Here is a 57,671-nt window from a genome sequence, read left to right on the forward strand (position 1 = left end):
TCCCAGCTTATCAGACGTTTTCCGCTCCGTTTTCCGGAGTTTCATTCGATCCGATTCGCTTTCGCCTTTCGGCGCTCCCGAACTCTACCAGAGTTTCTCGGCCTGTTTTCCCCGCCCTGATTCGAACGAATTCGAATCCGGAGCGAAGCCGCACGACCGTGGGGCAACCCGGAGAACACTACGCACCGGGCTGCCCCAGGTCAAATCAGGCCGTGGCTCAGACCTCGACGACGACCGGGAGGATCATCGGGCGGCGGCGGTAGTTGTCCGCGACCCACTTGCCGACGGTCCGGCGGACCAGCTGCTGGATCTGGCGGACCTCCAGGACGCCCTCGCCGGCGGAGCGGGTCAGGGCCTCCTCCAGCTTGGAGGCGATCGAGGTGAACGCGTTGTCCTCGATGCCGGAGCCGCGGGCCTGGATGGTCGGGCCGCTGACGATCTTGCCGTTGGCGGAGTCGACCACCACGAAGACCGAGATGAAGCCCTCCTCGCCGAGGATGCGGCGGTCCTTGAGCGAGGCTTCGGTGATGTCGCCGACCGAGGAGCCGTCCACGTAGACGTAGCCGGCCTGGACCTTGCCGACGATCCGGGCGACGCCCTTCTCCAGGTCGACGCAGACGCCGTCCTCGGCGATGACCACGCGGTTGCGCGGGATGCCGGTGGCGATGCCCAGGTCGGCGGCGGCGCGCAGGTGGCGCCATTCGCCGTGGACGGGCATCAGGTTCTTGGGCTTGCAGATGTTGAAGAAGTACAGGAGCTCGCCGGCCGAGGCGTGGCCGGAGACGTGCACCTTGGCGTTGCCCTTGTGGACGACCTTGGCGCCCCAGCGGGTGAGGCCGTTGATGACGCGGTAGACGGCGTTCTCGTTGCCGGGGATCAGCGAGGAGGCGAGGACGACGGTGTCGCCCTCGACGATGCGGATCTGGTGGTCGCGGTTGGCCATCCGGGAGAGCGCGGCCATCGGCTCGCCCTGGGAGCCGGTGCAGATCAGCACCACCTCCTTGTCAGGGAGGTCGTCGAGTGTCTTGACGTCGACGAGCAGGTTGCCGGGGACCTTCAGGTAGCCGAGCTCGCGGGCGATGCCCATGTTGCGGACCATCGAGCGGCCGACGAAGGCGACCTTGCGCTTGTACTCGTGCGCGGCGTCCAGCACCTGCTGGATGCGGTGCACGTGGCTGGCGAAGGAGGCGACGATGATGCGCTTGTCCGCGTTGGCGAAGACGTTTCGCAGGGCCGCGGAGATGTCGCGCTCGTGCGGGATGAAGCCGGGGACCTCGGCGTTGGTGGAGTCCACCAGCAGCAGGTCCATGCCCTCCTCGGCCAGCTTGGCGAAGGCCGGGAGGTCGGTCAGCCGGCCGTCCAGCGGGAGCTGGTCCATCTTGAAGTCGCCGGTGGCGACCACCATGCCCGCGGGGGTGCGGACGGCGACGGCGAGGGCGTCCGGGATGGAGTGGTTGACCGCGATGAACTGGCAGTCGAAGGGGCCGATCCGCTCGCGGTCGCCCTCCACGACCTCCAGAACGTAGGGGTGGATGCGGTGCTCGGCGAGCTTGGCCTCGATCAGGGCGAGGGTGAGCTTCGAGCCGATCAGCGGGATGTCCGGGTTCTCCCGGAGCAGGTAGGGCACGGCGCCGATGTGGTCCTCGTGGCCGTGGGTCAGGATGATGCCGTCGACCTTGTCGAGGCGGTCCCGGATGTAGCTGAAGTCGGGGAGGATCAGGTCGACGCCGGGCTGCTCGTCCTCGGGGAAGAGGACGCCGCAGTCGACGATCAGGATGCGGTCGCCGTACTCGAGGACCGTCATGTTGCGGCCGATCTCGCCGAGGCCGCCGAGCGGGGTGATGCGGAGGGCGCCTTCCTTGAGTGCGGGCGGCGCGCCGAGTTCGGGGTGCGGGTGGCTCAAAAGACTCTCCTCACGACGCACGCCACATGCCCGGGGGGTTCCTCCCCCGGTGGCATATGGCGCGCGTCCATCGTGGTTACCTGACTGCCGAGTGCCGCGCGCCTTCGGTCCCGGTCCAGCGGCGGACCCGGGTGGGTCCGGCGAGCCGGGGACGCGCACGTCTGTTGTTGGTTACAGGTGTACCCCGCCGGCGGCGAGATCCTCCTTCAACCGGGCGGTCTCCGCGTCCGTGGCGGGGACCAGGGGCAGCCGGAGCGGGCCGGCCGGGTGTCCCTGAAGGTTCAACGCCGCCTTGGCGAGGATCACTCCCTGGGTGCGGAACATTCCGCTGAAGACCGGGAGCAGGGACTGGTGGACGGCGAGCGCCTTGGCGGTGTCGCCGGCCGTGAACGCCTCGATCATGGCACGCATCTCGGCGGCGACGACGTGGCCGACCACGCTGACCACGCCGACGGCTCCGACCGAGAGCAGCGGCAGGGTCAGGTTGTCGTCGCCGGAGTACCAGGCGAGGTCGGCGCGGGCGACGGCCCAGGAGGCCGCGGCGACGTCGCCCTTGGCGTCCTTGTTGGCGACGATCCGGGGGTGCTCGCCGAGCCGGACCAGGGTGTCCAGGTCGAGCGGGACGCCGGAGCGGCCGGGGATGTCGTAGAGCATGACCGGCAGGTCGGTGGCGTCGGCGATGGCGACGGTGTGCCGGTACAGGCCCTCCTGCGGGGGCTTGCTGTAGTACGGGGTGACGGCGAGCAGGCCGTGCGCGCCGGCCTCCAGGGCCTGGCGGGCGAGCTCCACGCTGTGCCGGGTGTCGTTGGTGCCGACGCCGGTGATGACGTGGGCGCGGTCCCCGACCGCCTCGACCACGGCCCGCACCAGGCGGGACTTCTCCGCGTCGGTGGTGGTGGGCGACTCGCCGGTGGTGCCGTTGAGGACCAGGCCGTCGTTCCCGGAGTCCACCAGGTGGGCGGCGAGGCGCTGGGCGCCGTCGAGGTCGAGGTCCCCTTCGGGGGTGAACGGGGTGACCATCGCGGTCAGGACCCGGCCGAAGGGCGTCTGCGGTGTGGAGGTCGGAGCCATGGGTCCAAAGCTACTCGTAGGGCGGTGGTCGGTAGCCACGCAGGTCCAGGGTTTGGACAGTGCGGGGCGGTGGTCTGGGCGGCGGAACCCGGGCCGGACATGGGATTCCGGTGCTGCGCGCTCGGGGGTTCACGCAGCACCGGAATCCGTGTCCTGAGCGTATGGAGCGGCCGAGAAAGCCGCAATCCAGACATGCCGGACAGTCCGCCCATCTGCCCGTCGGCGCAGGTCAGCGGGCGCACCGCCGCCGCCGGCCGCAGGCCGCACGGGTGAGGGCGGCCGGGCCGGTGCGCCGACGGCCCGTCAGACCTTGCGCCAGCCCGGCACCCAGGCGCCGTCCTCGACGGTGTAGTCGCCGAACAGCGACGGGGCCTCCTTGACCATCAGCTCGCCGATCTTGCCGAACAGCAGCCGGATCTCCTCCTCGGCGCCCGGCGCGGTGCGGTTCTCGATCACGTGCCGCAGGGTGCGGACGTTGGCCGTCCAGACCAGGCCGGTGGCCAGGCCCTCGGGGGCGAAGCGGCGCATGAAGGAGGTCTTCTCCTTCTTCTCGTGGAAGGGCACGCCCTCCTCGTCCAGCCCGAAGTGGTCGGCCATCCAGTGCTGGAACTCCTCGATCTCCTTCATCAGGCCGGTGGCCCGGGCCATCAGCGCCTCGTCCTGCCGGGCCCACTCGGGGAACCAGAACGGGATGTCGTCGAGGCGGACGAAGCGCAGCGACTCCTGGGAGACCGCGACGCCGGCCCGGTGGCGGACCAGCTCGTGGGTGACCACCCGGCTGACGTTGTGCAGGACGAAGGTGAAGGAGACGTGCTCCAGCACCGAGCCGTGCGCGCTGGCCAGGATGTTCTTGAGGTAGACGTCCTGGTCGGTGCGGACCTTGGTGACGTTCGGGTTGAGGCCCGGCTTCCACGAGCGGTAGCAGATCCGGCCGGCGAACTCGGCCAGGTTCTGGGCGTCGTCCAGGTCGCCGCGGTCGACCCGCTCCAGCCAGCTCTCGCCGCCGACGTCCTGGAGGTAGGCGGCGACCTCGTCGTAGTCGAGTTCGGGGCGGGCGATGAGGTGGACCTGGGGTTCGACTGCGCGCATGGAGAACGTCCTGGGGAGTCTGGAGGGGGGACCGGTTCAGTCTACGGTCGGGCGGCCGGGGCCCCGGCACCGTGGGCGTCGTGCAGCTTGATGGCGTGCTGCATCGCCTTGCGGGCGCGCGGCACGTCGCCCGCGTCCGCGTAGGCGACGGCGAGGCGGAAGAAGTTGCGCCAGTCCGCCGGGTCGGCCTCGGCCTCGGCCTTGCGGCGGGTGAACACCGCGTCGGCGGAGGCCCGGTCGATCCGGCCGCCGCCGGTGCGCCGGAGCTCGTCGACCGGCAGGCCGCCCTCGGCCTCCAGCTCGCGGGCGAGCCGCTCGCTGGCCCGGCCGAAGCGGACGGTCTGGGCGAGGAACCAGATGCCGATCACCGGGATGACGAAGGCGCAGAGGCCGATGCCGATGCCCAGCGGCTTTCCGGTGGCGACCAGTTGGACGCCCTCGCCGACGCAGACCAGGCTGACCAGCAGCAGGACGCCGGAGAGGACGAAGAAGCCGGTGCGGGAGGTCATGTCACAGGTCCAGGAAGTGTTCCAGGCCGAAGGTGAGGCCCGGGTGGTCGGCGATCTTCCGGGCACCGAGCAGGATGCCGGGCATGAAGCTGCTGTGGTGCGTCGAGTCGTGCCGGAGGGTCAGGGTCTCGCCCTCGCCGCCGAGCATCACCTGCTGGTGGGCCAGCAGGCCGCGCAGCCGCACCGCGTGCACCGGGACGCCGTCCACGTCGGCGCCGCGGGCACCGGGCAGGCCGTGGGTGGTGGGGTCGTGCTGCGGGGGCAGGCCGGCCTCGGCGCGGGCGGCGGCGATCAGCTGGGCGGTGCGGGTGGCGGTGCCGGAGGGGGCGTCGGCCTTGCGGTCGTGATGCAGTTCGAGCACCTCGACGGACTCGAAGTACCGGGCGGCGGTCTGCGCGAACTTCATCCCGAGGATCGCGCCGATGGAGAAGTTCGGGGCGATCAGCAGGCCGACGGCCGGGTTCGCGGCGAGCCAGCCCTCGACCTCGGCGAGCCTGACGTCGTTCCAGCCGGTGGTGCCGGTGACCACGTGGATGCCGTGGTGCAGGCAGTAGTCGAGGTTGCCCATCACCGCGTCGGGGTGGGTGAGTTCGACGGCGACGTCGGCCCGGGACGCGGTGAGTTCGGTCAGGTCGGAGCCGCGGCCCAGCGCGGCCACCAGCTCCATGTCCTCGGCGGCCTCGACGGCCTTGACGGCCTCGGAGCCGATCCGGCCCCCGGCGCCGATCACGGCGACGCGCAGCGTCATGTCAGTCATCCTCTCAGGCCGGTCGGTCAGACCAGCAGGTCGGCGAGCTTGGCCGCCCGCCGGTCGTTGATCGGGCCGATCAGGGCGAGCGAGGGGCGGTGCGCCCCCAGCACATCACGGGCGACGGCGTGCACGTCGTCCAGGGTCACCGCGGCGATCTTCGCCAGCATCTCGTCCACCGACAGGTGGTGGCCGTAGGAGAGTTCGGCCTTGCCGATCCGGTTCATCAGCGAGCCGGTGTCCTCCATGCCGAGCACGGTGGAGCCGGAGATCTGGCCGATGGCGCGGCGCAGCTCCTCCTCGGTGATGCCCTCGTCGACCACCCGGGCGAGTTCGGCGCGGCAGATCCTCAGCACCTCCTCGACCCGCTTGGGCTGGCAGCCGGCGTAGATGCCGAACAGGCCGGTGTCGGCGTACGAGGAGGAGTAGGAGTAGACGGAGTAGGCCAGGCCGCGCTTCTCCCGGACCTCCTGGAACAGCCGGGAGCTCATGCCGCCGCCGAGGGCCGCGTTGAGCACGCCGATCGCCCAGCGGCGCTCGTCGTGGCGCGGCACGCCGGGGACGCCGAGGACCAGGTGGGCCTGCTCGGTGGGGCGGTTGAGGACGGCGGCCCGGCCCGCGGTGCGGACGGCCTTGACGCCGCGGCGGACCTCGGCGGGGTGGCCCTTGGACTTGGCCAGGACGGGTGCGAAGGCCCGCTCGACCAGCTTGACCACCTCGGCGTGGTCGAGGTGGCCGGCCGCGGCGACCACCAGGTTCTCCGGCTTGTAGCGGCGCCGGTAGAAGCCGGCGATCTGGTCGCGGGTGAGCGCGGTGACGGTCTCCTGGGTGCCCAGGATGGGGCGGCCGAGCGGGGACTCGCCGAAGATCACCTTGGCGAACAGGTCGTGCACCACGTCGCCCGGGTCGTCCTCGGCCATCGCCATCTCCTCGAGGATGACGCCGCGCTCGGACTCCACGTCCTCGGGGCGGATCAGCGAGCCGGTCAGCATGTCGCAGACCACGTCGATGGCGAGCGGCAGGTCGGTGTCCAGGACCCGCGCGTAGTAGCAGGTGTTCTCCTTGGCGGTGAAGGCGTTCATCTCGCCGCCGACCGCGTCGAGCGCGGCGGAGATCTCCAGCGCGTCGCGCCGGGCGGTGCCCTTGAAGAGCAGGTGTTCGAGGTAGTGGGTGGCGCCGTTGAGGACCGGGGTCTCGTCGCGGGAGCCGACGCCGACCCAGATGCCGAAGGTGGCGCTGCGCACCGTCGGGAGGGTCTCGGTGACGACCCGCAGGCCGCCGGGGAGCACCGTACGGCGGACGGTGCCCGCGCCGTCGGTGCCCTTGAGCAGGGTCCGGGTGGTTCCGGGGCGCTGCTTCGCCGCCGAGGCCTGGGCCACGGGTGTTCCTTCCAACTGCTGCTGCACGAACAGGACTTCACGAACAGGGTGCGGCCCGCACGCGCCGGTGGGGGCGTGCGGGCCGCGGGGTGCTACCGGGAGGTCACTCGGAGGCGGCGGCCTCGCCGCCCTCCTCGCCCTCGATGACCGGGATCAGCGAGAGCTTGCCGCGCGGGTCGATCTCGGCGATCTCGACCTGCACCTTGGCACCGACGGCGAGCACGTCCTCGACGTTCTCGACGCGCTTGCCGCCGGCCAGCTTGCGGATCTGCGAGATGTGCAGCAGGCCGTCCTTGCCCGGCATGAGCGAGACGAAGGCGCCGAAGGTGGTGGTCTTCACCACGGTGCCCAGGTAGCGCTCGCCGACCTCCGGCATGGTCGGGTTGGCGATCTGGTTGATCGTCGAGCGGGCCGCCTCCGCCGAGGGGCCGTCGACCGCACCGATGTAGATGGTGCCGTCGTCCTCGATGGTGATGTCCGCGCCGGTGTCCTCCTGGATCTGGTTGATCATCTTGCCCTTGGGGCCGATGACCTCGCCGATCTTGTCCACCGGGATCTTGATGGTGATGATCCGCGGCGCGTTCGGGGACATCTCGTCGGGCGCGTCGATGGCCTCGTTCATGACGTCGAGGATGTGCAGGCGGGCGTCCTTGGCCTGCTTCAGCGCGGCGGCCAGCACGGAGGCCGGGATGCCGTCGAGCTTGGTGTCGAGCTGGAGGGCGGTGATGAAGTTGCGGGTGCCGGCGACCTTGAAGTCCATGTCGCCGTACGCGTCCTCGGCACCGAGGATGTCGGTGAGGGTCACGTAGTGGGTCTCGCCCTCGATCTCCTGGGAGATCAGGCCCATCGCGATGCCGGCGACCGGGGCCTTGAGCGGCACACCGGCGTTCAGCAGCGACATGGTGGAGGCGCAGACCGAGCCCATCGAGGTGGAGCCGTTGGAGCCGAGCGCCTCGGAGACCTGGCGGATCGCGTAGGGGAACTCCTCGCGGGACGGCAGGACCGGCAGGATCGCGCGCTCGGCGAGGGCGCCGTGGCCGATCTCGCGGCGCTTGGGCGAGCCCACCCGGCCGGTCTCGCCAACCGAGTACGGCGGGAAGTTGTAGTTGTGCATGTAGCGGCGACGGGTCTCCGGGGAGAGCGTGTCGAGCTGCTGCTCCATGCGCAGCATGTTCAGCGTGGTGACGCCCAGGATCTGGGTCTCGCCGCGCTCGAACAGGGCCGAGCCGTGCACCCGCGGGATGGCCTCGACCTCGGCGGCCAGGGTGCGGATGTCGGTGACGCCGCGGCCGTCGATGCGGACCTTGTCCTTGATGACGCGCTCGCGGACGATCTTCTTGGTCAGCGCGTTGTAGGCGGCGCTGATCTCCTTCTCGCGGCCCTCGAACTCCGGGAGCAGCTTGTCGGCGGCGACGCCCTTGATCCGGTCCAGCTCGTTCTGGCGCTCCTGCTTGCCGGCGATGGTGAGCGCCTTGGCGAGCTCGTCCTTGACGGCGGAGGTCAGCGCGGCCAGCACGTCGTCCTGGTACTCCAGGAAGCGCGGGAACTCGCCGGTCGGCTTGGCGGCCTGCTTGGCGAGCTGAGACTGCGCGGCGCACAGCACCTTGATGAACGGCTTCGCGGCCTCCAGGCCGGCGGCGACGACCTCCTCGGTGGGGGCCTCGGCACCGCCCTCGACCAGCTTGATGGTCTTGTCGGTGGCCTCGGCCTCGACCATCATGATCGCGACGTCGCCGTCGGGCAGGGCGCGGCCGGCGACGACCATGTCGAAGACGGCCGACTCCAGCTCGGAGTGGGTCGGGAAGGCCACCCACTGGCCGTTGATCAGCGCGACGCGGACGCCGCCGATCGGGCCGGAGAACGGCAGGCCGGCCAGCTGGGTGGAGGCGGAGGCCGCGTTGATGGCCACCACGTCGTACAGGTGGTCGGGGTTGAGCGCCATGACCGTCACGACGACCTGGATCTCGTTGCGCAGGCCCTTGACGAAGGACGGGCGCAGCGGGCGGTCGATCAGGCGACAGGTGAGGATCGCGTCCTCGGAGGGGCGGCCCTCGCGACGGAAGAACGAGCCGGGGATGCGCCCGGCGGCGTACATCCGCTCCTCGACGTCGACCGTCAGCGGGAAGAAGTCGAAGTGCTCCTTGGGCTGCTTCGAGGCGCTGGTGGCCGACAGCACCATGGTGTCGTCGTCCAGGTAGGCCACGGCGGAGCCGGCGGCCTGGCGGGCCAGGCGGCCGGTCTCGAAGCGGATGGTGCGGGTACCGAAGCTGCCGTTGTCGATGACGGCTTCGGCGTAGAAAACGTTCTCTTCCACCTGGAAGATCTCCTCTTTTGTACGTCTCCCCAGGAGCGTCCCTGCGCTTGCCTGCCGTGGCCCGGGCAACTGGGCCGGTCTTCGATCGAAGCCACCGGGTCGGACCCTCTCGCGGGGTTCCCGGCGGCCACTACCGAGGACCGGCGCCTCTCGGCGTGCGGCGGTCGGCGTGTGGACGCTCCTGCGGGGTGCGGGCGGCTTCCGTTTGAAGCCTTGTTCCGGCCCGCAAGGGCGGGCATGCCCTTTACCTTACAAATTCACACCCTACCGAGCGCGGCTTTACGCGGACGGGTTCGTCGCGGGGCGTGGTCGCGGGGTGGCGCGGAATGCGCCGAAGGGCGGCTCCCCCGGAGAGGGGAGCCGCCCCTACGAGCGGTGTCAGCGGGCGCCGCCGGCGGCACCGCGGCGGATGCCGAGGCGGTCCACCAGGGTACGGAAGCGCTCGATGTCCTTCTTGGCCAGGTACTGCAGCAGGCGGCGGCGCTGGCCGACCAGGATCAGCAGGCCGCGGCGCGAGTGGTGGTCGTGCTTGTGGAACTTGAGGTGCTCGGTCAGGTCCGAGATCCGGCGGGAGAGCATGGCCACCTGCACCTCGGGGGAGCCGGTGTCGCCCTCCTTCTGGCCGAACTCGGCGATGATCTGCTTCTTGACGTCAGCGGCGAGGGCCACGGGCATCTCCTTCGGTGTGTCCGAGCGGTCCTGGTAGGAAGCACAGGACCTGACAAGACTCGGTCCACTAAACCCTAGCAGTCCGGCTCAGCTGGTCGCGCCGCGCACCACGTTGTAGACGTTGAGCACGGCGAGGGCGAGCGGGACGAGCGAGAGCAGCATCAGGCTGTCGACCATGTCCAGGATGCGGCCCCAGAACGGGGACACCCCCGAGCGCGGGACGATCAGCGCGATGGCGGTCATCACCGCCGCGCCCGCCGCGATGGACGCGGCCAGCCAGACGGTGCGCAGGTCGGTGCCGCCGGTGGAGCCGGTGGTCAGCTGGGTGAGCAGCAGGTGCACCGGGGTGTGCAGGGCGAGGCCGAGGATCAGCAGGGAGAGCGCGACCAGGCCGGAGATGGTGAGCGCGAAGACCTGCGCGGTGTAGCGGAACAGCCGGGCCCGCAGCATGGTGGAGACGCCGATGGCCAGGGCCAGCAGCTCGGCCCAGGTGCGGTCGCTGAAGCCGAGCACCGTGCAGGCGCCGACGATGGTGGCGGAGGCGCCGCCGACCAGGCCGACCAGCACCTCGTGGCCGCGGCGGGCCTGGGCGGCGATCCGCTCGTACTGGACGGTCTCGGCGCTGTTGGCCTCCTCGCCGTACGCGGTGCCGCGGGTGCGGGTCTGGCCGGGGGCGCTGAAGCCGACGGGCAGGCGGGCGAAGCGGGCCGAGAGCGCGGGCAGGAAGCCGATCACGGCGACCGCGGCGACGCCGGTGACGGCGGCGATGTCGGTGACCGCGGTGCCGGACATCAGGACCGCGGCGAAGGTGGCCAGGGTGCCGGCGGCGGCCAGGAAGGCGGCGGCGACGAACACCGAGTCCTTCTCCGGGAGCAGGCCGACCAGCAGGACGGAGACCACCAGCACGGTGACGCAGCCGACCAGGAACTGGAGCCGGCCGGGGCCGTCGCCGGCGCCGGGGACGTCGATGATGCCGGAGCCGGCCAGCATGGCGTGCGGCAGCGCGCCGAGGCCGAGGGCCAGTGCGGCGGTGTGGTCGGCGTAGACCCGGGCGCGCACGCCGGCGAAGGTCACCAGGACGATCGCGGTGACGCCGGACAGGATGCCGGGCAGGCCGAACATGTTGTGCCGCAGGTCGGAGAACCAGAGCGCGAAGGCCAGCAGCGCCAGCAGCACGGTGCCCGCGATCAGGCCGAAGGCCCGCATCAGGTCGGGGCTCCAGAACCGGCGGTCGGCCTCGACCGCGGAAGCGATGGCGTCCGCGACGTCGTCGTAGACGGCCGGCGGCAGTGATTCGGCGAACGGCCGCAGGCTCAGCAGGTCGCCGTCGCGGACCTGTTGGGCCGCGAGCGGCAGTCCGCTGTCCAGCACGGTGCCGTCCCGCCGGACCAGGTGGAAGCCGGTCGGCGTTCCGTCCACCTGGGTCTGTCCGGAGAGCCTGAGCACTTCCGGATAGATGTCCGCGAGCGGGACGTCCTCCGGCAGGGCGACGTCGATCCGGCTGTCGGGCGCCACTACGGTGACCCGGCAGAAACCGGTCGTTGCGTTGTTGCTCACCGGCCCTCTCCCCCTCGTTGGCTGTGTCGGCAAGGCTGCTGACCACTCGTCGCAACGGCTCCGGAACTGTCACGGTCCGAACGAGAGTTGGCGCGGCGACACCTTACCCTCCGCGGGAAGGGCGGTGTACGCCGGGTGCGGCGCGGTTCCGCGCCGGTCGGGCCGGGCGGCGCGGCTGACGGGCGGTCAGGGCCGTGCGGGAACCGGTGCGACCCCGTGGACGAACCGCTTGGCGTGCGCAGTAGGATCGGCCCCTGCGCACGGCGTACGGGGGCGGCGGTCGAAGACGCGGCAGCCCCGCGCGCCTGCGGTTCGGCGGAGCGGGGGCGGCGTCATCACACGGGGCGCCCTCACCGTACGTATCCAGATGCGTGAGGGCGGATTGTGAGCGAGCGATGGGGGTGCCCCCTGTCAAGTGCCCTGGGAGGGCGCGCCGTTGAGAACGGCGGGTCGCGCGCTGCGGCTGCCGCCCGGGACGGGGTGACGGTATGAACGAGCGGAGCGAGTTCCTCGTCGAGGAGCGCGCGCGTGCGAAGCGCGCGCCGAGCGCTGGCGGGGTGGGCGCATGAGTACGGTGACGGTGAAGCGCCCGCCGCGGGCGTTCCCGCCCGCGGTGTCGGAGGAGCCGGTCGAGCTGGTTCCGCCGCCCGAGCTGCCGCGCGGCGGCGGCGAGGACTGGTTGATGACGCTGATGCCGATGCTCGGCATGGGCGGCAGCGCGGCCTTCCTGTTCCAGGGCGGCCAGGGCCCGATGAAGATGATGGGCGTCCTGATGATCGCCTCCACCGCCGCGATGGCGGTGGCGCAGATCGTCCGGGCCCGCAAGGGCGGCAGCGCGGCCACCTCGGACGAGCGCCGCGACTACCTGAAGTACCTGCAGCAGAAGCGGCGCGAGGTGCGCCGCACGGCCGAGCGTCAGCGCGGCGCGCTGCTGTTCACCCACCCGGAGCCGGACCAGCTGTGGTCGGTGGTGGCCGAGGGCCGCCGGCTGTGGGAGCGCCGGCCGACGGACACCGACTTCGCGCAGATCCGGGTCGGCCTGGGTCCGCTCCAGCTGTCGACGCCGCTGGTGGCGCCGCAGACCGCGCCGATGGACGAGCTGGAGCCGCTCGCCGCGGAGGCGATGGGCACCTTCATCAAGACCCACGGCACCCTCCAGGACCTGCCGCTGGCGGTCTCGCTGCGGGCGTTCTACCACATCACGGTGTGCGGCGACCCGGACTCGGTGTACGGCAACGTGCGGGCGATGGTGGCCCAGCTGGCGACCCTGCACTCCCCCGAGGACCTGATGATCGGGGTGGCCGCCGCGCCCGGCGCGGTGGAGGAGTGGGAGTGGGCGAAGTGGCTGCCGCACACCCAGCACCGCAAGGAGAGCGACGGGGCCGGCTCGCGCCGCCTGATCGCCTCCGGGCTGGGCGAGCTGGAGGAGCTGCTGGCCAACGAGCTGGCCGGCCGCAAGGGCTTCTCCCGGGACAGCACGCCGTCCCCGGACCAGCCGCACCTGGTGGTCATCATGGACGGCGCCTCGGTGCCGGTCGACTCGGTGATCGCCGGTCCGGAGGGCGTCCAGGGCGTCACCGTGATCGAGGTCGTCCCGGGCGACCTGGACGAGCCGAACGGCCACCTGGTGATCACCGTCGGCAAGGACGAGCTGCTGCTGGAGGCGGCCTCCGGGGCGAGCTACCCGGGCAAGCCGGACACCCTGTCGGCCTGGCAGTCGGAGGCGCTGGCGCGGCAGTTGGCGCCGTTCCGGGCCTCGGCGGGCGGCGACGACAGCGACCCGTCGCTGGTGTCGATGGACTTCACCGAGATGATGCACACCGGCGACCCGGGCTCCTTCGACCCGACCCGGCACTGGCGTCCCAAGCCGATGCGCGAGAAGCTGCGCGTCCCGCTGGGCGTCGGCAGCAACGGCGAGTACGTCTGGCTGGACATCAAGGAAGCCTCGCTGGAGGGCATGGGCCCGCACGGCATGTGCGTCGGCGCGACCGGTTCCGGCAAGTCCGAGGTGCTGCGCACCATCGTGCTGGCGCTGGCGGTCACCCACTCCTCCGAGGTGCTGAACCTGGTCCTCGCGGACTTCAAGGGCGGTGCGACCTTCGCCGGCATGTCGGAGATGCCGCACACCGCGGCCGTGATCACCAACCTCGAGGGCGAAGCGACCCTGATCGACCGCATGCGCGACGCGATCGAGGGCGAGATGAACCGCCGCCAGGAGCTGCTGCGCGCGGCGGGCAACTACGCGAACATCAACGAGTACGAGCGGGCCCGCGCGGCGGGAGCGCCGCTCGACCCGCTGCCCTCGCTGCTGATGATCATCGACGAGTTCTCCGAACTCCTCACCGCCAAGCCGGACTTCATCGAGCTGTTCATCCAGATCGGCCGGATCGGCCGCTCGCTCGGCATGCACATGCTGCTGGCCTCGCAGCGGCTGGAGGAGGGCAAGCTCCGCGGCCTGGACACCTTCCTCTCCTACCGGCTGGGCCTGCGCACCTTCTCGGCCGCCGAGTCGCGGGCCGCGATCGGCGTGCCGGACGCCTACCACCTGCCGCCGATCCCCGGCGTGGGCTACCTCAAGTTCGGCTCCGACGTGATGGAGCGCTTCCGCGCCGCGTACGTCTCCGGCAAGTACCGGGCGCCGGGCGCCCAGCGCGCGGTCGGCGGGCAGGTGGTCACCGCCCAGCCGGTGCTGTTCACCGCCGCCGAGGTCGAGGTGGTCGAGCCCGAGGTGGAGGTGCTGCCCGAGCTCCCCGAGGAGGAGGAGACCGACGAGGCGCTGCTGGACACCATGCTCGACGTGTTCGTGCAGCGGATGATCGGCCAGGGCCCGCCGGCCCACCAGGTGTGGCTGCCGCCGCTGGACGAGTCGCCGTCGGTGGACAGCCTGCTGGAGCCGCTGCAGGTCAGCCCGGACCGCGGCCTGACCCCGGCGGCCGTCCGCCAGGGCAACCTGGTCGTCCCGGTCGGCATCGTCGACAAGCCGCGCGACCAGCGCCGCGACGTGATGTACCTGGACTACTCCGGCGCCGCCGGCCACGGCATGGTCGTGGGCGGTCCGCGCTCGGGCAAGTCCACCATGGTGCGCACCATCGTGGCCGGCTTCTCGGTCACCCACACGCCGGTCGAGGCGCAGTTCTACCTGCTCGACTTCGGCGGCGGCGGCTTCGGCTCGCTGGCCGACCTGCCGCACGTCGGCGGCGTCGCGGGCCGGCTGGACGTCGAGAAGGTCCGCCGCATGATCAGCGAGGTGCACGGCGTGCTCAACCGCCGGGAGGAGCTGTTCCGCTCCACCGGCATCGACACCATCGCCACCTACCGGTCCCGCCGGGCCGCCGGGCAGCTGCCCGACGAGCAGTTCGGCGACGTGTTCCTGTTCATCGACGGCTGGCTGACCTTCAAGCAGGAGTTCGAGGTCCTGGAGCCGGTCATCGCCGACATCGTGCAGCGCGGTCTCGGCTACGGCGTGCACGTGGTGATCACCGCGGCCCGCTACGCCGAGGTCCGCCCGGCGCTGAAGGACCAGCTGCAGAACCGGGTCGAGCTCAAGCTCGGCGACTCGATGGAGTCCGAGATCGGCCGCAAGGTCGCCGCGAACGTCCCGGCCATCCCCGGCCGCGGCCTGACCGCCGACCAGCTGCACTTCCTCTCCGGCCTGCCGCGGATCGACGGCTCCAGCGAGGTCGCGAACCTGGTGGACGGCGTGGCCGACCTGGTCGCCCAGGTCAACGCGGCCTGGACCGGCCCGCGGGCCCCGCAGGTGCGCATGCTGCCGCCGGTGCTGGACGGGCACTCGCTGCCCAAGGGCTTCGAGCACCCGGAGCTGGGCGTCGCGTTCGGCGTCGACGAGGTCGAGCTGGCGCCGGTGTTCGTCAACTTCGAGACCGACCCGCTGTTCGTCGTCTTCGGCGAGAGCGAGTCCGGCAAGTCGGCGATGCTGCGGATGCTGATCAAGCAGATCACCGAGCGGTACACCCCGGACCAGGCGGGCATCGTGGTCGGCGACTTCCGCCGCTCGCTGCTCGGCGTGGTGCCGCCGGAGTACCTGGTGGAGTACGCGGCCGCCGCGCCCGCCATGTCGGCGATCGTGGAAATGCTGCGCGGGGCCTGCGGGCGCCGGCTGCCCGGCCCGGACGTCACGCCGGAGCAGCTGCGCAACCGCAGCTGGTACAGCGGCAAGGACATGTTCGTGATCGTGGACGACTACGAGCTGGTCGCCACCCAGTCGGGCAACCCGATGGCGCCGCTGGCGGAGTTCCTGCCGTTCGCGCGCGACATCGGCCTGCGCCTGATCATCGCCCGCAACGCGGGCGGCGCCGGCCGCTCGCTGTTCGAGCCGGTGATGCAGCGGATGCGCGAGCTGGGCGGCCAGGGCCTGCTGCTCTCCGGCGACAAGGGCGAGGGCGCGCTGCTGGGCACGGTCAAGCCGCAGCCGCAGCCGCCGGGCCGCGGCGTGTTCGTCTCCCGCCGGATCCAGGCGGGCCAGACGGTGCAGACCGGCTGGCTGCCGACGCAGATCTAGTCGGGACGCCGTTCACGCACGGTGACCGAAAGGGCCGGACTCCGGAAGGGGTCCGGCCCTTTCGGCACTCTCGCCCCGGAACGGTGTCATAACGTTATCTTCCGTTTTTCGCGGTTTTCCTTCGGTTCCCGTACCCCTCCGGGCCGGTCAGGGGCGGTTTTCGGCCCAGCAGCACGGCACGGTGGAGCGCCTTGGAATCGGGCGTTACCCAGCTCACTTCACCTTCGATTCAAGCGCGGTTCACCGGAGTTGACACTACGGAAACATACGTCCCGCGCGCTCCGGAGCTGCGTTCCGCAGGCAGAACGGCCTTACGACAACGGAATCCGCAGCCGATCCCGCGTTGACTGGGCCAACTCGCCCAGGCAACCTGGCGAACCGGGAGCGAAGCAGAACCAGACCGCGAGACCGTGCTTCGGAGGCGATAGCGCTCCCGACCCCCACACCGCCGCTCAGTGGATCGGATGCCCCATGACCGACACGCTTCCCCCGCAGGTAGCCTCCCCCGTCGCGGAGGACACCGCGGGCAGCCCCAAGAAGCTCGCCCGATCGCTCGGCGTCGTGGGCGGAACCCTGCTCACGCTCTCCTGCGTGACACCGGCATCCTCACTCTTCGTGATCGTCCCGGACCTCTTCAACTCGCTGGGCACCTTCACCCTGATGTCGATCGTGATCGGCACGGTCATCTGCGTCGCGGTGGCGTTCTGCTACTCCGAGCTCGGCACCCTGGTGCCCTCCGCGGGCGGCGAGTACGCCATGGTCGGCACCCTGGCCGGCAAGTTCACCGGCTGGCTGGTGTTCATCCAGTCACTGATCGTGGTGATGATCGTGCCCTCGATCATCGCCATGGGCACCGCCGACTACCTGGAACCGATCATCCACCTCGACCCCAAGTGGGCCGGGGCCGCGGTGATGCTGGCCGCCACCGTGGCCGGTCTGCTGGACCTGCGGGCCAACGCCTGGATCACCGGCGTCTTCCTGGTGCTGGAGGTCATCGCCTGCGCCGTGGTCGCCTTCCTCGGCTTCGGCCACTCCGAGCGCGGCGTGAGCAGCCTGCTGCACGGCGCGGTCTCCAACGGCGCCGGCGGCTCCACCGGGGTCGGCTTCGCGGCGGTCCTGACCGCGATGGGCACCGCGCTCTTCGTCACCCAGGGCTTCTCCACCGCCATCTACCTCTCCGAGGAGCTGGAGAACCCGCGCAAGAACGTCGCCCGCACCGTGCTGTGGACGCTGGGCCTGTCGACCGCCGTCATCGTGATCCCGGTCGCCGCGATCACCCTGGGCGCCCCCGACCTGACCGCGCTGACCTCGGGCGACGTCTCGCAGCTGGTGATCGGCTGGAGCAACAGCGGCGTCGGCACCTTCATCAGCCTGTGCATCGCGCTGGCGATCATCAACGCCGGCATCGTGATGGTCATCCAGAACTCCCGGGTGCTGTTCGCCTCCGGCCGCGACAAGGCCTGGCCGGAGCCGGTGAACCGGGCCTTCGGCAACCTCAACAAGTTCAGCGCCCCGTGGATCTCCACCCTGGCGGTCGGCGTCCCCGGCGCGGTGCTCTGCTTCGTGCCGCAGAGCACGCTGATCAACATCACCGGCGTCGCGGTCGCCGCGCTCTACCTGCTGGTCGCCGTCGGCGCGCTGTTCTCCCGCCGCGCCCACCACAAGGACGCCGCGGCCTGGCGCCAGCCGCTGTGGCCCGCGCTGCCGGTCCTGGTGATCGTGGCCCTGGCCTACACCCTGACCCAGCTCGACCACACCGCGCTGTGGTGGACGCTCGGCATCACCGCCGCGGCCAGCCTCTACTGGGCGCTCTACCTCCGCCCCCGCCCGGAGACCCGCTGGGTGATCACCCTCCCCGAGGACGAGCGCGTCTGACCCCCGCGGACCCGCTCCCGTCGGCCCCGCCCGGTCCCCGAGACCGGACGGGGCCGGCCCCTTTTCCGGGACCGGCCCCTGGTGCGTCCTGCGCGTCCTGCCCGCCCCGCACGCTCCGGCGGATCGGCTCGAACGGAACGGCTCCGGCGGATCAGCCGTGCCGCCCGCGGCGCCGGTTGAGGTCCCGGGTGACGATCGCGCCGCCGGCCAGGCCCGCCACCACCAGGGCGCCGATGCCGAGCACGAAGGTGCCGGTGCGGCGGTCCCGGTCGGCCTGGGTCTCCTCCAGCCCGAGCGGCTGCGGCTGCAGCGCGACGTTGTCGAGCTTGACCTTCGGGTCCATGCTGGGCGACGCGCTCGGGCCGGGCACCTTGGCGTACTCGACGGCCTTCACCGGGTCGACCACGCCCCAGCCGATGTACTTGTTGGGGCCCCGCTCGGTGCGCTGCGCGGTCTGCTCGATCACGGTGCGGATCTGCATCGGGTTCCAGTCGTGGTGCAGGCTCTTGAGGATGGCGGCCAGACCGGAGACGTACGGGGCGGAGAAGCTGGTGCCGTTGTCGGTGCACTGGCCGTGGCCGGGCACCGTGGAGAGCATGTCGACGCCGGGCGCGGCCACCTTGACGAAGTCGCCGTACTGGGAGAACGGGGCCCGCTCGTTGTTCCGGTCGGAGGCGCCCACGGACAGCACCGTCGGGTAGGCGGCCGGGAAGGTCGGGCCCTCGACGCCGTCGTTGCCCGAGGAGGCGACCACCACGATGCCGGCCTTGTCGGCCCGCTCCATGGCGGCCCTGAGCGCCTGGTCGTTGTCGAACCGGTCCTGGTTCTCGGACTTGTTCGGGTCGATCTGGACCCGGACGTCCTGCGAGATGTTGATGACGTCGACCTTCGCCTCGATCGCCTTGTCGACCGCGTCGATCAGGCTGGAGACGTCGCCGTTGCCCTCGGCGTCGTTCTGCCGGATCGCGTAGATCCGGGCGTCCTTGGCCAGGCCGACGAAGCCGATGCCCTGCACCGGGGCGGCCGCGATGATGCCGGCCACCTTGGTGCCGTGGCCGACGTTGTCCTCGGTGCTGGAGTTGGTGGCGGGGAGCTGCTTGCCCTTCTTCCGCAGCGTGTCGGTGAGCAGGTCGGGCCCCGCGTCGACCTTGCCCTTCAGCTGCGGGTTCCTGTCGTCCACCCCGGTGTCGATGACGGCGACCTTGATGCCGTTGCCGGTCTGGTTCGGGAAGACGCCCTGGCCGGACGGCGACGCGCTCGCCCGCGCCTTGTCCGTGCCCCACAGCTCGTCGAGGAACACCCGCTGCAGCGACCACGGCTTGGCCGCGACGTCGTCGTTGATCGGGAAGTCGCAGTCGCCGGACCCGGCGAGCCGCAGCTGTCCGCGGGTGTCACCGCCCGCCGGAGCCGGTCCGGCCCAGGCGGGGCCGATCGCCATCGGGCCGATCGCGCCCAGCACCAGCAGCACCGCACCCGTTCGGCGCAACGATCCTGACGACACCTCTGCTCCACCCCTCACTGCGTTCCACCCGTTCCGGTCGTGCCCCGCCCCGTGCGGCACACGAAGGGCGGGCGCCCCTGAGGACGCCCGCCCGTGTCAAGCACTCGCCGTGCCGGTTCCCCCGTGCCGTCGGCAGACGGTCAGCCCCAGATGCCCGCGTTCGCGTTCTCGGTCTGCTGGTAGCTCTGCGCGGCGTTGTCCAGCGCGGCGGCGATCCGACCGAGGACCTCCTGCAGGTCGGCGGCCTTGGCGTCCCACTCGGCCTGGCGGGCCTGGTAGCCCTGCTGGGCGGCGCCCTCCCAGCTGGAGGCGATGCGCTGGACGCCCGACTTCAGGTCGTCCAGCTGGTTCTGGATGCGCGAAGCGGTCTGCCGGACCTCGGAGCTGGCGTTCTGGATGGTCTGGAAATTGACGAGAATGCCGGACATTGATCTCTCCCCTTCGATGGATTCACGGCGCGCCTCCGCGGAGACGCAGTGTGGTGGTGGTTACTGAGCTACCGGCGTCAGCCGATGCCACCGACCGCAGCGCGCTGCTCCTCTTCGGTCATCGAGTAGGCCTTGGTGGTCGCCTCGATGGCCTGACGGATCTCGTCGAGGATCCGGTTGAGCGCGTTGGCGTCCTCGTTGAACTGCGACTGCATCTGCTGGTAGGCGGACGCGGCCGCGCCCTTCCAGCCCGAGGCGATCTCGGAGACCAGGTTGTTGAGGCGACCGATCTCGCCCTGGACCTGCTGGTTGACCTCACCGATGCGGTTCGCGAAGGCGGTCATTTCCTCCGCGGTCGTCGTGAACTGACCTGCCATGATCCACCGTCCCCCATGAGACAGACTACGTCCGGACGCCCCTGTGGCGAACGCCCGTACGGGCACCACTTGTGTGGTGCTCTGAAGCACTGTAACGGCCAACTGCCCTCCGCCCAACACCGGGTAGCGGGTAGTTACCAGACCATGACACTGGATCGCGCTACCCGCGTTGACGCCCCGTCAGGCGTTCTGCGGCTGAACCGCGGCCATGGTGTCGAGCACCGGACCGGCCGGGACGAGCTTGGACCAGGCGGCCGGGACCTGGGTCGGCACGACGTCCTTGTAGTCGAGCCGGGCCTGGGCCTCGTTGGTGTCCGACTTGGCGGCCGGGGCGGCCGGCGCGGCGGAGGAGCCGTCGGCCGCGGGGGCGGCGGTGCTGGCGGGCAGCGAGTAGCGCAGGCCCGCGTCGGTGATCAGGAAGTAGCTGCCGGAGCTGGCCTGGCCGTTCGTGTCGAGCGTGTCGCCGTCCACGGCGCGGTACAGCAGGCCGTGCCCGGCCGTCACGTGGGCGCTGAGCGAGTCCGTGGTGACGGACGCCGGGTACTTGACGTCCGCCCAGACCGTGCGCTTGATCCGGCCGTCCGCCTCGGCCCCGGCGTAGGTCGAGCAGACCACCGTGCGGGGCTTCTCCCCGGTGTTGACGGCCTTCACCTCGTGGGCGGGCATGTCCGGGTGCTCGGTCATCAGGTGGCTGTCGATCTTGGGCTGGAGCTTGTTGATGTCGCTCGCGTTGATCGGCTCGGCCTTGACCTCGTCGGTCCCGGCACCGTACGCCATCGCCACGGCGGGGTCGTTCCGCATCAACTGGTACTGGAACGGGGTGATCTGGTAGAGCTGATCGGCGCCGACCACGTAGAAGGCGTCCTGGAAGGACAGCAGGTGGCCGATCCGCTTCTGCTTCGGGTCGGACATGTCGAGGCGGGAGGAGCCGGCCGCGCCCTTGTCGCCCATCCCGGGGATGACCGGGAACTGCACCGGGGAGCCGTTGCCCAGGGTGTCCAGCCAGGCCTGGGTGACCTGCTGCGGCAGGGGGGACTGGCCGAACAGGGCCAGCTTCAGGGAGTTGACCTGCTCCGGCGTCTGGTTGTACGTGCCGATCGCGTGCTTCATCCCGGTGGAGTCCACCAGGTAGAGCGAGCCGTCGGTCTTGGCGTCCACCGGCGGCTGCTGGACGAACAGCACCTGCTCCTCGTTGAGCACCAGGGCCGGCTCCTTGAGCTTCTTCTCCTCGTCGCCGGCGGCGACGAACACCGACTGGCCGACGCTCGACTGGGTCTTGTCCTTGCCCTGGGTGTCGCAGACCGACCAGAGCTTCTGCCTGCCCGCGTCGTCCTTGCTGGGCAGCTTGTCGGGCGCGTAGGGGATGCCGATGGTGGCGCCGCGGCTCGGGTACTTGTCCAGCACGTCGTCGGCGACGGACAGCACGGTGGCGCCCGCGGGCAGCACCAGGCGGGCCGAGGACATGTTCAGCACCTGGTGCAGGGTGGGTGCCTTGTCCTTCCCGTCGTTCAGGATCACGTAGCGGGTGGTGGAGGACTTGCCCTGGAGGATGTACTTCCCGTTGTCCCAGTTCGGCGGCGCGGCGGGCTTGAGCACGCCCCACATGCCGAAGCCGGCGACGACCACCGCGGCGACCACGAAGCTCGGCAGCACCGCCCGGAGCGGGCGCGGCGCGTCCTCGTCGTTGCCGCCACCGCCCGGCTGCAGGAAGGCCCCCACCATCCGCTTCCGGGCGAAGGTGTAGGCGTTCAGCTCGTCCCGGCGTGATGCCATGCTCGTCCCCGTCTCCCCTGTGTGACCCGCCGCGCGGGTGTCAACGCGCTTGTGCTGTCCGTGAGTCTGCCACCCGGCGGGCGGCCCCCGGGGCCACTCCTCTACGATGCGGCAGCAGACGGTGAGTACGGTAACGGGTAGGCTCCGACGGTCCGCCATCCGGGCCGCCGACCCGGCCCCCGCCCGAGACTCGTCCGGGCCCGCAGGGGGATCTGACGGGACATCTGAAGCAGAGAGGGCAATTCGGGGGATGCCAAGCCAGTCCGCTCCAGCACGACGACGCTCCACTCCGCAGGACCGGCGGCCGGACGCCCCGGGCGGACGCCGGGCCCGCAACGCACCGCCCGCCCCGGCCGCGGTCGGCCCGGTGGGCCTGCGGCTGCTGCCCAGGCCCGGGCTGCTGGGCCGCCGGCTGGAACTCAAGCAGATCGTCCAACTGGAGGTCGCCGCCGCCCTGGTGGCGGTCGGCTGGTCGATCAACACGATGATGGCCGGGATCTTCGCGGTGCCCGCGCTGGTCCTGGTCGCGATCGCGCTGCTGCGGCTGCGCGGCCGGACCACCGGCGAGGCGGTGAGCGTCCGCTCGGCGTACAACGCCCGCCGCAAGGAGGCGAAGTACAACGTCCCGCCGCCCGGCACCGACCCGGCGATCGCCCCGGTGATGGAGCTCGACCCGGCGCTCAAGACCTGCACCCACGCGATCGAGACCGACCTCGGCGACGGCCGTCCGCTGCGCCGCGAGACCGGCATGGTCGGCGACGGCACGTTCTTCACCTCGGTGCTGCTGGTGCAGTCCAAGGACCAGCCGCTGCGCCCCGGCCGGGCCACCTCCTCGGTGCCGCTGGACCTGATCTGCTCGATCCTCCAGGTCGACGACATCGGCCTGGAGTCGGTGCAGTTGGTCCAGCACACCCAGCCCGCCCCCGCGCCGCACCTGCCCGAGCACTCGCTGGCCGCCCGCGCCTACCAGCAGACCCCCGGCGGGGTCAGCACCCCGGCGCTGCGCCTGACCTGGGTCGCGCTCAAGCTCGACCCGGAGCGCGCGGCCACCGCCGTGCTGGCCCGGGGCGGCGGCGAGGAGGGCGCCCGCAAGACGCTGCAGCGCGTCACCGACCAGCTGGCCGGGCGGCTGAACAGCGCCGGGTTCATCGCGACCGTGCTGGACGAGCGGGAGCTGATCGCCGCGCTGGCCATCTCGGTGTGCGCCAACCCGGTGGCGGTGGCGGGCCGGCAGGGCTCCGGCGGCGGCGGGGTCGGCGTGCGCCGGGCCCAGGAGTCGTCGAAGTACTGCCGGATCGACGACCGCTGGCACGCCACGTACTGGATCTCCAAGTGGCCGGTGCTGTCCCGCCCGGGCATCGGCGGCGGCCGGGTGACCGCCCCCGACCTGATCAACCAGCTGACCAGCACCCCCGCGTTCGCCTCGACCTTCTCGGTCACCGCGACCCGCGCGATGGGCGGTGCGGTGGCGCTCAGCGGCCACCTGCGGCTGACCGAGCACAACGAGGCCAGGCTCGACCAGATGGGCCGCCAGGCGGAGTCCCGGGCGCAGCACAACGGCGCCTCGCTGACCCGCCTCGACCTGGAGCACGCCCCCGGCCTGCTCGCCACGCTGCCCCTGGGAGGGACGTCCTGATGGCCTACCAGACCTACTCCGGCCAGGCCCCGCAGCCGGTCGAGCAGCGGCCGGTGCGGGTGCGCCCCGGTTACGGCCTGCGCGGCCCGCGCCGGGAGAAGCACGTGCTGACGGTCGAGGACCTGGCGGCGGTGGCCTTCCCGGTCGGTGACGACGGCGTGGTGATCGGCCTGGACCACCAGCAGCAGCCCGCGGTGATCGGGCTGTTCCGCCCGTCCGCGTTCGACGTGGTGCTGGTCGGCGGCATGTGGACGGCGCAGCTGATCGCGCTGCGGGCGGCCGCGACCGGGGCCCGGATCGCGGTGGAGACCGGCCGTCCGCAGGCGTGGGCGCCGATGGCGCAGGCGGCGGGCGGCGGGCAGCCGTGCGTGACGATCCACCAGGTGGGCCGGCTGGGCGCGCAGGGCGCGTCGGTGGCGTCCCCCGTTCTGGTGGTCCGCGACCTGGGCGCGCGGCCCAACCGGAGCCGGCTGTCGGCGACGCCCTGGCAGACCACGCTGACCGTGCTGCCGTACCTGGGCCCGAACGCGAGCCGGGTGCTGAACGCCGCCGACCTGGTCGGCCTGCAGCGGGTCTCGCCGCAGGAGGCCGATCTGCTGGGCCGGCTGCTGTCGCTGGCCCCCGGTGACGTCAGCGCGCTGCCGACGCTGCCGGACAACGTGACGCTGTGGGCGACCCGGATGCGGCGCCAGTACGTGATGACCAACCAGGGCGAGGCCGAGACCCAGGTGCTGGGCGGTCCCCGCCGCATGGACTGACCGCCCACCGGCCGGTCGGCGCGCTCCGGGGCGGCTCCCGCGGCCCCGGGGCGGGCCGGCCGGCCGGGCCGGGCGGATCCGCCGTCAGGTCGGGCACCGCCTTCAAAGCGGCCCCGTGCACGGCCTAGTCTTGTTGCCCGACGGCAACCGCCGAAGCAGCTTCGGCGAGAACGAGGGAGCCCCAGTGAGCAGCGATCGGGACGGCGTCTACGTCGGCGACAACGCGGCCGAGGACGACGATGACTGGTCCGACGCCCCGGACTACACCGCTCCGTCCTGGTACACCCAGAGCGCCGCGCCGGGTGCTCCGACCGCGGCGCCGCAGCCGCAGCCCGCCCAGCAGCCGCCCGTCCAGCAGCAGGTGCCGCCGGCGGCCCAGCCGCCGCTGGTCCAGCCACCACCGGTGCAGCAGCAGGACCCGCCGCCGCAGGTGCCCGGCCCGGCGCCGGTGCAGCCGCAGCCGGCCCCGCAGCCGCCCGTCCAGCAGCAGGCCGTCCAGCAGCAGGCCGTCCAGCCGCCGGTGGCGGCGCAGCCGGAGCAGCCGCAGCCGCCGGTGCAGCAGCAGGCCGCCCAGCCGGCTCCCCAGCCGGACCCGCAGGTGCAGGTCGCGGCGCAGCCGGAGGCCGGTCCGCACGCCCAGGCCGCGCCGGCCCCGGTGCCGGACGCGGCTCCGCCGGTGGCGGCGCAGCCGGAGCAGCCGCAGCCGCCGGTGCAGCAGCAGCCGGCGCCGCAGCCGCAGCCCGTCCAGCAGCCGCCCGTCCAGCAGCAGCAGCAGCCGTACCCGCCGCAGGTGCAGCAGCCGCAGCAGCCCTACCCCCAGCAGGGCCAGCCGTGGCCCCAGCCGCAGCCGCCGCAGGCGCAGGCGCAGCAGCCGCCGTACCCGCAGCAGGGCCAGCCGTGGCAGCAGCAGCCGCCGGTCGACCCGCGGGCGGGTGGCTGGCCGCAGGCGGGGCAGGGCGGGCCGCAGCCGTACCCGCAGCAGGGTCCGGGGGTCGCGCCGCCGGCTCCGGCGCAGTTCCAGCAGGGGGCCGGGCAGGCCGCGGCGCACGGTGCGGCGCTCGGGTACACGGCGGCGGTGGAGCTGTCCTCGGACCGGCTGCTGCGCGGTCAGCCGAAGGTGCAGAAGCAGTCCCGGTTCCAGTTCGGCGGCAAGTCGGCGCAGGCTGGCAAGCAGCAGAAGCTGGAGCTGATCCGGCACCCGGTGATGACCTGCTACCGGATCGCGGTGATCAGCCTCAAGGGCGGTGTCGGCAAGACCACGACCACCACCTCGCTGGGCGCGACCCTGGCCAGCGAGCGGCAGGACAAGGTCATCGCGATCGACGCCAACCCGGACGCGGGCACCCTGGGCCGCCGCATCAAGCGGCAGACCGGGGCGACCATCCGCGACCTGGTGACGGCGATCCCGAACATCCGCAGCTACATGGACATCCGCCAGTACACCTCGCAGGACCCGAACTCGGGCCTGGAGATCGTCGCCAACGACGTGGACCCGGCGGTCTCCACCACCTTCGACGACTCGGACTACCGCCAGGTGATCCAGGTGCTCGGGCAGCACTACCCGATCATCCTGACCGACTCCGGCACCGGCCTGCTGTACTCGGCGATGCGCGGCGTGCTGGACCTGGCGGACCAGTTGATCGTGGTGGCCACGCCCAGCGTGGACGGCGCCTCCAGCGCCTCGACCACGCTGGACTGGCTGTCCGCGCACGGCTACGCGGACCTGGTGCAGCGCTCGATCACGGTGGTCTCCGGGGTGCGCGAGACCAGCAAGATGATCAAGGTCGAGGACATCGTGGCGCACTTCCAGACCCGCTGCCGCGGCGTCGTGGTGGTGCCGTTCGACGAGAGCCTGGCGGCCGGCGCCGAGGTCAACCTGCAGATGATGCGGCCCAAGGTCCGGGACGCCTACTTCGAGCTGGCGGCGCTGGTCGGCGAGGACATCGCCCGCTCCCAGCAGCAGGCGGGCTGGCAGGGCCAGCAGCAGTACCCGCCGCAGGGCGGTTACCCGCAGCAGCAGCCCTACCCCCAGCCGTACCCGCAGCAGGGGGGCTACCCGCAGCAGGGCCAGCCGTGGCAGCAGCCGCCCGGCCAGCCCTACCCGCAGCAGGGCGGCTACCCGCCGCAGGGCCAGCCGCAGCAGCAGCCCCCGCAGCCCGGCTACGGCTACCCGCCGCCGCACGGGTACGGCTACCCGCCGCCCCACCAGGGCTGAGCCCGCCCGCGCACCCGGGCCGGGCCCGCACGCGCCGGAGCCCCCGCGGACGACCCGTCCGCGGGGGCTCCTGACGTCCGCTCAGGGGCGCTCGGTGAGCTCGCGGGCCCGCTTGACGTCCTCGGCCATCCGCTCCAGCAGGGCGTCGACGGAGTCGAACTTCTCCATGCCGCGCAGCCAGGCCAGGAAGTCGACGGCCACGTGCTGCCCGTACAGGTCGAGGCCGACCCGGTCGATGGCGTACGCCTCGACGGTGCGGGCGGTGCCGTCGAAGGTCGGGTTGGTGCCGACCGAGATCGCGGCGGGCATGGTCTCGCCGTCGGCGGTCAGCCAGCCCGCGTACACGCCGTCGGCGGGGATCGCCGAGTGCGGGACGGTGTCCACGTTGGCGGTGGGGTAGCCGAGTTCGCGCCCGCGCTGGGCGCCGCGGACCACCTCGCCCTCGACCCGGTGCGGGCGGCCGAGGATCTCGGCGACGCCGGTCATGTCGCCGGCCGCGACCAGCCGGCGGCAGAGGCTGGACGAGAACGGCTCGCCGTCGCCCGCCGCGCCGCGCACCTGGAGGTCGACCACCTCGACGGTGAAGTCGTCGGCCCGGCCGAGCTCGGCCAGCAGCTCGACGTTCCCCGCCGCGCGGTGCCCGAAGCGGAAGTTGGGGCCCTCGACGACCGCCTTCGCGTGCAGCGCCTCGACCAGCACCGACCGCACGAAGTACTCCGGGGACTCCTGGGAGAACTCGGCGGTGAACGGCAGCACCAGGACGGCGTCCACGCCCAACTGCTCGACCAGCTCGGCCCGGCGCGGCTGCGGCGCCAGCAGCGGCGGGTGGGTGCCGGGGCGGACCACCTCGCTGGGGTGCGGGTCGAAGGTGACCACGACCGACCGCGCGCCCAGCTCGCCGGCCAGCTCCACCACCCGGTTGATGATCAACTGGTGTCCGCGGTGGACCCCGTCGAACGATCCGATGGTGACGACGCTGCGCCCCCAGTCCCCGGGGATCTCCTCCAGGCCGTGCCAGCGCTGCACCTGACCGCTCCTTGTTCCTACGGGGTGCACGGGCCGTGCACGCGAAAGACCGAAACCGAACCCCTATAGCGTGCCATGCGCCCGGCCCTGCCCAGGTACCGGAAGGCCCTTGGTGTGACCGGTCAGACGACCGCCGGGGCGGTCGACCTGCCGCTCGGCCTCGGCGGCGGCGTACTGCGGGTCCCGGCCGGACGCGGCGAGGGCCCGCAGCCGGGCCAGCCGGGGCCCCAGGGGCGGCGGCGGGGCGTCCTCGGGCCAGGACGCCAGCAGCCGCGCGAAACCCGCCCAGCGGCCCGCACAGCGCACCAGGGCGGCGTCCGCGCCCGGCCACCGCTCGGCGACCAGCAGCAGCAGCTCGCGCACCCGCCGCTCCGGATGCCCGGCGTGCCGGGCCGCCAGCGCCTCCACCACCGCCGCCAGCACCCGCCCGTCCCGCTCGACGGCCAGCAGGGCGTCCAGCAGCTCCTCCCGCCCGCCGCCGGGCGCCGCCAGCACCGGCGCGAACCGGGCCCGCACCGCCGGACCGGCCGCCAGCACCGCGTCCAGCAGCGGACGGCCGTCCCACCCGGCGTCCAGGGCCGCGTCCAGGTGCCGGGCGACCTCCTCGGCCCGCTCCGGGTCCTCCCGCAGCAACTCGGCGGCCAGCAGCAGGCCGGAGCGCGCCACCGCCGGGTCGGCCGCCCCGGCCAGCACCCGCAGGCCCTCCCCCGCCCGGGCGCCCGGCACCCGCAGCCGCTCGCGCACCGCCGCCAGCACCGGCGCCGGGTGCTCCGCCAGCAGCCCGGCCAGCACCTCCGCGGTCAGGAACGGGTCGCCCGCCCGGTACCCGGCCAGCACGGCCGGCAGGTGCTCGGCCCGGTGCGCCGGGTCGCGCACCAGCAGCGCCAACGCCGCGCCGTGCAGGGCGGGTTCGTCCTCCCGGGCGAGCAGCGTCCGGGCCGCCAGCCGCAGCAGCTGCGCGCCCGAGCCGCCCGCGTGCGGGGCGGTGCGCAGCGCGTGCACGGCCGCCGCGACGTGCCGCTCGGGGCGCGGGTCGTGGCTCCAGCGGTCGACCGCCCGGCACAGCGCGGACGGCTCCCGCTCGGCCAGCCGGCCCAGCAGCGCGTCCGCCCGCGGGTGCGCGGTGGCCACCAGGGCCTCGGTCAACTCGTCCAGCGCCAGCGCCCGGTGCTCGTACAGCAGCTCGTCGGCCAGCGCGGCGGCGCGTTCGGTGCGTTCGGCCTCCCCGGCGCGCTCGGTGCGTTCGGCGTTCTCGGTGCGCTCGGTGCGCTCGGCGCCCCTGGAGGTCCGCCCGTACCAGGCGCACAGCAGCGGCAGCACGCCGCGCGGATCGGCCGTCAGCAGCTCGGCGGCGGCCGTCCGGGCCACCTCCGCCCGGCCCGGGTCCCCGGCCAGCCGGCCCAGCAGCGCGACCCGTTCGGCCACCGGCAGCGGCAGCCCGGTCCAGAACGCGGGGCCGAACCGCTCGTCCCGGCCGGCCCGTTCGGCCAGCAGCTCCAGCAACTCCCGGTGCGCGGACGGCTCCGGGCTCGCCGCGATCCCCGCCACCAGCAGCCGGGCCGCCCACCAGTCCGCCTCCCCGCCCCGCTCCGCCCGCTCCAGCGCCGCCCGCACCCGGCGCAGCCACCCGTCCAGCACCGCCGCGCCCCGCACCTGCCCCACCCGGCGCAGCGCTCCCGCCACCACCCCGACCCGGCCCCGGCCCACCCCGCCCCGGACCTCGCCGACGGCCCGGGGGACGGCGGACGCGAGGACGGCGGAGGTAGGGGCGGTGGCGGGAGGGGCGGCGGGCGTGGGCACGGCGTCCGCCCGGGCCCGCTGCTCGCCGCCGCCGGAGGCCCCGACGGCGGGCGCGCGAAGCGTCCCACCGCTGCCCGGTGCCCGCCCCGCGCCGCCCCCGCCGCCCCCGCCGCCGCCAGCGCCCCCGGCGTCGAGGTCGGCACCGTCCACCCCGGCCCCGGCCGCGTCCCCCTCCTCCGGCCCGTCCCGCTCCTCCGGCTCCTCCAGCAGCAGCCGCAGCGCCGCGTCCAGGTCGAGGTGCAGGCTCTGGAGCCACTCCCCCCACTCCTCGTGGCCCGCCCGGTAGCCCGCGCCCGCGGGCACCAGCAGCCGCTCCTCGCGGACGGCCCGGGCCCATCCGCCCGCGTCCGGGAACAGCCGGGCGAAGTCCGCGGCGGGCAGCGCCCCGTCCCCCGCGCCGAGCATCAGGCGGGCGGCCTCGTGCAGCCGTCCGGCCGCGACGGCCGCGAGCCGCCGGACCTGCCGGGCGTCCTCGCCGGGTGCGGCCGGGCCGCCGCGCCGGTGGCGGCGCGGGCCGCCGGGAGTGCGGGCGACCCGGCGGGCGAGGGCGAGGCAGGCCAGGTCGAGCCAGCCGTCGAAGAGTTCGGCCCGGCTGCCGACCGGGCCGTGCACGCCCGCGCCGCGCAGTTCGCCGGCCAGCCGCAGGGCCAGCGGGTGGCCGCGCTCGGCCGGGGCCAGGAACGTCCCGGGCAGGCCGTAGCGGCGGCCGGCCCGGGACGCGGCGTCGTCGGTGAGCGGGCCGAGCCACAGCGCCCGGGCGGTGGAGCGCCAGGGGCCGAGCTGTTCCCAGCCGTCGGGCCGGCAGGCGACCAGGGCCCGGGCGCGGTGCGCGCGCAGCCACTCCAGCCCGGCCGTCAGCCAGCGCGCGGAGAGGGCGAGCGGTGCCTCCTCGGGGCCGTCGAGCACCACCAGCAGCGGCCGTCCGGCGTCGGCGCACAGCGCGGCCAGCTCCCCCGGGTCGACCTCCGGTACGCCGAACTCCCTTGCGGCCAGAGCGAGTCGGCGGCGCAGCGGGTCGCCGAGGGTGCGGTCCCCGGCGGCCAGGTCGGCGCCGCGCAGCCAGAGCGTGGGCAGCGGCTGCGCGGCGCCGGCCCGGCGCACCGCCAGTGCCGCCAGTTCGGTGCTCCGGCCGCTGCCGCTCTCGCCGAGCAGCACGGTGAGGACGTCCTGCGGTTCCTCGCCGCTGAGGCCGTCGGGGCGGTCGACCCGGTCGGCGGCGAGTTCGGCGATCCGCCCGAACCCGGCGGCGGCGGCCTCCAGCTGGGCCTCGGTCAGGCGCAGCGCCCCGCCCAGGTTGAGCGCCCGGCCGAAGGCGGGGGCGTCGGCGCCGTTGCGGGCCAGCAGTCGGCCGAGCGGGGAGTCCTCGGGGCCGGGGCCGGCCGCCAGCGGGACGGCCGCCACGCCGGGCCCGGCGACGGCGCGCACCCGGGGGGCGACCACGGCGAGCACCGCGCCGGTCTCCGGGTCGAGCACCGGCGACCCGGCGGGCGGGGTGACCGGGAGGTCGAGCACCAGCACGCCGGGGACGGTGCGCACCAGCCCGCCGTCGCCGCAGCGGCCGCTCTCCCGGCCGATCGGGCCGCCGCGGGCCAGCGCGGGCGCGCCGTCCTCCCAGCGCTGGTGCGGCACCGCGACGGGGCCGGTGACGGCGGTGCGGCCGATCGGCAGCGCGGGGCCGGGCAGGCCGCCGACCGCGGCGGTGCGCAGCAGGGCCAGGCCGTGGCCGGGCAGCAGGTCGACGCTCTCCGGGCCGAGCACCCGGGACTGCCCGCCGGGGGTGTGCAGCACCAGCCGGGGCACTCCGGCCACCGCCTCGTGCGCGGTGACCACGGTGCCGTGCCGGTCGGCGACGAAGCCGAGGCCGCACAGCCGGCCCTGCTGGTCCCTGATCCGCAGCAGCGCCCGTGCCGGATCCCCCGCGAAGCCGGCGCCCGCACCCTCGCCCATCCCGCCAGTCCTCCCGCCGGTCCTCCGTGCCGGGCCGCGCCCGGCCCCGCACGGAGCCGGGGCCCGGCCGCCGTGCACACCGCGGGTGAGCCTGCCCCCCACCAGCCCCACGGCACCCCGCACGCCCCTCTCACCACACCGCTTCACTCCGCGCGCCCCCCACCGCCCCGCCCGGCGCGCACCCCGCTCCGGACCACCCGGCCCGCTCCCACCCGCCGCCAACTGCCGACTCCCGCCGCCCACTTGCCCGCGCCACTCATCTCGTTTCGGACCCCGCAACCGGAAAACCGCTGGCGCCCCGCCCACTCCGGGAGCCACCCTGCCCGGCATGGACGTCCGCCTGACCCCCTGGTCCGACTCCGACCTCGACCTGCTGCGCCGCGTCAACACCCCGCAGATGCGCCGCCACGTCGGCGGCCCGGAGGACGAGGAGCAGCTGCTCCTGCGCCACCGCCGCTACCTCGAACTGCCGTCCCGGGGCGGCCTGATGTACGCCGTGCTGGCCGACGGCGCCCCGGCCGGCTCGATCGCCCGCCACCGGCGCGACTGGCAGGGCGCCGAGGTGCACGAGGCCGGCTGGAACGTGCTGCCCGAGTTCCAGGGGCGCGGCATCGCGCGCGCGGCCGGCCGCGCGCTGCTCGGCGCGCTGCGCGCGCTGGTCGCCGCCGACCCGGCCGCCCCGGGCGTGCTGCACGCCTTCCCGGCCGTCGACAACGCCCCGTCCAACGCGCTCTGCGCCCGGCTGGGCCTCACCTGCGCCGGCCCGTGCGCCTTCGAGTACCCGCGGGGCTCGGGCCGCTTCCTGCGCAGCAACGACTGGCGCCTGCCGCTGCGCTGAGAACGGCGGCGGCCCCGGCGGGACGCATCCCGCCGGGGCCGCTGCCGGAGCGTGCCGCTCAGCCGACGAACACCGCCACCGGCTTGGCCTTGCCGCCGCTCTCCTCGATCAGCGCCAGGAACCGCCCGTCCGGGTCGAAGACCGCGACCGGCCCGGCCGCGCCCAGCCCGGGGGCGTCCAGCCGCATGCCGTTGGAGAGCAGCCGGGCCTGCTCGGCGTCCACGTCCCAGCGCGGGAAGGCGGCGGCCGCGGCCTCGGCGATCGGCAGCACCTCCAGCTTCTCCTCCAGCTGCTCCAGGGTGCGCGCCGACTCGACCGCGTACGGCCCGACCCTGGTGCGCCGCAGCGCGGTCAGGTGTCCGCCGACGCCGAGCGCCGCGCCCAGGTCCCGGGCCAGCGCCCGGATGTACGTCCCGGAGGAGCAGTCGACCGTGACGTCGAGGTCGAGCACCGGCGTGCCGTCCTCGGCGACGGCGGCGCGCGCCTCGTGCACCGTGAAGGCGTGCACCGTGGTGGGGCGGGCGGCGAGCTCGAAGTCCTCGCCCTCGCGGACCCGGGCGTACGAGCGCTTCCCGTCGATCTTGATCGCGCTGACCTTGGACGGGACCTGCATGATCTCGCCGGTGAGCTTCGCGACCTCGGCGTCGACCGCCTCGCGGGTGACGCCGTCCGCGGCGGCGGACGCGGTGACCTCGCCCTCCCGGTCGTCGGTGACCGTGGTCTGCCCGAGCCGGATCGTGGCCTCGTAGGTCTTGGCGGTGAGCATCAGGTGCCCGAGCAGCCGGGTGGCCCGCTCCACGCCGATCACCAGCACGCCGGTGGCCATCGGGTCGAGGGTGCCCGCGTGCCCGACCTTGCGGGTCCCGGCCAGCCACCGCAGCTTGGCGACCACGCCGTGCGAGGTGATGCCCTCCGGCTTGTCGACGATCACCAGCCCGTCGGGGCCCGTGCCTTTACGCTTCATCGCTTCATCATCATTTCGAAATCCGGCCCGCATCCCTGCGCGCATTCCGGCGCGACCGCTCCCGCGGCCCGCCCGGCCCGAGCACCGAACCGCACGAGCCTAACGCGCGCCGGAGCCCCCGGACGCCGCCCGCAGGCCGGACGCCCGGGTCGGGGCACCCGGGTCTGGACGCCCGGACGAGAACGTCCCGGCTACGGCGCCGCGGCCGGCCCCGGCTCCGCCGCCACCTGGGCCAGCGCCGCCCGGAACCGCTCCACGACGACCTCCACGGCCTCCCGCGCGCTGAACCCGGCCGCGTACACGTGTCCGCCGCCGCCCAGCCGGGCGCACACCGCCGCCACGTCGACCGCGCCCCGGGAGCGGCAGGAGCCGCGCAGCGTGCCGTCCGGGTCCTGCTTGAGCACCAGCGCGACGTCCGCCTCGGCGGGCTTGCGCAGCACGTCGATCAGGCCCTCGATCTCCTCCACGGTGACGCCGAACAGCGCCAGGTCCTGGTACGGCACCCAGGTCCACACCAGCCCGTGCCCGCCGGCCTCCTCGGGCTCGAACGCGGCCCGCTCCAGCGCCCCGGCGAGCACCTTGAGGTACCCGAAGGAGGTGGTGTCCCAGAGCTGGCGGGAGATCAGGTCCTGCCGGATGCCGGTGGCCAGCATCCGCCCGGCCATCTCGTGGGTGGCGGGCGTGGTGGCCCGGTACTTGAACGAGCCGGTGTCGGTGGCGATGCCGGTGTACAGGCAGGTCGCGATGGATTGGTCGAGCGGCACCCGCAGCCGCCGCAGCAGCTCGTCCACCAGGACGGCGGTGGCAGCCGCGGCCGGGTCGATCAGCCGGACGGTGCCGAAGCCGGGGTTGGAGGCGTGGTGGTCGAACACCACCAGCGCGCCCGCCGCGAACGCCTTCTCGCGCAGCAGGCCGAGCCGCTCCTCGGAGGCGGCGTCGAAGGCCAGCACCAGCGCGGGCGCGGCGGGCACCGCGGCGGCGGGGACGATCAGCTCCTGCCCGGGCAGGAAGGACAGCGACTCCGGGATGACCTGCGGGTCGTCGCCGAACGACACCCGCACCCGCTTGCCCAGGCCGCGCAGCGCCAGCGCGGCGGCCAGCGCCGAGCCCAGCGCGTCGCCGTCCGGGCAGATGTGGCAGACCAGGTCGATCTCGTCGCTGTCCGCGATCAGTTCCAGGGCCCGCTGCCACTGCGCCTCGAACCGGCCGTCGGCGGCGGCCGGGGCCGTCTCCGCCCCGGATTCGGACGATGACTCGCTGCGAGGGCCCGGAAGCACCGCGAGGGCGGTCTCCACCTGTGTGGTGGAGACCGCCCTCGCGGTGCCGGACTCGGCCGGCTTCCCGGCCATGGTCACTCGTCCTCGTCGTCGTCGCGGGCCGACTTGTAGGGGTCGGCCTCGCCCGCGTACACGGCTCCGGCGGCGGCGGTGCGGACGGCGGCGTCGGAGAGCCGGGCCTTGTCCAGCAGGTCGTCGATGTTGCGCGCGTTGTCGGGCAGGGCGTCGGCGACGAAGGTCAGGGTCGGGGTGAACCGTACCCCGGTCTGCTTGCCGACCTCGGAGCGCAGGATGCCCTTGGCGCTCTCCAGCGCGGCCGCGCTGGACTCCCGCTCGGCCTCGTCACCGTAGACGGTGTAGAAGACGGTGGCCTCGCGCAGGTCCCCGGTGACCCGGGCGTCGGTGATGGTGACGTACCCCAGGCGCGGGTCCTTGATCCGGCGCTGCAGGGTCTCCGCCACGACCACCTGGATGCGGTCGGCGAGCTTGCGCGCCCTAGCGGTGTCGGTCACGTTGCCTCCTCGTGCAGTAGGCGCGTACCCCGGGTCATGACCTCACCCGGTGGGGCCCTCTCCCCAACGTACCCGCCCGCGCCCAGCCTTGTGGGCGCTCTCGGTCCTGTGCGGGTGTGACGGTGGTGACGCCCGCAGGTCATTCGTCGTCGTCGTGGTGGTGGCGCCTCCGCACGGAGAGCAGCACCACCTCGGGGCGGCCGGCGACGAGCCGCTCACAGCTGTCCAGGACCTCGCTGACGTACCCGGCGTCGCCGGACACCACCGCACAGCCGATCTCGGCCCTGCGGTGCAGGTCCTGGTCTCCTACCTCCGCGGCGCACACGCTGTACTTGCGCCGCAGTTCGGCCACGATGGGCCGCACGATCGACCGCTTCTCCTTGAGCGAGTGCACGTCGCCGAGGAGCAGGTCGAAGGTGAGTGTTCCTACGAACATGGGGGACAGGCCTGGGCCGGCCTGGGAGCCTCGAAGGAGTTCCGACAGCCCGACCCTAACAAGCACGGCCGGGGCCGGTCGACGGGTTAACGCACCCGCCGGCCGACCCCGGCCCGGTACCCGTTACGAGCGCGGCTTCTCCCGCATCTCGTAGGTCTCGATGACATCCTCGATCTTGATGTCGTTGAACGAGCCCAGGGTGACACCGGCCTCGAAGCCCTCGCGGACCTCGGTCGCGTCGTCCTTGAAGCGGCGCAGGCCCTCGATGTTGAGGTTCTCCGCCACGACCTTGCCGTCGCGCAGCAGGCGCGCCTTGGTGTTGCGGCGGATGATGCCCTCGCGGACGAGGACACCGGCGATGTTGCCGAACTTGGAGGAGCGGAACACCTCGCGGATCTCCGCGGAGCCGAGGCGCACCTCCTCGTACTCGGGCTTGAGCAGGCCCTTGAGCGCGGCCTCGATCTCCTCGATCGCCTGGTAGATGACCGAGTAGTACCGGATGTCGACGCCCTCGCGCTCGGCCGCGGTACGGGCACGCCCCTCGGCGCGCACGTTGAAGCCGATGATGATGGCGTCCGAGCCCATCGCCAGGTCCACGTCGGACTCGGTGATGGCACCCACACCGCGGTGCAGGATCCGGAGCTCGACCTCCTCGCCCACGTCCAGCTTGACGAGCGCGTCCTCGAGGGCTTCGACGGAACCGGAGACGTCACCCTTGATGATGAGGTTGAGCTTCTCGATGTTGCCGGCGGCCAGCGCGGCCTCGAAGCCCTCCAGCGAGACGCGGACGCGGCGCTGGGCCATCGAGGCGTTGCGGTCGCGGGCGGAGCGCTTCTCGGCGATCTGGCGGGCGGTGCGGTCCTCGTCGACGACGATGAAGCTGTCGCCGGCGCGGGGCACCGAGGTCAGACCGAGCAGCATGACCGGACGGGACGGGCCAGCCTCGGAGAGGCTGTTGCCGTTCTCGTCCAGCATCGCGCGGACGCGGCCGTAGGAGTCGCCGACCACGATCGAGTCGCCGACCCGCAGGGTGCCGCGCTGGATGAGCAGCGTCGCCATGGCGCCGCGGCCCTTGTCCAGGTGGGCCTCGATCGCGATGCCCTGGGCGTCCTGCTCCGGGTTGGCGCGCAGGTCGAGGGAGGCGTCCGCGGTCAGGACCACGGCCTCCAGCAGCTCCTCGATGTTGAGGCCCTGGCGGGCGGAGATGTCGACGAACATGGTGTCGCCGCCGTACTCCTCGGCCACCAGGCCGAACTCGGTGAGCTGGCCGCGGACCTTGGTCGGGTCCGCGCCCTCGACGTCGATCTTGTTGACCGCGACCACGATCGGCACGCCGGCGGCCTTGGCGTGGTTCAACGCCTCGACCGTCTGCGGCATGACGCCGTCGTTGGCCGCGACCACCAGGATCGCGATGTCGGTGGACTTGGCACCACGGGCACGCATGGCGGAGAACGCCTCGTGACCCGGGGTGTCGAGGAAGGTGATCCGGCGCTCCTCGCCGTTCACCTCGGTCGCCACCTGGTAGGCACCGATGTGCTGGGTGATGCCGCCGGCCTCGCCCGCGACCACGTTGGTCTTGCGGATCGCGTCGAGCAGGCGGGTCTTGCCGTGGTCGACGTGACCCATGACGGTGACCACCGGCGGACGCGGAGCCAGCTGCTCCTCGTCGCCCTCGTCGACGCCGAAGTCGATGTCGAACGACTCCAGCAGCTCGCGGTCCTCGTCGTCCCGGCTGACGATCTCCAGCACGAAGCCCATCTCGTCGGCCAGCAGCTGCAGCGTGGCGTCGGAGACCGACTGGGTGGCGGTGACCATCTCACCGAGGTTGAACATCACCGAGACGAGCGCCGCCGGGTTGGCGTTGATCTTCTCCGCGAAGTCCGTCAGCGAAGCGCCGCGCGAGAGGCGAACGGTCGAGCCGTTGCCGCGCGGCAGCATCACGCCGCCGACGGACGGGGCCTGCATGGCCTCGTACTCCTGGCGCTTCGCGCGCTTCGACTTCCGGCCGCGGGCCGGACGGCCACCGGGGCCGCGACCGAACGCGCCCTGCGTGCCACCGCGGGCACCCGGGCCACCGGGACGACCGCCGAAGCCGCCGGGACGGGCACCGCCGCCACCGAAGCCGCCGCCGCCACCGGCGCCGCCACCCGGACGGGGGCCGCCGAAGCCGCCACCGGCCGGACGCGAGCCCGGACCGGCCGGACGGCCCTGGAAGCCGGGACGGGCACCGCCCGGAGCACCCGGACGCGCACCGGGGCCACCCGGACGCGCACCGGCACCCGGACCCGGGCGCGGGCCCGGACGCTGCGGCATCATGCCGGGGTTCGGACGGGGCATCCCGGACGGGCTGGGCGCACCGCCCGGACGCGGAGCGGCCGGACGCGGCATGCCGTCGGGACGGGGGGCACCGGCACCCGGGCCACCGGGACGCGGGGCGCCACCGGGACGGGGACCGCGCTCACCGGACGGCGCACCGCCCGGACGCGGAGCGCCGGCACCCGGGGCACCGCCCGGACGGGGACCGCGCTCGCCACCGGGACGGGGACCGCGCTCGCCACCCGGCGCACCGGCCGGACGGGGACCGCGCTCGCCACCGGGACGGGGGCCGCGCTCACCGGACGGCGCACCTCCCGGACGCGGAGCGGCCGGACGGGCCATGCCCGACGCGCCGCCCGAGGTGAAGGGGTTGTTGCCCGGCCGCGGGCCGGACGGCCGCGGACCCGGACGGGCCGCGGGGTTCGCCGGGGCCGGCCGCGGGGCGGCCGGACGCGCCGGAGCCTCGCCGGCCGGGGCCGGGGAGGAGAACTCCGCCGCCGGCGCCGGAGCGGCCGGGGCGGGCGTCGCCGGGCGCGGACCCGGGGCGGGGGCCCCGGCCGGCTTCGGCGCGGACGGACCCGCCGCGGGCGCGGGGGTCGCGGGGGTGGGACGGGGGCCCGGCGTCACGGTGGGACGCGGGCCGGGGGTGGGGGCGCCACCCGGCTTGGGTGCCGCGGAACCGGCGCTGCCGGTCGGTTGGGGCGCCGCGGGCTTCCGCGGGCCAGGCTTCGCGGAGGACGCGCCGCCGGACGGCGGGGTCGCTCCCAAAGCGTCAGTCAGCTTACGCACGACCGGCGCCTCGATCGTCGAGGACGCCGAACGCACGAACTCGCCCAGCTCGGTGAGCTTGGCCATGACGGCCTTACTCTCCAAGCCAAGCTCCTTGGCGAGTTCGTATACCCGGACCTTAGCCACTTCGCTCCTGTCTATGCGTCCGGGGTATTCGTCCGCCGGACTGCTGTTACTTCATGGGCGTACTCATCGCGTACTCATCGAGTGCTCATCGCAATCTCGACCTACTTCCATCTCGCGAGGTACCTGACTGGGGTGCACGGCGACGTGCCACGTGCCGTGCGCTGGTGCGTGTTGCCGGGCGCGGGGCCCGTCAGTGGGCCGACTGCCGATCGGCCGGACTGGCTTCCGCCCCGACGTGCTCCCGCAGGGCGCCGGGGTCGAGCGCGCCCTGGACCCGGAGGGCCCTGGGGAACGCCCGGCGGCGGACCGCGAGGTCGAGGCAGTTCGGGTCGGGGTGCAGATACGCACCCCGGCCCGGCAGTGTGCCGCGGGGATCGGGGACGCAGTCGCCCTCGCCCGCCACGACACGCAGCAGCTCGTGCTTGGCCGCGCGCTTGCGGCAGCCCACGCAGGTGCGCTCAGGGCATGCCCGGACATGCGTCCGGCCAGACACGTTCAAGTCTACCCCTCCGAAGGGACTCACCGCCGCCGAGTAGATCTCCGGAGGCACCTGACAACGTTGTTAGCGGGCTGCCGATTCCCCGGCGGGGGCCTCGGTGTCCGGACGGATGTCGATCCGCCAGCCGGTGAGACGGGCGGCCAGCCGGGCGTTCTGCCCCTCCTTGCCGATCGCCAGCGACAGCTGGTAGTCCGGCACGATCACCCGGGCGGAGCGCTGGGCCAGGTCGACGATCTCCACCTTCGTCACCCGCGCGGGCGACAGCGCGGCGGCGACCATCTCCGCCGGGTCCTCCGACCAGTCGACGATGTCGATCTTCTCGCCGTGCAGCTCGGACATCACGGTGCGCACCCGCATGCCGTTCGGGCCGATGCAGGCGCCCTTGGCGTTCAGGCCCTGCCGGCGCGACCAGACCGCGATCTTGGTGCGGTGGCCGGCCTCGCGGGCGATCGCGGCGATCTCCACCGAGCCGTCCGCGATCTCCGGGACCTCCAGCGCGAACAGCCGCTTCACCAGGTTCGGGTGGGTGCGCGAGAGCGTCACCGACGGGCCGCGGACACCGCGCCGCACGCCCACCACGTAGCACTTCAGCCGGGTGCCGTGCCGGTAGTCCTCGCCCGGGACCTGCTCCTGCGGCGGCAGGATGGCCTCCAGCTTGCCGATGTCGACCAGCACGCTCTTCGGGTCGTTGCCCTGCTGGACGACACCGGTGACGATGTCGCCCTCCTTGCCCGCGTACTCGCCGAAGGTCTGGTCGTCGGCGGCGTCCCGCAGCCGCTGCAGGATGACCTGCTTGGCGGTGGACGCGGCGATCCGGCCGAAGCCCGACGGGGTGTCGTCGAACTCCTTCGGCTCGACGCCCTCCTCCAGCTCGGACGCGTCCTCCAGCGCCCAGACCGTCACGTGGCCGGTCTTGCGGTTCAGCTCCACCCGCGCCCGGCGGCGCGAGCCCTCGGTGCGGTGGTACGCGATGAGGAGGGCCGACTCGATCGACTCGACCAGCAGGTCGAACGGCACGCCCTTCTCGGTGACCAGCCCGCGCAGGGCACTCATGTCGATGTCCACGACTACGCCTCCTCTTCCTCTTCGTCCACGTCCGCGATGTCGGCGGCGGCGTCGAGCAGTTCCTCGTCCTTGCGGTTGAACTCGACCTGCACCCGGGCCCGCGCGATCTCCGCGAACTCCAGTCGGCGCTCCTTGGGGCGGCCGCGCCCCTTGACCGGCTGCACCTCGACCAGCGCGCCGTCCTCGTCGCTCTCCAGCACCCGCGCGGTCAGCTCCGCGCCGTCCACCAGCTTGACCGCGGCCAGCCGGCCGGTCGCCCGGCGCCAGTGCCGCGGCGCGTCCAGCGGGCGCTCGGCGCCCGGCGAACCGACCTCCAGCAGGTACGGGGCCTCGCCCATCAGGTCGGAGGCGTCCAGCGCCTGGCTCACCAGGCGGGAGAACTCGGCGATCGCGTCGAGGTCGACGCCGCCGTCGGCGTCCACGTCGACCTGCACCTGGCGGCGGCTGCCGGCCTGGGTCACCCTGACCTCTTCCAGGTCCAACCCGGCCTCGGCCGCCAGCGGCTCCAACAACGCGCGCAGCCGGTCAGTGGGGGTGGTGCTCATCCGGGTGACTCCTCGGCCGCGTCTGCTGTTGTCGAAGGTGCTAACTCATCGCGAAGCCTATCGGGTCAACCCCCGAACCGCCGATTCCGACCCGGACGGCCCGCACCCCCTGCGAGCAAGCTCACAGCGGTCGGATACCGTCCAAGCTCCGTACGGGGCCGGTGCGGCTCCGGTAAAGATTCTCCCGACGGGGGCACAGGGCCCCCACCGACCCGGCTGGAGCACCGATGCCCGCACCCACACGGCGGACCCTGCTGGCCCTCGGGGCGCTCGGCGGGCTCCAGTTGCTCTGCGGCTGCACCGGCGACCGTCCGGCCCCGCCGAAGCCCGCCGCCGCGGACCCGGACCGGCCGCTGCGGCTGCGCCAACTCGCCGCCACCGACGCCCTGCTGGCCGACTACGACGCCGTCCTCGCCACCGGACCGGCCGACGCCGACCGGCTCGCCGACCTGCGCGAGGACCTCGCCCGGCACCGCGAGGCGCTGGCCGGACCGCTGCCCTCGGCCGCCGCCTCCCCCTCCCCCTCGGGCCCGGTCTCCTCCGCCGCCTCGCCCGCCGGTTCCCCCGCCGGTTCCCCCGCCGCGAGCGCGAGCGCGACCGCCCGGACCTCCGCCGACCTGGCCGCCGCCGAGCAGCGGACCGCCGCGCTGCGCCTGGCCGACCTGGCCGCCGCCTCCCCGGAGCTGGCCCGGACCCTCGCCTCGGTCGCCGCCTCCGACGCGGCCCACGCGGCCGCCCTCGGCGACCCCGCCGCCCCCGCCGCCGCCCCCGCGCCCTCCGGCTCCCCCGCCGCCTCCGCCTCCGCCTCCCCCGTCGCGCTCCCGGCCGCCGACGCCGCCGCCCTGCAGGCGGCCCTCGCCGCCGAGCACGCCGCCGTCTACGGCTACGGCGTGGTCGGCGCGTTCCTCCCGGCCGGGCCCCAGCGCGAGGACGCCCGCACCACGTACGGCGCGCACCAGGCCCGCCGCGACACCTGGCAGCGCGTCCTCACCGCCGGCGGCGCCTCCCCCACCGCCGCCGCCCCCGGCTACCGCCTGCCCTTCCAGGTCAAGGACGCCGCCACCGCCGCCCAGTTGGCCGCCTACCTGGAGACCCAGCTGACCGCCGCCTACGCGGACCTCGCCGCCACCGCCGCCCTGCGCGAGCGGGCCGCCGCCGCCCTGCGCGAGTGCGCCCTGCGCGCCGCCCACTGGGGCGCCGACCTGCCCGCCCTCCCGGGCCTGGCGGAAGCGGCCTGACCCCGGGCGCCGGCCCCGCCCCGGATAATCGCTCCCATGGCACAAGCTGCGCGGTTCAGCGTCCCCGAGCGTCTGGTCGAGTCGGTGCGGGCGGAGGGGAGCCCCGCGGCCCGGACGTGGCTGGCGAAGCTGCCCGGGCTGCTCGCGCGGCGGCTGGCGGACTGGGACCTGGTGCCCGAGCGGGTGGTGGAGCCGGGCGGCCGGGGCAGCGTGGTGCTGTACGCGCACCGGGCCGGCGACCTGGCGCCGGTGGCGGTGAAGGTCTCCCGGTCGCCCGGCGAGGCCGCCGCGCTGCGGACGTGGGCCGGGCGGGGCGCGGTGCTGCTGCTGGCCGAGGCGGACGGCGCCCTGCTGCTGGAACGGCTGCACGGGGAGATCCCGCTGCGCTCGCTCGCCGAGGCCCAGGCGATGCTGGAGGCCACCAGCCTGCTGCGCCGCCTGTGGGTGCCGGCCCCGGCCGGCCACGGCTTCCCGACCCTGGCGGAGCACGCGCGAGGGCTCGCCGAGCGCGTCGCCGCCCGGCGCGCGCTGCCGCTCGCCGCGGACGCCGGACCGCTGCTGGACGAGGCCCTGGAGGCGGTCGCGCTGGCGGCGGACGCCGAAGGGTGGCTGCTGCACGGGGAGTTCCAGCACGGCCGGGTGCTGGCCGCGGACCGCGCCCCGTGGCTGGCGGTGGCCCCGCGCCCCCTGGTCGGCGACCGGGCCTACGACCTGGCGGGCCTGGTGCTGGAGCGGCTGGACACCCTGGCCGCCTCCCCGGGCCCGCGCGGCGCGGCCCGCCGCCGGCTCGCCCGGCTCGCGGAGGCGGTGGAGCTCCCCGCCGACCGGGTCCGGGCCTGGACCCTGCTGCGGGCGGCGGACACCGCCCTGGAGGCGCTGGCCGCGGACGACACCGCGGCGGCCGAACTCCATCTGGAGTTCGCGTCCTGGCTCTGAGGCCGGGGCGTGGCGCCGCCCGGGACGGCAGGTAGTAACGTCCCGCTTCATGGAGCAGCTCACCGGGGTGACGATCGAGGCCATCGACCTGGCGGCGTGGGCGCCTGCCGTGCTGGAGGTCCAGGCGGTCGCGTTCGGGCTCGGGCCGCACGAGGTCGCGGTCCGGCTGCCGATCGTGGGGCGGCACGCGCTGCAGCCGGGGGTGGTGGCGCTGGGGGCGATGGCGCGGGGGCGGCTGGTCGGGTTCGGGTACGGGATGCCGAACCGGCGCGAGCACTGGTGGTCGACGGTGATCGAGCCGTACCTGGCGGCGCGCGGCCACGAGGACTGGCTGGACGGGGTGTTCGCGGTGACGGAGCTGCACGTGCTGCCGGAGTTCCAGGGGCTGGGCCTGGGCACCCGGCTGATCCGCACGCTGTGCGGGCACTCGGGGCTGGACCGGTCGATCCTGTCGGCGATCGACGCGGAGACCCCGGCGCGCCGGCTCTACCGCTCGCTGGGCTACCGGGACTTGGCGCCGGCGGTGCGCTTCCCGAACACCGTCCGCCCGTACGCGGTGATGGGCGCGCACCTGCCGCTGCGCGACCCGGCGCGCCCCTGACCGCGGGCCGGCCGGCCCGGCCGGGTCAGAACAGCACGCTCATGAACGCGCCGACCTCGCGGAAGCCGACCCGGCGGTAGGCGGCGCGGGCGCGGATGTTGAAGTCGTTGACGTACAGCGAGACGACGGGGGCGACCTCGGCGAGGGCGGTGTTGACGACGGCAGCCATGCCGGTCTCGGAGAGCCGCCTGCCGCGGTGCTCGGGGGCCACCCAGACGCCCTGGATCTGGCAGGCGCCGAGGGTGACGGCGCCGATCTCGGCCTTGAAGACCACCTTGCCGTCCTGGTCGAACCGGGCGAACGAGCGCCCGGTGGAGACCAGTTCGGCGACCCGGGCCTGGTAGAGCAGCCCGCCGTCGCCGGCCAGCGGGGAGATGCCGACCTCCTCGGTGAACATGGCCACGCAGGCGGGCATCAGCGCCTCGATCTCGGCGCGTTCGACCCGGCGCACCAGCGGGTCGGGTTCGACCTCGGTGACGGGCGTGGAGGTGGCCATCAGCGGCTGGTGGGCGCGGACGTCGCGGGCCGGGCCCCAGGAGCGCTCCAGCAGCGCCCAGAGGGTCGCGGTGGCCTCGGCGGGGCCGACGATGGAGGAGCAGCGGCGGCCCTGCCGGCGGGCCCGTTCGGCGAAGGCCCGGACGGCCTCGGGCCCGGCGCTGACCGGGACGAGGTTGGCACCGGCGTAGCAGAGCGCGTCGAGCCGGCCGTCGGCGTCGTGCCAGCCCCACATCTCGCCGCCGAGCCGCCAGGGGTCGAGGCCGACGGCCTCCACCCGGGTGGCGACGAAGGCGTTGGCGACGGGGTCGCGGTGCAGGATCTCCAGCGCCTCGTCGAGGTCGGGGGCCTCCAGCACGCGGGTGGCGGCGAGCGCCCGGGCGGCCTGGAACGGGCCGGGCAGCATCACACCTCGGTCGAGCACGGGTGGCACCTCTCGAACGGGCGGGACCGCCCCTGCCGGGCGGCCCCGCCGGGGGGCTTCAGACCGTCACTCGGCGGCCACGACGACGGGGGCGCCGGATTCCACGCCCTCCTCCTGCATCTGCTCGGCCAGCTTCATGGCCTCCTCGATCAGGGTCTCGACGATCTTCGACTCGGGGACGGTCTTGATCACCTCGCCCTTGACGAAGATCTGGCCCTTGCCGTTGCCGGAGGCGACGCCGAGGTCGGCCTCGCGGGCCTCGCCGGGGCCGTTGACGACGCAGCCCATGACGGCGACCCGCAGCGGCACCTCCATGCCCTCCAGGCCGGCGGTGACCTCCTCGGCGAGCTTGTAGACGTCGACCTGGGCGCGGCCGCAGGACGGGCAGGAGACGATCTCCAGGCCGCGCTGACGGAGGTTCAGCGACTCCAGGATCTGGATGCCGACCTTGATCTCCTCGGCCGGCGGGGCGGAGAGCGAGACCCGGATGGTGTCGCCGATGCCCTCGGCCAGCAGCGCGCCGAACGCCACCGCGGACTTGATGGTGCCCTGGAAGGCGGGGCCGGCCTCGGTGACGCCCAGGTGCAGCGGGTAGTCGCAGGCGGCGGCGAGCTGCCGGTAGGCGTTGATCATCACGACCGGGTCGTTGTGCTTGACCGAGATCTTGATGTCGCGGAAGTCGTGCTCCTCGAACAGCGAGCACTCCCAGAGCGCGGACTCCACCAGCGCCTCGGGGGTGGCCCGGCCGTACTTCTCCAGCAGGCGCTTGTCGAGCGAACCGGCGTTGACGCCGATCCGGATCGGCACGCCGGCGTCCTTGGCGGCCTTGGCGATCTCGCCGACCTTGTCGTCGAACGCCTTGATGTTGCCGGGGTTGACGCGGACGGCGGCGCAGCCGGCGTCGATCGCGGCGAACACGTACTTCGGCTGGAAGTGGATGTCGGCGATCACCGGGATCTGCGACTTCCTCGCGATGATCGGCAGCGCGTCGGCGTCGTCCTGCGAGGGGACGGCGACCCGGACGATCTGGCAGCCCGAGGCGGTCAGCTGGGCGATCTGCTGGAGGGTCGCGTTGACGTCGGAGGTGAGCGTGGTGGTCATCGACTGCACCGAGACCGGCGCGTCGCCGCCGACCGGCACGTTGCCGACCATGATCTGACGCGAGTGGCGGCGCTGGGCCAGCGGCTTGAGCGGCAGGGAGGGGATACCGAGCGAGATCGCGGTCATGTGCGCAGTTTTTCCTCTGGAGAGGTCGGTGAGCCGGGGCGCACCGCGGTGGCGGGGGCGCCCGGCGTCCAACGGTACGGCACGGCCGGGTGGCGGGGCACACCCGGCCGTGGATGGCGCGCGGCGCTAGTTGATGCGCACCGGGTTGACGATGTCGGCGGCCATCACGAGGCCGGTGAAGCAGATGAAGACGCCGGCGACCACGTAGGCCAGCGGCATCAGCCGGGCCACGTCGAACGGGCCGGGGTCGGGGCGGCGCAGCAGCTTGGCGAGGTTGCGGCGCAGCGACTCCCAGAGCGCGCCGGCGATGTGGCCGCCGTCCAGCGGCAGCAGCGGGAGCATGTTGAACAGGAACAGCATCAGGTTGATGCCGGCCAGCAGCTGCACCGAGAAGGCGAGCCGCTGGGTGGCGGGCAGGTCCATCGAGAACACGTCGCCGCCGAGCCGGGCGGCGCCGACCATGCCGATCGGCGAGTCGGCGTCGCGCGGGGTGCCGTCGACCACGGCGTGCCACAGGCCGGGGATCTTGCCGGGCAGCTGGGTGAGCGACTCGACGCTGTGCCGGGCCATCGTCGCCATCTGCTCGGTGCTCTCGCCGAGCGACATGTGGTGCACGCCGGTGGCGGGGGTGATGCCGAGGAAGCCGGCGGTGACGGTCTGGCCCTTGACCGGGTTGTTGTCCTTGTCGTACGCCTGCAGGGTGTTGGTCTTGATCGCGGCGGACAGCGTCTGCTCGCCGCCGTCGCGGTGCCGGACCAGGATGTCGACCTGCTTGCCCGCGGAGTCCCGGATCAGGTTCTGCAGCTGCGGGTAGTCGTGGATCGGCACGCCGCCGAAGCCGAGCACGGTGTCACCGGCCCGCAGGCCCGCCAGGTTGGCCGGGGACTTCTCGGCGCCCTGCCCGCAGTCGTCGGTCTTGGCGCTGACCGGGACGACGCACTCGCTGACCTCCTGCACGGTCGGCACGGCCTGCTGCACGCCGATGCCCATGAAGAGCGCGAGGAACAGGCCGAGCGACAGGATCAGGTTCATGCCCGGGCCGGCGAACATCACGATGACGCGCTTCCACGGCTTGCGGGTGTAGAACAGCCGGGTCTCGTCGCCGGGCTGGAGCTCCTCGTAGGAGGCCTCCCGGGCGTCCTCGATCATGCTCCGCCAGGGCGAGGAGGAGCGTTTCGCTATCCGGCCGTCCGCGCCGGGCGGGAACATGCCGATCATCCGGATGTAGCCGCCGAACGGGATCGCCTTGAGGCCGTACTCCGTCTCACCGCGCCTAGTCGACCAGATGGTCCGGCCGAAGCCGACCATGTACTGCGGCACCCGGATGCCGAACAGCTTCGCGGTGGACAGGTGGCCGAGCTCGTGCCAGGCGATCGAGAAGAGCAGCCCGACCACGAAGATCAGGACGCCCAGCACCCACATCAGCTTGTCCACCGCGTCGCCTCCGTCGTACCTAACCTGCCGCCAGTTCCCGGGCCCGGGCGCGGGCCCAGTGCTCAGCCTGGAGTACGTCCTCCACCGTGAGCGAAGTTCCCGCCGCCGGGGTGCCGTGTTCGGCGACCACCTTCGCCACAGTGTCCACGATTCCGGTGAAGGGCAGCGCGCCGTTCAGAAAAGCGTCCACACATTCCTCGTTCGCGGCGTTGAAGACCGCGGGGGCCGTCCCGCCGAGCGTACCCACCTCGCGGGCCAGCTCGACCGCCGGGAAGGCCGCGTCGTCCAGCGGGAAGAACTCCCAGGTCGCGGCCTTGGTCCAGTCGCAGCCGGGCGCGGCGTCGGGCACCCGGTCGGGCCAGCCGAGGCCCAGCGCGATCGGCATCCGCATGTCCGGCGGGCTGGCCTGGGCGAGCGTGGAGCCGTCCGTGAACTCCACCATCGAATGAACGACCGACTGCGGATGGACCACCACCTCGATCCGGTCGAAGGGCACGTCGTACAGCAGGTGGGCCTCGATCACCTCCAGGCCCTTGTTCACCAGGGTCGCCGAGTTGATCGTCACCACCGGGCCCATCGCCCAGGTCGGGTGGGCCAGCGCCTCGGCCGGGGTGACGCCCGCCAGCTGCTCGCGGGTGCGGTCGCGGAACGGGCCGCCGCTGGCGGTCACCACCAGCTTGCGGACCTCGGCGCGGGTGCCGCCGGCCAGCGCCTGGAACAGCGCGGCGTGCTCGGAGTCCACCGGCACGATCTGGCCGGGCCTGGCGACCGCCTTCACCAGCGGGCCGCCGACGATCAGCGACTCCTTGTTGGCCAGCACCAGCACCCGGCCGGCCCGCAGCGCGGCCAGCGTCGGCGCCAGGCCGATCGAGCCGGTGATGCCGTTCAGCACCGAGTGGCACTCCGTCGCGGCCAGTTCGGTCGCCGCGTCCGGGCCCGCCAGCACCTCGGGCAGCGGGGCCCCGCCGGCCCGCGCGGCCAGCGCGGCGCGCAGCGGCCCGGCGGCGGCCGGGTCGGCCACCGCCACGGTGCGCACGCCCAGCGCGACGGCCTGCTCGGCGAGCAGCTCGACCCGGCCACCGGCCGCCGACAGGGCCACCACCCTGAACCGGTCGGGGTTGCGGAGCACCACGTCGATGGCCTGGGTGCCGATCGAACCGGTCGAGCCCAGGATGACCAACTCCCGGGGGCCGTCCGGGTCCTGCACGGCCGGAGTGAAGCGCGACTGCGGATGGGCGAGCGAGTTCATGCCCCCCATTGTGTCCTGCCGCCGGCCCTGCCCCGGCCCGGGACGGGGCCGGGTCGGCAGCCGGACGGCCGGACGGCCGGACGCCCCGCCGGGCCGCGGGGAGGCGGCGGGGCGGGGCGTCGGGACACCCGGGAAGGGCGCAGGAGCGCTCGGCGGGCCTCGCGGGGGCCGCTCAGAGGTCGAGGCCGGTGAGGACCAGCACCTTCTCGAAGGTGAAGTCGTCCATCGCGTAGCGCACGCCCTCGCGGCCCACGCCGGAGTCCTTCACGCCGCCGTACGGCATCTGGTCGGCCCGGTAGGACGGCGCGTCGCCGATGATCACGCCGCCGACCTCCAGCTCCCGGTGGGCCCGGAACGCGGTCTGCACGTCGTGCGTGAACACGCCCGCCTGGAGGCCGAACGCCGAGTCGTTGACCGCGGCGAACGCCTCCTCGGTGCCCTCCACCCGGTGCAGCGACAGCACCGGGCCGAACACCTCGGCGGTGGCCAGGATCGCGTCCGCGGGCAGCTCCGCCAGCACGGTCGGCGCGTACGCCGCACCGTCCCGGCTGCCGCCGGTGAGCACCTTGGCGCCCTTGGCGACCGCGTCCTCCACCCAGGACTCGACGCGCTCGGCGGCCTTCCGGTCCACCAGCGGGCCGACGTCGGTGGCCTCGTCGGACGGGTCGCCGGTGACCTGGGCGCCCACCTTGGCGACGACCTTCTCCACCAGGCGGTCGTAGACGCTCGCGTCGGCGATCACCCGCTGCACCGAGATGCAGGACTGGCCGCCCTGGTAGTTGGCGAACAGCGCGATCCGGCTCGCCGCCCAGTCGAGGTCCGCCTCGGAGTTCCAGTCGGCCAGCACCACGGCCGCGGCGTTGCCGCCGAGCTCCAGGGTGACGTGCTTGCGCGGCACCGAGTCCATGATCTGGTAGCCGACCTTGTCCGAACCGGTGAACGAGATCACCGGCAGGCGGGTGTCCTGCACCAGGGCCGGCATCTTGGCGTTCTCCACCGGCAGCACGCTCCAGGAGCCGGCCGGCAGGTCGGTCTCGGCCAGGATCTCGCCCAGCACCAGGGCGGAGAGCGGGGTGGCCGGGGCGGGCTTGAGGACGATCGGGGCGCCCACCGCGATCGCCGGGGCGACCTTGTGCGCCACCAGGTTCAGCGGGAAGTTGAACGGGGCGATGCCGAGCACCGCGCCGCGCGGGAAGCGCCGCACGATCGCGTACCGGCCGGTGCCGCCCGGGTCGGTGTCCAGCCGCAGGGTCTCGCCGTTGGTCCGGCGGGCCTCCTCGGCGGCCCAGCGGAACACCGACACCGCGCGGCCGACCTCGCCGCGCGCCCACTTGATCGGCTTGCCGTTCTCGGCGGTGATCAGCCGGGCGATCTCCTCGGTGCGCTCGGCCAGCCGCCTGGCGACGTGGTCCAGCGCGCCCGCCCGCTGGTGCGCCGGGGTCGCGGCGAACACCGGTACCGCGGCGGCGGCGGCCGCGACGGCCTCCTCCACCTGCGCGTCGGTCGGCACGCTGACCTTCGCCACCAGACTGTCGTCGTGCGGGTGGCGGACCTCGAACTCCGCCTCGCCGCTCGCCCGCCGCCCGGCCAGCCAGAACTCATGAGTGGTGGTCACGGTCGCACCGGCCCCTTCCCTCGAAGACTTGTCGCCTTCACGGTAGGGGGAGGGAAGCGGGTTTCCGATTGGACGGACGGGACGAAAAGTCAGGTCCGATTAGTACGCCGCGGACACGGCCGTCCGGGTGCGCGCCCGCCCCCCGTCCGCGCTCCGCCCGCCCCTCGCCCGCCCCCGGTCAGTCCTCGCCGGAGCGCAGCGCCAGCCACAGCTCCATCCGGACGTCGGTGTCGTCCAGCGAGCGCCCGAGCAGCTCCTCGACCCGCCGCATCCGGTAGCGCAGCGTGTGCCGGTGCACGCCCAGGTCGGCCGCGGCGGCGTCCCACTGGCCGTGCCGGGAGAGCCAGGCGCGCAGCGAGGCGACCAGGTCGCCGCGGGCGGTGCGGTCGTGCTCGCGCAGCGGGCGCAGCAGGCCCTCGGCGAAGGCGGTGACGGCCTCCTCGCCGAGCAGCGGCAGCAGCGAGCCGGCGCCGACCTCCTCGTGGTCGACGGTGCGGCGGCCGCCGCGCTGGGCGACCGCCAGGGCCCGTTCGGCCTGGGCGTGCGCGGTGCCGGCGTCCTCCAGCGCGGCGGGGGCGGAGACGCCCAGCGCCAGGCCCTCGTGCTCCTCGACGGCGCCCAGGCAGGCCCGGTGCGCCGAGCCGTTGTCCAGTGCGAGCACCGTCAGCCGCGGCCCGTGCGCGCCGTCCTCGCGGGCCACCAGCAGCTTCTCGCCGACCTTGCCGCCCGCGTTCTCGGCCCGGTCGCCCAGCTCGCCGAGCGCCTCCGCCGCCTCCGGGCCGGGCCCGGCGGCGGCCACCAGCACCCGGACGGTGCCCTCGGGCAGGCCGCCGAACAGCCCGGTGGCGACCTGCCGGGCGGTGCCGACCTCTCCGGCCAGCACCATCCGCAGCAGCGCGGCGCCCATCTTCTCCTCGGCCTGCCGCAGCTCGCGCGAGCGCTCCAGGGTGAGGGTGAGCAGCGCGACGGCGGCGTTCAGCACGTACCGCTCGGTCGGGGTGATCCGGTCCTCGGTGCCGACCGCGAGGAAGCCGCGCGGGCGGCGGTCGGCGCCCAGCGACTGGACCACCACGTAGTCCTCGTCGGCGGTGTCGATCGTCCCGGCCCGGCCCTGCAGGGCGGCGCTGGACGGGGCGGGGCGGCGGCGCAGCCGGTCCACCTCGGCGGCCAGCCGGCCGGCCCGGCGGGCGGCCCAGTCCGGGGCGACCGCGGACAGCGCGCCGGAGCCGTCGTACAGCGCGGCCCAGCCGCCCAGCCGGGCCGCCAGGCGGCGCACGATCGCGGTGGTGCCGTCCTTGCCGAGCGCGGCCCGGGTCAGCTCCTCCTGCGCCTCGAAGCTGGTGGTGACGGCCTCGTACTGCTCGGCGGCCAGCGCGGCCGAGACGGTCTTGGAGATCGCGATGAACGGCGTCGCCTCGGGCACCCGCAGCAGCGGCAGCCCGCGCTGGGCGGCGGCCTCCACCAGGGCCTGCGGCACCTCGCTGTGCGAGAGGCCCACGCCCAGCCCGAGGCCGACCACGCCCGCGTCGGCCAGCCGGTGCACGTACGCCTGCAGCTTGGCGGCGCTCCTGCCCAACTTGATGCCGGTGGTGAGGAGCAGCTCGCCGCCCTCGAGGAACGGGGTGGGGTCGTCCAGCTCGCTGGTGTGGACCCAGCGGACGGGTCGCTCCAGGTGGTCCGCGCCGGCCAGCACCGTCAGGTGGAGCGCGGAGGTCCGGACGACGGAGGCGAGAGTGGGGGGCATGGCACCTTCGGTGGTTCGACCTGGCCGCGCCGTTGCGGCCGGGCGAGTGAGGGTTCTCCTCCCATTATGGACGCTCCGGACAAGCCGGGGCGCCGGAATCCGCCGGTCCGTAGCTTTCGTGACCCAAATGCTCTCGTGGCCGGCTGGTCGGCCGGCCGGCCGGTCGGGCTCAGTGCCGCAGGTCGACCAGCAGCGGCGGCACCTGCTCGCCCGTCACCGAGGTCAGCGAGATCACCGCGTGCCCGGACGGCAGCGCGTGCGCCAGGTCGGACGGCGACCAGCGGTGCCGCTCGACGTCCCGGGTGGTGACCGACTCGGTCTGCGCGGTGGTGCCGGACAGCGCCTTGCGCAGCAGCCGGCCGGCCCGGCGAACCGTTCCTCCCGAGGTGTCCGGGACGTGCGTGACGGCGGTCTCCCTGACCAGGTGGGTGCCCCACGCCTCGGAGAACAGCCGGCCGTCCCAGGGCGCGATGCCGGGGAACGCCATCCGGTTGCCGACCGCGCCGAACAGCGGCGCGCGCAGCGCCTCCGGCAGGTCGGACAGCGTGCGCAGCAGCAGCAGCACCCCGGCGTTGGCCCCGCGCAGCCGCTGGACGCCGCGGATCGCCTGCGCGTCGACGGCGGCGGTGGCGTCGTCCAGCACCATCCCGGCGAACAGCTCGCGGTCCCGGCGGTCGGCGGCGGCCTGGGTGAACTGGCCCAGCAGCAGCCGCGACAGGATCCGGGCGGCCTCCGGGTGGCTGCGCTCGGGCAGCTTCACCCGCACCCGCAGCGGGTGCTCCAGGGCGCGCATCGCGAACGCCGGCTTGGCGTCCGGGCCGCCGGAGAACCCGGCCGCCAGCGCGGGCCGGTCCAGCAGCGCGAGCCGGTCCGCCAGCAGCGCGCCCGGGTCGTCGGCCCGGCCGTGCATCCGCTCGCGCTGCTGCAGGTCCGCCTCGAACTCCGGCCACCGCCCCGACTTCCGCAGCCGCTCGGCGAGCTCCGCCCAGCCCTCCGTGTCCCCCGCCAGCAGCGCCCGCAGCGCCCGCACCCCCGGGTAGCCGCCGTACGCCGCCCGGTACGGCCCGACCACCTGCTGCATCGCGGCCCGGGCGCTCTCCGCGCGCGGCGCCAGCTCGTCCGGCAGCAGCGCGTCGGCCAGCCGGGCCGCCGCCTCGTCCGAGTGCGGCGCCGCACCGTACAGGTCCAGGCCGTACGGGGCGTCCGGGTCGCCGGGGGCGATCACCACGTCGTACCAGTCGTCCGGCCCGAGGTCCGCGTCGGCCGCGCCGACCACCACCGCGCAGGCCGCGCCCGCCAGCGCCTGCAGGCACAGCGCCTCGGCGACCGGGCGGGCCAACGAGGCGGTCTTGCCGGTGCCGGCCGGGCCGACCGCCAGCAGCGAGGTGCCCAGCACCCGCGGGTCCAGCGCGAAGCCGGCGTTCCGGTGCGTCACCGGGTTCTTCGGCACGTCCTGCGCCGTGCCCAGCCGCACCTGGCGCACCAGCAGGTCGTGCCGCGCCGTCCGCCCGCCCGGCAGGTCCCGCTGCTCGGACGGGTGCGCGCACGCCGCCGCGCCCCGGGCCGCCACCTGCGCGGCGAACTCCCGCCACGCGACCGGGTCCCCGCCCACCGTCCGCCACGCCTGGTGCAGCCGCACGTAGTCCACGTCCCCGACCGGCTCCCCCTCCAGCCGGCGCACCGCGTCCCCGGCCGGCCGCAGCTCGGCCCAGACGTCGACGGCAGGGGTCTGCTCGGGGGCGGAGGGCGTCTCGGTGACGGTGCGGGAGAGCAGTGGGAGCAGGAAGCGGCGGCCGACCTCGCGCCAGCCGCCCATGTGTCCGAAGAACCTGATCACCCCGGCGATGATCAGCAGGTTCACCAGGAGCGCGATCAGGATGGTCGGGATCTCCGAGAGGGAACCGAGGCCGAGCAGGCCGAGGCCGGACAGCGCGAACCCCCGGCCGTAGATGAACACCAGCCAGGCCGCCACCAGGTTCAGCGCCGCCCGCAGCAGCAGCGGCCCCGCCGGGGTCCCCGCCTGTTCGGCGGCCTTCGGGTCGTGCGGGGTGTGGTGCTGCCGGTAGATGCCGGGGGCGGCCTCGGGGCGGGGGGCGGTGGCCCAGGTGGGGAGGTGGAAGGGGGCGCGGGGCGGGGGGAGATGGGGATGGGTGTGTCGGGTTCTCGGGTCGTTCAGTTCCACTTCGGGCCCCTCCTACGTTGCCGGCGGTGCCATACCCGCATCGCCGTCCCACCGACACACCCGGGGGCCAATGTAGTGGAGTGCGCGGGCGCGCAGCCGATCTTCGGCCACTGGCCGCGTCGGACAATTCGGGCGGCCCAGCAGTACCGAGTGGCGCATGCCCGGGCCGCGGGGCCGGTCGTAGCCTGCGGGTACCGCGTCAAGAACTTGGAGAAGACAGATGAGCGCTGCAACTCCGCTCCCGCAGGAGCGCCGCCTGGTCACCGCGATCCCCGGCCCGAAGTCGCAGGAGCTGCAGTCGCGCAAGCTCGGCGCGGTGCCGGCGGGCGTGGGCACCACGCTGCCGGTGTACGTGTCGCGGGCCGGCGGCGGCGTGCTGGAGGACGTGGACGGCAACAGCCTGATCGACTTCGGTTCGGGCATCGCCGTGACGAACGTGGGCAACAGCGCCGCCGCGGTGGTGGCGCGGGCGACCGAGCAGCTGGCCGCGTTCACGCACACCTGTTTCATGGTGACCCCGTACGAGGGCTACGTGGCGGTGGCGGAGCAGCTGAACGAGCTGACCCCGGGCGACCACGACAAGCGCACCGCGCTGTTCAACTCGGGCGCCGAGGCGGTGGAGAACGCGGTGAAGATCGCCCGCGCCTACACCAAGCGGACCGCCGTGGTGGTGTTCGACCACGGCTACCACGGCCGGACCAACCTGACCATGGGCCTGACCGCGAAGAACATGCCGTACAAGCAGGGCTTCGGCCCGTTCGCGCCGGAGATCCACCGCGTCCCGGTGGCGTACCCGTACCGCTGGCTGACCGGCGCGGAGAACTGCGCCGCCGAGGCCGCCGCGCAGGCGATCGAGGTCATCACCAAGCAGATCGGCGCGGAGAACGTCGCGGCGATCATCATCGAGCCGATCCAGGGCGAGGGCGGCTTCATCGAGCCGGCCAAGGGCTTCCTGCCGGCGATCGTGGAGTTCGCGAAGGCGAACGGGATCGTGTTCGTGGCGGACGAGATCCAGACCGGTTTCTGCCGCACCGGCGAGTGGTTCGCGTGCGAGGACGAGGGCATCGTCCCGGACCTGATCACCACCGCGAAGGGCATCGCCGGCGGCCTGCCGCTGGCGGCGGTGACCGGCCGGGCCGAGATCATGGACGCGGCGCACTCGGGCGGCCTGGGCGGCACCTACGGCGGCAACCCGGTGGCCTGCGCGGCCGCGCTGGGCGCGATCGAGACCATGAAGTCCGAGGACCTGAACGGCAAGGCGCGCCGGATCGGCGAGGTCATGCTGGGCCGGCTGCGGGCCATGCAGGAGAAGTACGACGTGATCGGCGAGGTCCGCGGCCGCGGCGCGATGGTCGCGGTGGAGCTGGTGAAGCCGGGCGGCAAGGAGCCGAACCCGGAGGTGACCGCGGCGATCGCGAAGGCGTGCCACGCGGAGGGCCTGGTGGTGCTGACCGCCGGCACCTACGGCAACGTGCTGCGCTTCCTGCCGCCGCTGGTGATCCCGGAGCACCTGCTGGCCGAGGGCCTGGACATCCTGGAGTCGGCCTTCGCCGGCGCCTGACCCCGGCCGGTCGCGGAACCCGCCGGGGCCGGCCCCGGCGGGTTCCGCCGCACGGGTGGAGGTTGCTCCACCGGTGGTGAAGATGCTGTGGATGCCGGCCGGTCCGCCCTTCCGGGAGCCGGCTTTGACGTACTGTCATCACAGATGGACAGCGAACCGCACGCACTGCCCACAACCCCGTCCGCCGCTGAGGCGGACGCACATGAACGATCGACCGGCCGTCCCGCCCACACCCCCCGGGCCGCACGGCGCGGCGATCACCTTGGCCGCCCCGGAGCTCTCCCCCCTGCTCCGGGGCGGCCGATTTTCGCCGTCCTGGCGGCGGCGCTGGCGGTGCTGCTGGCCGCGGTCTCCTGGCAGGTCGCGGTGGACGGGCCGCTGCTGGGGGTCGACACGGCGGTGCGCGACGGGGTGCGGCACGTCCGCCGGGCGATCGGCTCGCCGCTGCTGAACCACCTGGGCGTGGCGCTGTCCGACCTGGGCGGCGGGACGGTCGCGGTCCCGGTGCTGCTGGGGTGCGCGGGCCTGGCGGCCTGGCTGGCCCGGCGCGGCGGGCGTCCGCGCTGGTGGGTGCCGGTGCCGGTGGCGGTGGCGGCCGCGGTGCTGATCCCGCTGCTGGTGGTGCCCGCGAAGGTCTGGTTCGCCCGCCCGGGCCCGTACGGGGTGCCGCTGGCCGGGTCCCAGTGGGGCTGGTACCCGTCGGGGCACACCGCGACCTCGTCGATCGCGTACGGGACGGCGGCGCTGCTGCTGGCCCGGGTGCTGTCGGTGGCGGCCGGGCGGCGGGTGGGCGCGCTGGCCTCGCTGGTCTGCCTGGGCGTGGGGGCGGGCCTGGTGTGGAGCGACTTCCACTGGCTGCTGGACGTGCTGGCCAGCTGGTGCCTGGCCGGTCTGCTGCTGCTCGGGCTGCACCTGCTGCTGCCGCGCCTGCTCCCCGAACGCCCGCGCACCTGACGCCCGCGCACCTGACGCCCCGCCAGGACTCCCACGGCCGGGGCCGGTCAGCCCTCCTCGGCGGCGAGGCGCTGGACGGTGCCGGCCGCGCCGCTCTCGCGCTGCCAGGCGACGACCAGCTCGTCGCGGGTGCCGAAGCGGACCAGGTGGCGGCCGACCACGTCCTCCAGCTGGTCGAGGCTCTCCTCGGCGCCCTCGACGGCGAGCAGCAGCGCGCCCTCCTCGGCGGTGAGCTCGGCCCGACCGGCACCGAAGGCGAGCGAGCCGCGGCCGGTCTCCTCCGACCACTCGGCGGGAACCTTGCGGCCCATGTGAGCGGCGAGCTGCTTGGCGTAGCGGGCGGGGCGGTCGGTGCTGACGCGGGCGGTGGAGCGGGCCATGACGGACTCCTTGCGAACTGCGGACACGAATGACTCGGATGACTTAGGCTGCCCTAAGCTACTCGATTGCTGAGCCAAGCTCAACATGTTATCGAGGCGAGATCGGTCACCCTCCGTACCGGCCCCGACCCGCCCGCTACCCTGTGCCCATGACCTCCCCCGGCCCCGCCGACACCGCAGCGGAACTCGCCGACGCGCTCACCCGGGCGATGAAGCGGATCCGCCGGCGGACCATGCAGCGGCTGGAGCCGTACGGCATCACCCCCGCCCAGGGCCGGGCCCTGCGCACCCTCGCCCACGCGCCCGGCTGCGAGAGCGCCGAGACCATGCGGCTGAGCGAACTCGCCGAGCGGCTGCACATCGCCCCGCGCTCCGCCACCACCGTGGTCGACGCCCTGGAGGAGGCCGGCCTGGTCGCCCGCACCCCCGACCCGGCCGACCGCCGCGCGGTGCGGCTGGTGCTCACCGAGGACGGGCACGGCGCGCTGGAGCGGATCTCCCGGGTCCGGCACGAGGTCGCCCAGGAGTACTTCGGCCCGGTCAGCCCTGCCGAGCAGGACGCCCTGCTGCGGGCGCTGCGGCACGCCGAGGAAGCCTACGAAGCCGGTCCCACCCCGTAGCGGGCACCGCCCCCAGCCCGATCCCGGCGATCACCAGCACCGTCGCCGCCCCGGCCGGCAGGCCGAACCGCTCGCCGAGCAGCAGCGCCGCCGAGGACATCCCGAACACCGGCACCAGCAGCGAGTACGGGGCCACCACCGAGGCGTCGTAGCGGCGCAGCAGGTGGCTCCAGGCGACGAACGCGAACAGCGTGGACACCAGGCCGACGTACAGCACCACCCCGACGCCCGACCAGCTGATCCCGCGCAGCGCGGCCAGGTCCGCGTCCGGGCCCTCGACCAGCAGTGACAGCCCCAGCAGCGGCAGCGGCGGCACCGCGGAGACCCACACCATCCAGCGCAGCGCGTCCGGCGGGGCGGCCCGGCGGGTCAGCACGTTGGCCAGGCCCCAGGCCACCGCCGCGCCGATCACCAGCGCGAACGCCCCCACCGGGCCGCCCGCGCCCCGGTCGACGGCGGCCAGCGCGATCCCGGCGAACGCCACCACCAGCCCGACCACCCGCAGCCGGGCCGGCCGCTCGCCCAGCAGTCCGGCGGCGAACAGCGCGGT

44 protein-coding genes (1 of these 44 running past the window's edge) are annotated in these 57,671 nt (G+C 73.8%); 12 read left to right on the top strand and 32 right to left on the bottom strand.

Annotated elements, in window-relative coordinates; genetic code table 11:
• Window positions 1-217: 217 nt before the first annotated feature.
• From ACIQVD_RS32380 to eccD, 9 genes are all read right to left on the bottom strand, one after another.
• Entirely contained in the window at window positions 218-1,903 is a 1,686-nt protein-coding gene (locus ACIQVD_RS32380) for a ribonuclease J (protein WP_100840435.1), read from the bottom strand.
• A gap of 171 nt (window positions 1,904-2,074) precedes the next feature.
• Window positions 2,075-2,974, bottom strand: a complete 900-nt coding sequence (gene dapA / locus ACIQVD_RS32385; RefSeq protein ID WP_100840436.1) for a 4-hydroxy-tetrahydrodipicolinate synthase — start codon at window positions 2,972-2,974, stop codon at window positions 2,075-2,077.
• 303 nt (window positions 2,975-3,277) lie between these two features.
• A complete protein-coding gene (gene thyX, locus ACIQVD_RS32390; protein WP_100840437.1) occupies window positions 3,278-4,063 on the bottom strand; it encodes an FAD-dependent thymidylate synthase in 786 nt (261 codons plus the stop codon).
• A gap of 41 nt (window positions 4,064-4,104) precedes the next feature.
• Window positions 4,105-4,572, bottom strand: a complete 468-nt coding sequence (locus ACIQVD_RS32395) for a hypothetical protein (RefSeq protein ID WP_400693365.1) — start codon at window positions 4,570-4,572, stop codon at window positions 4,105-4,107.
• Window position 4,573: 1 nt separating this feature from the next.
• Complete coding sequence (dapB, locus tag ACIQVD_RS32400) at window positions 4,574-5,320, bottom strand: 4-hydroxy-tetrahydrodipicolinate reductase (protein WP_400693368.1); 747 nt, start codon at window positions 5,318-5,320, stop codon at window positions 4,574-4,576.
• Window positions 5,321-5,346: 26 nt separating this feature from the next.
• Window positions 5,347-6,699 carry a M16 family metallopeptidase gene (locus tag ACIQVD_RS32405; RefSeq protein WP_400693371.1) on the bottom strand — a complete coding sequence of 451 codons (1,353 nt, stop codon included), beginning with the start codon at window positions 6,697-6,699 and terminating at the stop codon, window positions 5,347-5,349.
• 103 nt (window positions 6,700-6,802) lie between these two features.
• Entirely contained in the window at window positions 6,803-9,013 is a 2,211-nt protein-coding gene (locus ACIQVD_RS32410) for a polyribonucleotide nucleotidyltransferase (protein ID WP_100840441.1), read from the bottom strand.
• Between the two features lie 378 nt (window positions 9,014-9,391).
• Complete coding sequence (gene rpsO / locus ACIQVD_RS32415) at window positions 9,392-9,682, bottom strand: 30S ribosomal protein S15 (RefSeq protein WP_030462697.1); 291 nt, start codon at window positions 9,680-9,682, stop codon at window positions 9,392-9,394.
• Window positions 9,683-9,769: 87 nt separating this feature from the next.
• Window positions 9,770-11,239: a type VII secretion integral membrane protein EccD gene (eccD, locus tag ACIQVD_RS32420; RefSeq protein ID WP_400693376.1), complete on the bottom strand. Its 1,470-nt coding sequence runs from the start codon at window positions 11,237-11,239 to the stop codon at window positions 9,770-9,772.
• Between the two features lie 565 nt (window positions 11,240-11,804).
• Here eccD and eccCa point away from each other — a divergent pair.
• Complete coding sequence (gene eccCa, locus ACIQVD_RS32425; protein ID WP_400693378.1) at window positions 11,805-15,758, top strand: type VII secretion protein EccCa; 3,954 nt, start codon at window positions 11,805-11,807, stop codon at window positions 15,756-15,758.
• 471 nt (window positions 15,759-16,229) lie between these two features.
• On the top strand, window positions 16,230-17,633 hold the full coding sequence (locus tag ACIQVD_RS32430; RefSeq protein ID WP_402292535.1) for an APC family permease: 1,404 nt from the start codon (window positions 16,230-16,232) through the stop codon (window positions 17,631-17,633).
• A gap of 151 nt (window positions 17,634-17,784) precedes the next feature.
• On the opposite strand, the gene mycP is transcribed toward ACIQVD_RS32430, so the two are convergent.
• The 4 genes from mycP to eccB all read right to left on the bottom strand — a co-directional run bounded on the left by mycP (window position 17,785) and on the right by eccB (window position 21,712).
• Window positions 17,785-19,119 (bottom strand): type VII secretion-associated serine protease mycosin, encoded by a 1,335-nt coding sequence (gene mycP / locus ACIQVD_RS32435; protein WP_400693384.1) that lies wholly within the window; start codon window positions 19,117-19,119, stop codon window positions 17,785-17,787.
• 155 nt (window positions 19,120-19,274) lie between these two features.
• Window positions 19,275-19,562 (bottom strand): WXG100 family type VII secretion target, encoded by a 288-nt coding sequence (locus ACIQVD_RS32440; RefSeq protein WP_100840445.1) that lies wholly within the window; start codon window positions 19,560-19,562, stop codon window positions 19,275-19,277.
• A 77-nt stretch (window positions 19,563-19,639) separates the two neighbouring features.
• Window positions 19,640-19,939 (bottom strand): WXG100 family type VII secretion target, encoded by a 300-nt coding sequence (locus ACIQVD_RS32445; protein ID WP_030462703.1) that lies wholly within the window; start codon window positions 19,937-19,939, stop codon window positions 19,640-19,642.
• Between the two features lie 180 nt (window positions 19,940-20,119).
• Window positions 20,120-21,712, bottom strand: a complete 1,593-nt coding sequence (gene eccB / locus ACIQVD_RS32450; RefSeq protein ID WP_402292537.1) for a type VII secretion protein EccB — start codon at window positions 21,710-21,712, stop codon at window positions 20,120-20,122.
• Window positions 21,713-21,962: 250 nt separating this feature from the next.
• Between eccB and eccE the strand changes: the two genes are divergently transcribed.
• From eccE to ACIQVD_RS32465, 3 genes are all read left to right on the top strand, one after another.
• Entirely contained in the window at window positions 21,963-23,348 is a 1,386-nt protein-coding gene (eccE, locus tag ACIQVD_RS32455) for a type VII secretion protein EccE (RefSeq protein ID WP_400693391.1), read from the top strand.
• Entirely contained in the window at window positions 23,348-24,106 is a 759-nt protein-coding gene (locus ACIQVD_RS32460; RefSeq protein ID WP_100840448.1) for a hypothetical protein, read from the top strand. Before eccE ends, ACIQVD_RS32460 begins: the two co-directional genes overlap by 1 nt.
• A gap of 184 nt (window positions 24,107-24,290) precedes the next feature.
• Window positions 24,291-26,321 carry a MinD/ParA family protein gene (locus tag ACIQVD_RS32465; RefSeq protein ID WP_402292539.1) on the top strand — a complete coding sequence of 677 codons (2,031 nt, stop codon included), beginning with the start codon at window positions 24,291-24,293 and terminating at the stop codon, window positions 26,319-26,321.
• Window positions 26,322-26,402: 81 nt separating this feature from the next.
• Here ACIQVD_RS32465 and ACIQVD_RS32470 read toward each other — a convergent pair whose 3' ends face one another.
• Window positions 26,403-27,347, bottom strand: coding sequence for a bifunctional riboflavin kinase/FAD synthetase (locus tag ACIQVD_RS32470; protein ID WP_100840450.1), 945 nt, complete (start codon window positions 27,345-27,347; stop codon window positions 26,403-26,405).
• A 63-nt stretch (window positions 27,348-27,410) separates the two neighbouring features.
• Window positions 27,411-31,094, bottom strand: a complete 3,684-nt coding sequence (locus ACIQVD_RS32475; RefSeq protein ID WP_402292540.1) for a serine protease — start codon at window positions 31,092-31,094, stop codon at window positions 27,411-27,413.
• Between the two features lie 328 nt (window positions 31,095-31,422).
• Here ACIQVD_RS32475 and ACIQVD_RS32480 point away from each other — a divergent pair, with 328 nt between their 5' ends.
• Entirely contained in the window at window positions 31,423-31,932 is a 510-nt protein-coding gene (locus ACIQVD_RS32480) for a GNAT family N-acetyltransferase (RefSeq protein ID WP_402292541.1), read from the top strand.
• 58 nt (window positions 31,933-31,990) lie between these two features.
• Here the strand turns inward: ACIQVD_RS32480 and truB are convergent, their stop codons facing one another.
• The 8 genes from truB to rimP form a co-directional block, all read right to left on the bottom strand.
• Window positions 31,991-32,896 (bottom strand): tRNA pseudouridine(55) synthase TruB, encoded by a 906-nt coding sequence (gene truB, locus ACIQVD_RS32485; RefSeq protein ID WP_400693406.1) that lies wholly within the window; start codon window positions 32,894-32,896, stop codon window positions 31,991-31,993.
• Between the two features lie 191 nt (window positions 32,897-33,087).
• Window positions 33,088-34,245, bottom strand: coding sequence for a bifunctional oligoribonuclease/PAP phosphatase NrnA (locus tag ACIQVD_RS32490; protein ID WP_400693408.1), 1,158 nt, complete (start codon window positions 34,243-34,245; stop codon window positions 33,088-33,090).
• A 2-nt stretch (window positions 34,246-34,247) separates the two neighbouring features.
• Complete coding sequence (rbfA, locus tag ACIQVD_RS32495) at window positions 34,248-34,685, bottom strand: 30S ribosome-binding factor RbfA (protein ID WP_100840455.1); 438 nt, start codon at window positions 34,683-34,685, stop codon at window positions 34,248-34,250.
• A gap of 139 nt (window positions 34,686-34,824) precedes the next feature.
• Window positions 34,825-35,121, bottom strand: coding sequence for a DUF503 domain-containing protein (locus ACIQVD_RS32500; protein ID WP_400693411.1), 297 nt, complete (start codon window positions 35,119-35,121; stop codon window positions 34,825-34,827).
• Window positions 35,122-35,244: 123 nt separating this feature from the next.
• Window positions 35,245-38,352 carry a translation initiation factor IF-2 gene (gene infB / locus ACIQVD_RS32505; protein WP_400693415.1) on the bottom strand — a complete coding sequence of 1,036 codons (3,108 nt, stop codon included), beginning with the start codon at window positions 38,350-38,352 and terminating at the stop codon, window positions 35,245-35,247.
• A 190-nt stretch (window positions 38,353-38,542) separates the two neighbouring features.
• Window positions 38,543-38,845 (bottom strand): YlxR family protein, encoded by a 303-nt coding sequence (locus ACIQVD_RS32510; protein ID WP_400693418.1) that lies wholly within the window; start codon window positions 38,843-38,845, stop codon window positions 38,543-38,545.
• Window positions 38,846-38,914: 69 nt separating this feature from the next.
• A complete protein-coding gene (gene nusA / locus ACIQVD_RS32515) occupies window positions 38,915-39,916 on the bottom strand; it encodes a transcription termination factor NusA (RefSeq protein ID WP_100840458.1) in 1,002 nt (333 codons plus the stop codon).
• Window positions 39,917-39,918: 2 nt separating this feature from the next.
• Window positions 39,919-40,461 (bottom strand): ribosome maturation factor RimP, encoded by a 543-nt coding sequence (gene rimP / locus ACIQVD_RS32520; RefSeq protein WP_400693422.1) that lies wholly within the window; start codon window positions 40,459-40,461, stop codon window positions 39,919-39,921.
• A gap of 227 nt (window positions 40,462-40,688) precedes the next feature.
• On the opposite strand from rimP, the gene ACIQVD_RS32525 reads away from it, so the two are divergent.
• The 3 genes from ACIQVD_RS32525 to ACIQVD_RS32535 are packed head-to-tail and all read left to right on the top strand — an operon-like array spanning window position 40,689 to window position 43,236.
• A complete protein-coding gene (locus tag ACIQVD_RS32525) occupies window positions 40,689-41,699 on the top strand; it encodes a DUF4439 domain-containing protein (RefSeq protein ID WP_402292542.1) in 1,011 nt (336 codons plus the stop codon).
• 36 nt (window positions 41,700-41,735) lie between these two features.
• On the top strand, window positions 41,736-42,635 hold the full coding sequence (locus tag ACIQVD_RS32530; RefSeq protein WP_402292543.1) for an aminoglycoside phosphotransferase family protein: 900 nt from the start codon (window positions 41,736-41,738) through the stop codon (window positions 42,633-42,635).
• A gap of 49 nt (window positions 42,636-42,684) precedes the next feature.
• The gene (locus ACIQVD_RS32535; protein ID WP_100840461.1) at window positions 42,685-43,236 is read left to right on the top strand and encodes a GNAT family N-acetyltransferase; all 552 of its coding nucleotides are present in this window, start codon (window positions 42,685-42,687) and stop codon (window positions 43,234-43,236) included.
• 25 nt (window positions 43,237-43,261) lie between these two features.
• On the opposite strand, the gene ACIQVD_RS32540 is transcribed toward ACIQVD_RS32535, so the two are convergent.
• The 7 genes from ACIQVD_RS32540 to ACIQVD_RS32570 all read right to left on the bottom strand — a co-directional run bounded on the left by ACIQVD_RS32540 (window position 43,262) and on the right by ACIQVD_RS32570 (window position 53,606).
• Complete coding sequence (locus ACIQVD_RS32540; protein WP_400693478.1) at window positions 43,262-44,137, bottom strand: GNAT family N-acetyltransferase; 876 nt, start codon at window positions 44,135-44,137, stop codon at window positions 43,262-43,264.
• Window positions 44,138-44,221: 84 nt separating this feature from the next.
• Complete coding sequence (gene ispG, locus ACIQVD_RS32545) at window positions 44,222-45,382, bottom strand: flavodoxin-dependent (E)-4-hydroxy-3-methylbut-2-enyl-diphosphate synthase (RefSeq protein ID WP_033253947.1); 1,161 nt, start codon at window positions 45,380-45,382, stop codon at window positions 44,222-44,224.
• Between the two features lie 126 nt (window positions 45,383-45,508).
• Window positions 45,509-46,816 (bottom strand): M50 family metallopeptidase, encoded by a 1,308-nt coding sequence (locus ACIQVD_RS32550; protein ID WP_402292544.1) that lies wholly within the window; start codon window positions 46,814-46,816, stop codon window positions 45,509-45,511.
• 19 nt (window positions 46,817-46,835) lie between these two features.
• A complete protein-coding gene (dxr, locus tag ACIQVD_RS32555; protein WP_400693435.1) occupies window positions 46,836-48,074 on the bottom strand; it encodes a 1-deoxy-D-xylulose-5-phosphate reductoisomerase in 1,239 nt (412 codons plus the stop codon).
• A 163-nt stretch (window positions 48,075-48,237) separates the two neighbouring features.
• Window positions 48,238-49,680: an aldehyde dehydrogenase family protein gene (locus tag ACIQVD_RS32560; protein ID WP_402292545.1), complete on the bottom strand. Its 1,443-nt coding sequence runs from the start codon at window positions 49,678-49,680 to the stop codon at window positions 48,238-48,240.
• Between the two features lie 178 nt (window positions 49,681-49,858).
• Window positions 49,859-51,424, bottom strand: coding sequence for a PucR family transcriptional regulator (locus ACIQVD_RS32565; protein ID WP_400693440.1), 1,566 nt, complete (start codon window positions 51,422-51,424; stop codon window positions 49,859-49,861).
• Between the two features lie 169 nt (window positions 51,425-51,593).
• Window positions 51,594-53,606: an ATP-binding protein gene (locus ACIQVD_RS32570; RefSeq protein ID WP_402292546.1), complete on the bottom strand. Its 2,013-nt coding sequence runs from the start codon at window positions 53,604-53,606 to the stop codon at window positions 51,594-51,596.
• A 220-nt stretch (window positions 53,607-53,826) separates the two neighbouring features.
• On the opposite strand from ACIQVD_RS32570, the gene gabT reads away from it, so the two are divergent.
• The gene (gene gabT, locus ACIQVD_RS32575) at window positions 53,827-55,167 is read left to right on the top strand and encodes a 4-aminobutyrate--2-oxoglutarate transaminase (RefSeq protein ID WP_100840468.1); all 1,341 of its coding nucleotides are present in this window, start codon (window positions 53,827-53,829) and stop codon (window positions 55,165-55,167) included.
• Between the two features lie 333 nt (window positions 55,168-55,500).
• A complete protein-coding gene (locus ACIQVD_RS32580) occupies window positions 55,501-56,121 on the top strand; it encodes a phosphatase PAP2 family protein (protein ID WP_400693448.1) in 621 nt (206 codons plus the stop codon).
• A gap of 47 nt (window positions 56,122-56,168) precedes the next feature.
• Here ACIQVD_RS32580 and ACIQVD_RS32585 read toward each other — a convergent pair whose 3' ends face one another.
• Entirely contained in the window at window positions 56,169-56,501 is a 333-nt protein-coding gene (locus ACIQVD_RS32585; RefSeq protein ID WP_402292548.1) for a DUF2218 domain-containing protein, read from the bottom strand.
• A gap of 149 nt (window positions 56,502-56,650) precedes the next feature.
• On the opposite strand from ACIQVD_RS32585, the gene ACIQVD_RS32590 reads away from it, so the two are divergent.
• Window positions 56,651-57,121, top strand: a complete 471-nt coding sequence (locus ACIQVD_RS32590) for a MarR family winged helix-turn-helix transcriptional regulator (RefSeq protein ID WP_100840471.1) — start codon at window positions 56,651-56,653, stop codon at window positions 57,119-57,121.
• Here ACIQVD_RS32590 and ACIQVD_RS32595 read toward each other — a convergent pair.
• Window positions 57,042-57,671 carry the 3' portion of an EamA family transporter gene (locus ACIQVD_RS32595; RefSeq protein ID WP_400693481.1) on the bottom strand. Its footprint extends 297 nt past the window's final position, so 630 of the gene's 927 nt are visible here — the last part of the coding sequence; its start codon lies beyond the right edge, outside the window; the stop codon is at window positions 57,042-57,044. The genes ACIQVD_RS32590 and ACIQVD_RS32595 overlap by 80 nt on opposite strands.

This window comes from Kitasatospora sp. NPDC090308, from assembly GCF_044769485.1.
Taxonomy (GTDB): domain Bacteria; phylum Actinomycetota; class Actinomycetes; order Streptomycetales; family Streptomycetaceae; genus Kitasatospora; species Kitasatospora fiedleri.

Coding starts and splice junctions, on each gene's coding strand:
- gabT (WP_100840468.1), top strand. CDS start 53,827: ATGAGCGCTGCAACTCCGCTCCCGCAGGAGCGCCGCCTGGTCACCGCG.
- dapA (WP_100840436.1), bottom strand. CDS start 2,974: ATGGCTCCGACCTCCACACCGCAGACGCCCTTCGGCCGGGTCCTGACC.
- ACIQVD_RS32445 (WP_030462703.1), bottom strand. CDS start 19,939: ATGGCAGGTCAGTTCACGACGACCGCGGAGGAAATGACCGCCTTCGCG.
- ACIQVD_RS32590 (WP_100840471.1), top strand. CDS start 56,651: ATGACCTCCCCCGGCCCCGCCGACACCGCAGCGGAACTCGCCGACGCG.
- rimP (WP_400693422.1), bottom strand. CDS start 40,461: ATGAGCACCACCCCCACTGACCGGCTGCGCGCGTTGTTGGAGCCGCTG.
- eccB (WP_402292537.1), bottom strand. CDS start 21,712: ATGGCATCACGCCGGGACGAGCTGAACGCCTACACCTTCGCCCGGAAG.
- ACIQVD_RS32480 (WP_402292541.1), top strand. CDS start 31,423: ATGGACGTCCGCCTGACCCCCTGGTCCGACTCCGACCTCGACCTGCTG.
- ACIQVD_RS32460 (WP_100840448.1), top strand. CDS start 23,348: ATGGCCTACCAGACCTACTCCGGCCAGGCCCCGCAGCCGGTCGAGCAG.
- ACIQVD_RS32475 (WP_402292540.1), bottom strand. CDS start 31,094: ATGGGCGAGGGTGCGGGCGCCGGCTTCGCGGGGGATCCGGCACGGGCG.
- ACIQVD_RS32500 (WP_400693411.1), bottom strand. CDS start 35,121: ATGTTCGTAGGAACACTCACCTTCGACCTGCTCCTCGGCGACGTGCAC.
- dxr (WP_400693435.1), bottom strand. CDS start 48,074: ATGGGGGGCATGAACTCGCTCGCCCATCCGCAGTCGCGCTTCACTCCG.
- ACIQVD_RS32585 (WP_402292548.1), bottom strand. CDS start 56,501: ATGGCCCGCTCCACCGCCCGCGTCAGCACCGACCGCCCCGCCCGCTAC.
- ispG (WP_033253947.1), bottom strand. CDS start 45,382: ATGACCGCGATCTCGCTCGGTATCCCCTCCCTGCCGCTCAAGCCGCTG.
- ACIQVD_RS32530 (WP_402292543.1), top strand. CDS start 41,736: ATGGCACAAGCTGCGCGGTTCAGCGTCCCCGAGCGTCTGGTCGAGTCG.
- ACIQVD_RS32540 (WP_400693478.1), bottom strand. CDS start 44,137: ATGCTGCCCGGCCCGTTCCAGGCCGCCCGGGCGCTCGCCGCCACCCGC.
- eccCa (WP_400693378.1), top strand. CDS start 11,805: ATGAGTACGGTGACGGTGAAGCGCCCGCCGCGGGCGTTCCCGCCCGCG.
- ACIQVD_RS32440 (WP_100840445.1), bottom strand. CDS start 19,562: ATGTCCGGCATTCTCGTCAATTTCCAGACCATCCAGAACGCCAGCTCC.
- ACIQVD_RS32430 (WP_402292535.1), top strand. CDS start 16,230: ATGACCGACACGCTTCCCCCGCAGGTAGCCTCCCCCGTCGCGGAGGAC.
- ACIQVD_RS32490 (WP_400693408.1), bottom strand. CDS start 34,245: ATGGCCGGGAAGCCGGCCGAGTCCGGCACCGCGAGGGCGGTCTCCACC.
- dapB (WP_400693368.1), bottom strand. CDS start 5,320: ATGACGCTGCGCGTCGCCGTGATCGGCGCCGGGGGCCGGATCGGCTCC.
- truB (WP_400693406.1), bottom strand. CDS start 32,896: ATGAAGCGTAAAGGCACGGGCCCCGACGGGCTGGTGATCGTCGACAAG.
- ACIQVD_RS32565 (WP_400693440.1), bottom strand. CDS start 51,424: ATGCCCCCCACTCTCGCCTCCGTCGTCCGGACCTCCGCGCTCCACCTG.
- ACIQVD_RS32525 (WP_402292542.1), top strand. CDS start 40,689: ATGCCCGCACCCACACGGCGGACCCTGCTGGCCCTCGGGGCGCTCGGC.
- ACIQVD_RS32535 (WP_100840461.1), top strand. CDS start 42,685: ATGGAGCAGCTCACCGGGGTGACGATCGAGGCCATCGACCTGGCGGCG.
- eccE (WP_400693391.1), top strand. CDS start 21,963: ATGCCAAGCCAGTCCGCTCCAGCACGACGACGCTCCACTCCGCAGGAC.
- ACIQVD_RS32395 (WP_400693365.1), bottom strand. CDS start 4,572: ATGACCTCCCGCACCGGCTTCTTCGTCCTCTCCGGCGTCCTGCTGCTG.
- thyX (WP_100840437.1), bottom strand. CDS start 4,063: ATGCGCGCAGTCGAACCCCAGGTCCACCTCATCGCCCGCCCCGAACTC.